Consider the following 57671-nt stretch of genomic DNA (forward strand, 5'->3'; position numbering starts at 1 on the left):
TATGAGGTGATAATATCACCTCTAACTAGGTGGCCAAATTAACTATGCCACTACAGAGCAAGCAGCAATAAGCTTTGGGTTATTCGCAATGCCTATAAGGTGTTAAAGAAGCAAATAATGGAGTTTCAAATGAATCAGAATATAAACAAGTGGAGGGGGGGGCGAAGCCTCACTGATCAAATCAATCCAGCTGAATATATAATAAAGTGATGGGTTAATTTTATTTCAAAACAATATTTGATACCATCATCAATTTGAATAGTTGTTTTTAAGAGAGCTAATCAATAATGAGTTATGAATCCTATCCTGAAGGTTACCACTATGCATTTGATGGTATGTATTGCAATGTGGATGCTATTTTATCTCAAGATGAAGAAGATGCTAAAGAAGCAGATAAGAGTCGGTTAAGGTTGAAGCTCACTAAGCCTCTTTTCAGATTTGAAGATCATGAACGAATCTTACTACAAGCCAGTAAGTTTCTTTTAAGGGAACATAAATTTAAGCTTATAAAAAATTACATAAGAATTGAAAAGCTACCAACATCTTATGCTAACGTAGTGGCACAAAAAGACGCTCTTCAGCTATTAGTTAGCGAGTATTTTAGACATAGTATAGGTTTCGCTCTAGACATTTTTGAGCACAGCTTTTTAGATAGCTTTGTAATCAAACTTCTAGAGAATGCTAATAAAGAGACTGCATACTCTCGGGTAGCGGACCTACGACGACTAGTTTTTTATATTCTTGACAATAAGAACAATTGTAAACAGCCTAACTTTAACCTATCAGTCAACACTGAGGATACTCGACAGTTACTATCTAGTTGTCGTTTGGCAATATTGATTAATGATTGCACAAATAAAAGCGATTCCTATCAGCTCGAAGTTCGTGAAAATACCAAGCGGGAATTTGCTTATGAAATGTCAATGCCTCTTGAAAATTCAACTATGCCTAACGGAAAAAAGTATATTCCTCGCTGGAAAGCAAGACACTTACATTCACTCGATTACTATGCAAATGAAAATGTAGGCAAGGGGTTGAAAAGACTAGAATCAATTGATAGAGGCAAAGATACGGCTGACTATGTCAATGACTTAATTGAAGTTTGCTTAGAGTTTGCTTGAGTATTATTAAATAAACACTATTAATACTATAATTTCATTCGTTAAAATACATGTATATAAAAGAGGGCTGGCACGTTAGCCCATTGACATTTGTCTTTTGACAAAATAATTATAAGCACGTAGTGCTGCTGTTCGCGCGAAGCACTATTCGGTAGCAAACCAAGTCGGTTACGTGCCTGCTACTCTAGAAGTCTAAATGAAATCAAGTGGCATTTAAAGTTAATGTGCGCTTTTTAGTAAGCGTTTTATAATACTAGTATTGCTTAACAGTGCAACTATACAAGTCATTGATTAATTCAAATGTTTTAGTTTTAGTTCTAAGCGAGCTCAAAATTTCTTTTTGCTCAATGCTCAACATGTTTTTGAGCGTTGATATGTGCTCAAAGTCAAATCGTTCATAGTTTTGAGATCCTTCTATTTCTTCATCCAACAATTTTTTTTTAAAGGAAAAAGAATTTTCTATACTAGAGTAATATGGTTTGCAGAAATCAAATGCATTACTTTTGAATCTAACCATTTTTTTATTTTGTTTTATAAATGGATTAGTATTACCGGGTGGATTAAATCCAGTATTAGCAAATTGTTCAACTGAATGGTCTTTTACCAACCAATATCGCCCCACATCCAGCCAATACCCTTTATCCGCAATGCATTGAACTTTTAAGTCGCCCATTTTTTCAGATATAAATGACTCCATATATTCAAAAAAATATCTTTCTCGAATTCGAGGTATTGAAATATGTACTGAGTCTATATTTACATAACAAACTTCGAGGCCTTTAAAGTTATTAAGCATCTCTAGTGTTTTGGTCATTTTTAAACGAGCATTAGCTAAAACTTTTGCAGACAAACTAAATAGATTGCCCGGGTCCTTAAAGTTACGATATTTTAACTCAATTTTACCACCTGACAACTTGACTGAAAAATAATTACTATAATTTAGGAACTCCAAAAAATCTTTATTTGAAAAGTTACTTAAACTTGAAATAAAGAACTCATCTTCTAAGAAATTTTTAAGTTCATTGTAACTTTCAAATATACGTTTTTTCGATTTAGTTGTGTTTGTAGTGCCATGCAACATAGCAATCTTAGCTTTGAGCAGTGAAGCTAGAGTAAGATTTTTGTTTTTTGAAGCTCTTAAACGCTTTGTATACAGCTTTGATGCGTAGTGAAAAAGCGGGTGTTTGATTGTTTTTTCAGATACAATTCCATCTAAAATATATATTTTTTCAAAGTGCTGCTGGTAATAGTCAATTTCATCGTTGAACAGTAATAGTTCAACTTTATCTTGGTGATTCAACTTGAATGAACATGCTCGTTGAGCACAAGTATACTTAAAAGAATGAAATTTAGTTATGTGTTCCGTAAGAGGTTTTGATAACAACACACGATAGAACCCTTTAGGAAGAAATATTTTACTTAGATCTTGGTTAAACTCCCTATACTTTAAACCCTTAGGCTCCAAAAAATCCCCGTCCATGCAACTTGCGTACATTGAGTTATAGTCCAATGCTATTATCATTCTATCTTGACGTTCTTCTTTTAGTTTGAAGACCTCTTGGTAACCATTTAAATTGGCAAAGAAAAAATTGGAGTCGAGAGCATTTTTGTAACGAACTTTCCTCTCCGTTCTATACATTCCTTCGCTAACAGTTTGCTGACCAATAGAAAAGCCTTGAACGTTAAGTTGACGAACCTTTTTTAAACACTGCTTTAACTTATCTTCGCTCTTGATAAGGTTCGGACTGTACTTGATGTTTGAAAAGAATGGAAAGTTTGATTCCAGCACATGTATATCAAAAGCTTCATTAAAGCCATGTTCCAATAACAACTGCTTCTCTTTATTCGTGAGGACGATTAAGTTACTGATATTCTGTTTCTTTAGGATGATAGAAAATTCTTCTATCGAAAAAAATTTTTCTTCAAAACATATTCTTTCACCATCAGATGATATCGGCGTGAAGGATTCGAGTATCAAGGACTTAGGATGTTTAGACCACAAACGCATTTTGTTAGAGTTTTTATCAAACTTAAAGTTAGTGAGGTTATCAAAACGTCCAACAGATATTTTTGTCACTGATCGCTTACCCTAGGTCGTAAAATTGAGTTTTTAAATAGAATTAAATGTAAACATACTAATATCTCTACTCTTTTTATACTAATTTTATAAGGCTAGATAGTAGCACTGTTAATTTGGTCACTGATTTGTGGTTGTTCGTGCTCTTGGCTTATATGATAACGGGTGTAGTAGCTGAGTGAATTTGGCAACTTAACTAGAGGTTTTGCAATACCCGAAGTAATCCCTTAGGTGCTAATTTAGCAAAATTACCAACTCATTTCTGTCCAGAAACGGGTTAGGGCTGATGACTCATTTATGCTCCATTGTGTTTTGAATTAGTTTTCGATAATACATTCATACCTCAGAAATCCCCAATGAAACAGCCATTAAGCAGAATATTGTTAATTTTATAACGCTCCATGCTTTTAAAGGGAATATAGGTTTATTAATGTAGCGAAATAAGTAAGCTAATGCGATTGCGGTCAAGCCTGATATGGGGGGAAAATAAATACTAACTTCGCTTATTCCGATGCTAAACACCAGAAATACATAAAGTAATTGAAAATAGTGAAAACGACTCTTCAGTTGACGGATTTTCACTGGATCAGGGGAAATATCTTCTAAATTTAGCATATTACATCCTTGTAATGATTAACTAATTACATTTTAGTTTAAAATTATTTTATTGCCACCCAATTAAACTTCCACTTCTATTTAGGTTTTAACAAAATCCTTTAAACATTACCGTCATCATGAACAATTGGATACAAGAAGGCCAGGAAATGAACCTAGTAATAGAAAGTTCCCCAAGCGTAAAGATAGTTAAGTATATAGATGGGTAAATCAGTAATTAAATTTTGGTAAATGAATATTCTATTTTTATACAACAGACGTCATAAGGGCACGTAAAACTTTTAGCAAATTCTCAAAATTCTCGTTTAGACCGGAAATCTCGATTTATAGGGATATAGCCAGGTCAAAAAAATCTATGAACTAAAATAGATATTCTTGGTATTTAACATAATATACATTGTACGTAGTTGTGTGTAATCGTATTAATCGTGCTGTTTTAACAAGCATCCGCCACTTTTTACAGGCAAAACAGCATATTATTTATGGCTCGCTACGTGAAATCTGAAGCTAATACCCTTGATACACATTCAGATTTCACATACAAGCGCCTAAGTTTTAGGCTAAATGATCCAGTGGTTTGTTAGCAGCACTTTGATGACGTTCTGTTTGTGTGGTGTGCAAGTATTGTGACGTTGTATCAATGCTTTCGTGACCGGCATCAGCTTGAACATGCGATAACGGCCTTTTATTAATATTGATGTCATGAGTAATACCTGTATGCCTGATATTGTGTGCTGATAGTTTCCTCATCAATTCACTGTCATGATCAAAGCCATCTTCTAATGCTTTATCTGCTGCAAGATTGATGAGCGTATCTATTTCTTCTCTTATTTGCCTGATACCTAAATTTGCATTTAACTCACCAGAGTCACGGCCATGAGAAGCTGCTTTGTGTCTAATAAAAATTGGATGTTGCTCATTAATATTAGGTAAATCACTAAGCCCAAGAAAATGACGATATGTTTGAAGACCGTCTAACAGTGACGCAGATATTGCAATACTTCTAGCTTTGCCGCTTTTTGAAAATGGTACGTAGAAATACCAAATGCCATTGTGAGCATCTTTTCTAAACTGACTCATCATTGGTGAGAAACCAGCACGGGCGCTAATCTCAGAAATACGTAAGTAACAGCTATATAATATGTTGATTAAAAACAAACTTCGTTGATGTTTTTCTGGTTCTTTTTCTGCTAACTCAGTTACTGTACTGACGACATATGACCATTGTAATTTAGTAAATGCATGATGGTTGTCATCGTCATTTTTTACGTATTTACGATTAACAGCAAAACGACTGTGTTTTAACCATAATTGTGCAGGGTTTCGCTCAGTATATTCTTCACTATTTAAATAGCCGTAAAATGATGAAACGATTGCAATTTTAGTCTTTAATGCATTCTCACTTAGGCTATATGGTAATTGTTTACCAAGCTTTTTCTTACCGATAAACGGTCTCCATGCAGAATTTGGATACCTTATTCCTGTAGGTTTATCTGTCTTAAATTGTGCCACATTAAAATAGCCAACAAGATCAATTGGCGGGTTTTCACAGTAGTTTATATAACGGGCAATATCCTTACGCGTTACTTGAATCGGTGAAAGTGACGCGACATCAAAACACCAATGCAAGAACGTTGTTAGCTCGCTACGATACGCTTTGTAATTATTCTCAGATTGTTTTTGTTCAAATAACCAATCGGAACAATGCTCAATAATTAAGCCAGCATCTGGCACTTTATGAAGCGTTATCGTGGTGATATGTTGATTAACAAAGCTATTACCCGCAAGGATAAAGTCAGCGGAATCAAATAGAGGGTAAACTGGAGGTTTCTCGTTTAGCATAATCTTATCTTGCTGAAATAATTGATTAATTATACCAGATTTACTTAATGCCGATAACGTTATTTATCGGCACGAAAATAGCCGTTTATATTGAATTTATTACCTTTAAGTTAAATTACCGCAAGTATTTTTTTCAGTAGTGTTTCTGCATTTGTAGGTTTTACAATGTAATCAATAGCACCCAATTCACGGCATTCGATAAAGCTTTCTTTGTCTGTGTTACTTGTTAGCATAATGATTGGAACCTGGCTTAATTCTTTAATTTCTTTTATGGCTTTTAGTGTTTGAATTCCATCCATTACTGGCATATCAATATCCAATAACACAAGTTCTGGCTGACAGTTTTTTAGTTTGTTTAGTGCTTCAGCCCCATTAGTTGCGACTTCAACATCAAAGCCTTTGGGTTTTAAAATTGTGGTGATAATTTTAAGCATTACATTTTGATCATCAACCACAAGTACTAAAGGCATTTTTTTCTTAAAGCTAGGCTTAGCTGCCCTTACCTTGCTGCCTATTTCGTTAAAGTATTTCTGATTATGGGCCTTAAAATTTTCAACTCTAGGTTTAATCTTTTCTACTTGCACTTTGACTTCGGCACTCTCAGTCATATCTCCTTTACATAACTGATCGACTTCAGAAATAAGCTCGGTTAGTAAATTATGCTGTATGCCCTTTTCGTCTGTTAAAGATGTTTCAACCTCATGCAGCTGCTGTGAAACAGATTGTAATTTTTTAATCACTGCCTTTTTATCTTGTTGGTAAGAGTTAACTTTATCTTGGCTGGTTAATAAGTCACCCATTTGCGTTATTGAAAGCCTAATCCTATTCATATCATATACGGGTCTAAAGGTTTCATAGCTATAGAAGCGCCCTTTCGAACACTCAAAATAGGCAGCTTCACGATGTTCTCTGCAACAGATTAATAAAGATAAATATTTATCACTATGGATTTTCTTGTTTTTATTGAGTTCTACAAAAATATCATTAAATTCAATTGCTTCTTCAGTTTTTTCAAAAGCATAAATAAATAACACCGGCTGAGATTTATCCGTCATAAAAGCAATAAACTGTTCTTGGTTAGTATTAACATCGCAGTACAAAATACTTTGATATTTATTTCTAAGGATTTCTTGAATCACTTTTTTTATTTCAATTGAATGATAAAAAACCACCACACTCATTAAATTGTCCATAAACCGCCCTGTTGCTTATCAATGTATTAGAGTACTGATCTGGTTTCTAAAACACGTTTAATTAATATTAATTCTGCTTCAATGTCATTGATATGAGTTACTATCCCCTCAAAGTTATCGTTGTTTTTCTCGATCCACTTAAATAACTCACCTAATGATATTGCGCCACTTGATACGGAAGCGCCTTTTGCTGCATGGCCTCTACTTCGTATTGTTTCTGGGTCTCTATTTTCAAGCCCTTGCTTAATTAACTCAAAATCATCTACTACACTTGACCAAAACATAGCTAAAATCTCATCAGTAATGTCTTTATCGTTGGTACCAATCACAGCTTCTAATTGACTGAAATCAATCACGGACTGTTCAAACTCTTGAGTTGGTAAGTTTGAATCTGCCGTTAATGTTGATTCTTGACTGTTAATGTCTAAATACTTTGCTAGCTTTTCCTTTAAAGTACTTATTTCTATTGGTTTAGCGATATAATCATTCATACCTGCATCAAAACAATTGTCAGACTCGCCGACCATGGCATTAGCTGTAACTGCGATAATGATAGTAGGAGTCTTATTCTCGAGGTTTTCTATATCTCTAATGGTTCTAGTTAATTCTAATCCATCCATATTTGGCATATGCCAATCAGTTAGTAATAAGCTAAACCGACCTGTTTTCCACAGTTCGAGGGCTATAACACCATCTTCAGACATTTCATAAGCATATCCAAGGCTATCTAGCTGTTTACCTAAGACTAAACGGTTGGTAGGTTGATCTTCTGCCACCAAAATTAGCGTATTATTTAACTCAGCTTCTGCAATAGTTTGAGGCACAACAGCTTTATTTGATTGATTATCTTCAGTGGACCAATCAAGTATCGGACTTTCTAAACCGCATAACACTGCAAGACCGAATATCAATTCTGTCGGTTTAAGTGGGTGGGTGCCTACTACATAAGTGTAAGGATCAATATGCCCTTTTCTTTCAATAGGATCTGAGTTTAATTGTAAGGTTTTAACTTGTTTACATTCATCAGAACATTTAAATTGCGCTGTATCAGTAAGTAATACAGCAGGCATTGATGATTGTGTAACAAGATAACAGTCGTCAATAGATATAACGTGGATATTGTGATGTTTAAGTTGCGCTAAAATTGTATGGCAAGAATTAGCAAGGTCATCATTAGAGCATGCAATAAATACTGCATACATAGAAAAATCGAATTGCTCAAATTCCACTTCTTTAGATGATTCTGCTTGTACAGGAAGAACAACTTTAAATGAGCTTCCTTCACCAAGCTCACTTTTAATTTGTATGTCGCCTTTCATTAGTTCAGTAAACGATTTGGTTATACTTAGTCCTAAACCTGTACCACCAAACTTCCTCGTTGTTGATGAATCGGCCTGTGAAAAAGGAACAAATAATTTTTGTTGCTGCTCTGTTGAAATCCCCACACCATTATCAATCACTTCTAATGACAATAAATTTTCTTCAAACTGTGTTTTAACCGTTACCTTTCCTTTGTCCTCTTTGCCACCTGAAAATTTAATCGCGTTTCCTAATAAATTAAGCAGAATTTGTCTTACCCTAACAGTATCCAGCATTAACTCTTTAGGCATTGATAAGTCAGGGTCGATGTACAGTTCAACATTTTTGTTTGATGCATTAATCCATAGACTATCCATGGTTTTTTCGACTATCGAAAGTACATTACATGGTGTTAAGTCAATTTCAATTTGACCCGACTCTATCTTTGAAAAATCTAAAATATCATTAATAATATCTAACAATGAAAACGACGAGTCACGAATGGTCGTTACCATTCTTTTTTGGTCTGAGTTAAGAGGTGTGTTTTTAAGAAGGTCAATCATCCCTATTACACCATTCATCGGCGTTCTAATTTCATGACTCATCGTAGCTAAAAATCTAGACTTAGATTTACTTGCCTGCTTGGCCGCCTGGCTTTCTTTTTCTAGCGCCAATAGAATGTTTTTTTCATGTGTAAGATCAATATTAATACCATACATGGTGACTGGTTTTTGATTTTCATCCAACAATAAGTCAGCTGAACACTGAACCCATCGAATGGACTTATCTACTTTATTGATGACTCTAAATTCAGTTTTAATTGAACAAATATTTTCTATAGCATTAGCGACTTCTTGTTCTGCTATTTCAACATCATCGGGATGAACCCCATTTCGCCAATCTTTATAAACTATAGCTTGATTCTCATCAACACCATATAATTGGCACATACGCGAATCCCAATTTAGTTCTCCAGTTTGAAGGTCATAAGACCAATTACATACGCCTGCGGCTTCTGAAGCTAAATTGATACCACTGAGTAATTTATCCCTTTCGTCATTTGCTAGGAGTAATGCATCTGCCGATGCTATTCGTTCTGAAATATCTTCAACAACAGCGATAAAAAATAAAGGTTGTTGAGTGACATCTTCTCTGACTAATGAAACAGATAAATTAGCCCAAAATACAATTCCATCAGCCCTAATATAACGCTTATCTGTAGTAAAAAATGACTTCTTGTTTTCAAGTAGATCTTTTATATATTGAAATGATTGAGGAATATCTTCCTCATAAGTGACATCTTTGATTTTTTTAGTCAATAAGGCGCTTTCTTCGTAGCCTAAAATCTCACACATCATTGTATTAACTTCTAAAAAATTAGAATCGGTTCCAACACGTGCAATGCCAACAGCTGCCTGATCAAATGCTGTTCGATAAATAAGTTCCTGATCATGTAATTGTTTCTGTAATTCAAGTTCTCGCCGTTTAGTCTGCTCCTGTACAGAAATATCCCTTAGAATTGCTACATACATTGTTTCTGCTTCAAGAATTGTTTCACCTACGGAAAACTCAAGTGGCACTTGATGCCCTGATTTATGTAAACCATAAATTTTCTGAGTTTGTCCGATGTAATTTCTAAGCCAATCTTTAAACGGTGATTTATGCAATTGATCTTGTTGATTATATTGTAAACTGACTAGTAATATACTGATGTTATAATCAATTAACTCTGTACGTGTCCGACCAAAGATTAACTCTAAAGATCGATTTACATCTTTGATATTACCTCGTTCATCTAAAACAATTGTGCCGTCAAAAGTGGTATCAAAAACAGCTCTTAATCTGTTGGCAGAGTCTTTAGATTCTTTCGTTCGCTCTTCTAATATCAATGCCATTTCTACCATCGATGCTTCTTCTTTTTGCTTTTCTTCGGTTATGTCATTTTGAACACCGATGTAATGAGTTAACTGGTTATTTTTATTAAACACTGGCCCTAAAGATAAGTTATTAATAAACTCATGACCTGCTTTGTTGTAATTAGTAATGACAACGTCACAAGGTTTTCCTTTAGTAATAGCATGTGACATCTGCTTTATTAATGCTTTTTCAGTATTGGGACCTTGCAAGAAACGGCAGTTTTTACCTAAAACCTCTTCTGCGCTGTATCCAGAGATATCACTAAAAGCTTTATTGATAAAAATAATAGGTTGATCTGGCAGTCTGATGTCAGTAACAACAATTCCCGTTTTGGTTGAATCAATTGCACTTCTTTGCAAATCTAATATTTCTTGTTGTATTTTGTTTTTATCAACCAGCTTTTGGTTATCGATAAATTTTTGCTTTAAATCGTCAATTATAATATGTGTCTCGTGATCAACATTTGTTAATCGATGCTTACTAATTGGTTTTGTTGATAAATTTTTTATAGAGTGAGTTAAGTTATTAAGTGGTATAAGTAGTTGTTTATATATCAAATAACCTAAAGTGAGCAAAAGTAAGAAGCTAATTATTAATGTTTGATATACATTTTTGTCGAATAACTGAGAAACAGAAAAAGCATCCTGTTGATCAATACGAATAATGGTTGACCAACCGATATTTGGGCGTTGTTTATGACCTGAAAAGTGGTTATAAATTATGATCTGTTCAACGTCTTTAGTTTCGTGGCTGGTTAATTCTACACCAGAAAAGCCAGCTATCGCGCGATCAGCCCCTTTAACCCCTGCGTCTATTAAATTAACTTGATTCAATATAGAAAAATCACGTTGATAACTGTTTTGGTGTTTACTAATGGGGTCAAAATCAATTAACAAATAACCCTGGTCGTCAATTAACGCCAACTCTAGATGATGTAAGTCGTTTAGCGCTAGTTGTTGATAGGTATTTTTAAAAATTTCTTCTATGAGGCTAAAATCGATAATGTTTATCCATATCGCGATCTTATCTCCGTTTTCAGCAAAAATTGGATGACCTATTAGTAAGTCATATCTATCAGGATAATTATCAATAAATTGTTGTTGCGGCCCAAACAAGTCAGCCTGTTGAATGCGATTAACCTGGTTGTTTCGAATTGCTTTAAACCATTCTGAATTAGCGATTGTTAATTGGTCTACGTTAAACTTAGGAACATTAGCAGACAATTTATTTTTAGTGGTTTCGACTAATACCTTACCTTGTAGATCTAATATCGCAATTTTGATGTATTTGTCTTTTTGTGTAGTTACCGTATTTAGTTTAGTTTTAAAACTCTCAGTACTAATAATATCGATCAAGTTATTTTCATTTACTGGCCCCATGATTAAAGGCTGTAATTGAGTATCGTTTAGCTGCTCATATAAACTCTTTTCGACTAACCCAGTTAGCATCTTTGATTGTTTTTCATAGAAAGATACCGTCTGTTCTTGAAGTAATTGATCGTTATTTTGTGCAAATATATAAATACTAGTTAACAAAACAACAGAAATAGCCAAAAAGCATACAGTCATTAATTTATTTTTGTTCAATTGGACTTACCTCTTCTTTTGCACCAAAACCTAAGCCTAACTGATTAACTTTATTCACGACTTCATTGGCTGGTAATGGTTTAGAAAAGAAAAACCCCTGGGCAATTGAACACCCAAGTTGCTGAATTAAACATTTAGTTTCATAGTCTTCAACACCTTCTGCTACTGCGAGTAAATCAAGGTCATTAGCTAATGAAATACTTCTTTTGAAGAGTGCTTGAGACTTTGTGTTATTTAAAATATCTGACACAAAGCATCGATCGATTTTAAGCTCATCAAAAGGCAACATATGTAATTGCTCTAATGAAGCAAACCCAGTACCAAAATCATCAATTGATAATTTAAATTTCATCATCCTTAACCTGAGTAAGGCAACAATCATGATCGAAGGATTCGATGGGATGGCAGTTTCTGTTAGCTCACAAGTGATGGCGCTATTTGCAATCGCGTTTGCAGATGCGGTGCTTTCAATCCATTGCGGTAGAGTGTCATCCACTAAAATCTTTCCGGACAAGTTAATTGATAAGTTGAGTGATGAGAATGTGTTATTTAATTTTGAAAAGTTTTCAAAGGCATCTGTGATCACCGCTTTCGTTAACGGTAAAATCAAGCCAGTATTTTCTGCTGCGTTAATGAATTGCGATGGCAAAATAACGTTATCGCCATCGACTATTCGGGCTAGTGCTTCAAATCCCGAGACTTGATTTGTATTTAGATTATATTGAGGTTGAAAATATGCTTTTACATTACCTTGCTTTAGATGAAACTGAAGTTGTTCTTGTGTGAGCTCTAGTAATGGTTCTTGTACTGTAAATGTTTTTAGAGAGCTCGCCTGCTTAATCAGAGATTTAAGCATCATTGAAGTTATTGGTTTGGAAACGATTGAAAGGATGTTTAAGTGGTAATGAGAGGCTAATACTTTCGCTGAGTTAAGCAGATTTTCATCTTCACCACTAAATAATACGATTGGGCTAGTGTATTTAATTTCGATTAATCGTTCTAGTAGATACAAACCGTCTTTGACTGGCATGTTTAAATCACAAAACACCATATCAAAATCACAAGTTTTAATAAGATTGAAAGCATCTAATCCATCAGCGGCTTCAGAAATATCAAATTCACCCAACAGCTGTAGGCTTTTGATAAAAATCTTTCTGATGATTGATTGGTCATCGACAATCAGTATAGAACGTATTTCCTTAGCCACTATACCTCCACTTATTCGAAATTCCTTTTCATAAAATAAGTATAGACATAAATAAGAGAAAACAAGGAAGAAACAGGATGTTGCCAGATAAGGTTTAATACATTGATCACATAAAGACAAAGCAGTTTGAAACTTATCACTTATTCAAAGCTTTTGACCGAAGCAATTAACCTAAACAATTAACCTAAGCAATAAAGATTGCTCAAATGCTGCTAAGCCTTATAAACCCTAAGCATACCTCGTTAACTTTTACTTATGGTAAACAAGGTGTGTTTAGGGTTTCGGTATTAGTTCAATAACCACTTAAGTGCTTTGTCTTTATCTTCAAAGAACTGTGATTCACCCTGTATAAACCATTTCGCAATTTTGCCAGCAAACTCTTGCCAGTCTTTATTGCCATAAATAGCTATTTTTTCAAATTCGTTGCCATGTTTAAGCCCTAGCTTTAAATCATCCCACGCAGCTCTCATTTCCCAACCGTCTAGCTCAGTACCATCAATGAAAACTTTAACCTTAGGATGGTCAACTTCTGCTAAAGCAGAATCGATAATCGGCGTTATTGTAAGGTAATCCTGATGAGTTAAAGTCCCTTTCGCTTTCAGTGATAAAAAAATATCACTGTTAATTCGCTCTATGCCTATAGAAAAGCCATGTGATTCCTGGGTCATAAATTTCTCCTTCTAACATTGATAGCGACGAACCGAATTACTAGAACACTACTAAGTTAGCATATTTGTAAATAAAAAAAGCTACCCAAAGGTAGCTTTTTATAAGTATTCAATTTAGAAATTCATACGTGTATTAAGGTGGAATTTTCAGCCTGTTTGGTACTGATAAACGCTACGTGAGTCCGTAGAATTAGATGACAGTGGACTTCCTTCATCTGACAATTCACCATAAACACAGAGGGACCTGCTAGTGTCATACTGACGTTCACATCCGTTATTCAAGTGCACTGCTTTAACTTAGGAAGAAAAACTCTTCATACCCTTTAGCCAAAATCATTGATTAAAGCCTGAAACTAAGAATTTAAGCTTGCTAATAAGTGATAAGCCGTTAGCGCAATGGTGAACTTTAAATGTTTAAATACATCACACCACAGTATTGTCGACGGCTGCTAAAACAGTTCACCGATACCTATCTCATACTTGGCTATAGTGACTATTAAGATTGTAATTTCAATTGATTCAAATGGTCGACCATGACGAAACATAATTCAATATATTGAATAGCTTCTACTTTCCCAACCTCATAACCTTTTGCATGAGCCACTTTGTTGCGTAATTGGCGAAGTTCACTAAACAATTTACCTTTCTTAGTATCAATTAAATCTTCAGTCACTAAAATCTCTTCAATGTCTTTGTATCGAGTGTCAGAATCGAAACTAACATTGGCTATTTTCGCTTTAATTAGCCCTTCAGCAGCGCTATCAACTTCAGCCCACGCTTGTATAATTGACGAGCTAGATAAATTTTCAACTGAAGCAATCAAAACTGATTTCTTGTCAATTTCAAGTTCAGGGAAAGCACCTTCAGCTTTTTTAGATACTGCCTTTAATTCTTGACCAAACTCAATTTCAAAGTCTTTAAATTTTAATTTCTTAGCTAATGGTATTAAGGCAGTAAGTGGTTTCTGAAGCGTTATGATGCTAAAAATAAACACCGCAGGCCAAATTAACTTATCTAACAGTTCAATAAAAAATTGCATTCCATTCATGTTGATTCACATATCCTTTGTTCTGTCTGTATAAGGTTAAAACAATTACGCAAGTAACTCAGTCAACTTATTGAAATTATTCATTAAACACAATAAACATTTGGACGGCAAACTACCCATAATATTTACAGAACGGCTTTGTGTTACATTATTGGTGTTTAACATTAAAGCTTTGACTTTAAGTGATAAATTTAGCTATTGCTTGAGAATTAAAATTGAAAGAAAACAACTAACAAGAGTAAAATCAAACGGGTAAATTACAGTTGTTGTCTTTCTTCAACACACTCATAAGAGCCCATTTCAAATTCACGGCAAACCCAAGGGCGGTTTTCATAGATAGTACACATAAGTGTTTCTCTATCTACAGCAACACACCAACCATCATCTAATCGCTTCATGACTTCCCCGCCCCATTGATCTTCACCAATATATTCTTCAGGCACGCCAGTATCCGAGATTAAAATCACTTCAAGTTTACAGCAGCAGGCCTTACAACCTGTGCAGGTGATATTGGGATCAATATCTGTGCTATCAACACTTAGGATTTCGGTGATTTCAATTTTCATTTAAACCATTTATTCTGGTAATAGCTAATAATAAAGCTAGTAGTTTAGCGATAGATGTAGCTAGGGAATCTATTCTGTAGCAGATAATAACCTAGAGGCGGCTTTCTACATAACATAACATCTGATTTCAGTGCTGTTTGCACTCGTTTTCAACAGTTCGTAACTAGCATTGGTTAGTTAATGAATGAATTAACTTCACATTGAGTTAAATATCGCCAGTGACCGAGCGGTATATCTAACTTAAGTTGGCCGATTTGCTCACGATGTAGCGCATTGACGCGATTACCTACGCTGAAAAACATCCTTTTTACTTGATGATAGCGCCCCTCTGTTATGGTCAATAATACTTGCTGTGGCAGCTGAGTTTTATAACCATCTTGCTGGTTTTGGCTTGGATCTGGAGCGAATGCTTGTTCAACACTAATTTTCTTCAGTTTAGCTGGCAGTGTTGGTTTTGCCTCACCCGATAACAATACCCCTTGCTCAAAACGTTCAACGACGTCATTCGGAAGTGGTTTAGACAGAGTCACCCGGTATGTCTTTTCGCAATTTTGTTCAGGCCGCATAATGTTAAATGACCAACGACCATCGTCTGTGATCAAAACGAGCCCGGTTGTATCTGCATCTAACCGCCCTGCAATATGCAATTCTTGTTTATCTTCAATATTAATTTGATTAAGAATAGAGGGATAGTCACCATCAACATTTGAGCAAATGGTATTGGCTGGCTTATTAAACATCAAATAACGAAATGCTCTAGGAATGAGTTGCTCACCCAGATAATTAATCAGATTATTTTCATGCACTTGGTAACGCACATCTGTTATGACTTGTTGATTAACAGTGACTTCACCTGATTCAATACAAGTGGTTACTTGTTGCTTCGTTAATCGAGTGCTGCGCATTACAAATTTGTCTAATCTCATTTATTTATCTAATCACTTATATTGGCGAGTATTTTACAGTTAACACCCAAACAAAAAACGGCCCTGAAGCCGTTTTGATACTGAAATGATTTACTGATTAGCAGATAACGTTAGAACCAAACTTCTTCTATGGCATCAGCAATAACCGGCGCAAAGTTACCTAAGATATTACTGTGACCACCGGTGTAAATAGCAAAGCTATTATCAATAGGTTCTAACGAGTCATCTAAGGTTAACATATAGGTTAATGATGGAAACAGAACCGTCGTAATGTCATCCATTACTTCAGCACCAGCAACTAATGTATAGTCGTCATTTGATAATTCAGAATATGTGGTTTCATATAACTCATCAGTTGAGACTTCTTCAATCTTGCTTACATTAGTCAATAAAACAGGATTATCACTATCACTTGCTAATGAAAGTGATGTAGTTTCGTAACCTTCAGGCTCAGACCAAGTGTAACTATAACCATCGCTTTGAATATATTGGCGAGTATTTTCAAAATACACTTTTGATGCAGAGTCATCGGTCGCTAAATGAAATACAACACGGCTATTATTATAACTACGGGCATTATCTTTATTGATAACCGCTTGTTCCATTGAATATTCAATTTTCACTTCTCGGACGTCGTTGTCATTGACTGTATTAATGCAATGGGTGTCGATTTTTTTAGTGGCCACACATAAACGGTTAATGACCGCATCAGACAAGCCTAATTGGCGTGCCTGATCTTTAAAACCCGAATCTATCTTAGCGTCAGGAACAATGGGTTTAGGGTGAATAATATCATCGAGTAAATCACAGCCACTAACACTGACACATAACACACCAAAAACGATCAATTGTTTCATTTAGATTCTCATTAGATAGCACACTTATAAATGTTATTGTGTCAAAAAATAATTAAAATCAGTAGCTTTAATTTTTATGGTTTAGCAAAAAGTGGGGAGATTACAGATATGCTAACGAAAAATTTAAACAGAATGTACCTATTTTTAACGATTATTTACCCTAAATAGCAACTAGGTAATATGTCCTGCTACCTTTTCATACAGAGAATCTAATCTCTCATAATAAGATGTTTTGTTGTATTTACAGTTTAAGACTAATCTATAAACAGAATGATGATTAACAAGGATAAGTTACATGACCTTTAATCCACTTAAAATAACTACACTTTCATCAATATCTTTATTAGCTATGGTAAGTGTTAATTTATCTGCAGCTTCTTTAAATGGTCTCAGTCAATACAAGGGCTCAGGAAGTATTACCCAAGGCTTAGCTAAAACAATTGAACCGAATATTTTTGACTGTAAAAGCGGGCGCAGTCGCATGGCTGGTATTGGAGAAATTTCCGATTCAAAAGGTAAAGTATGGACTGTGCCTGCTTCAAACCACTTTACTACAGCTCCAAAAGCAATCGATTTATATGAGCAATGTGCAGGCATCACTCACAGCAGTATTGCTGATGTCAATCAAGCTGATGTGCCACTCGTTGTTGTTGACCCTGATGGGGAAGAAATTACTGGCTATTTTTTTGCTGACAATTATTTTGAGCTATATATCAACGGCAAAATGATCGCAGTTGATACCGTTCCTTTTACGCCATTTAATTCAAGTCTGGTTAAATTTAAAGTAAGTAGACCCTATACGATTGCAATTAAAGTCATTGATTGGGAAGAAAACCTGGGATTGGGAACAGAAAAGAATCGAGGTAAAGCTTATCACCCTGGTGATGGCGGTTTTATAGCAAGTTTTAGTGACGGCACTGTCACTAATGCAGATTGGCAAGCGCAAACTTTTTATACCTCGCCTATTTATGATTTGATTTGTTTAACAGAATCTAAAGGTAAGCGTATGTCCAATACATGCAGTACACTAGGGACTGATGAAGGACAAGATGCTTTTGCTGTTCATTGGCAGACACCGAATAACTGGATGACTAAAGAGTTTGATTCAAGTTTGTGGCCACAAGCAACGCTATACACAGAAGATGAAATTGGTGTAAAAAATAAAAAAGCGTATATGAACTTTATTGATAAATTTAGCGGTGCTGGCGCCAGTTTTATTTGGTCAACGAATGTAGTACTCGATAACGAAGTATTATTAAGATACACAGTAAAATAATACGCTTAGGTTATTTTAATCATACCCACAAGGAGTGAGATGATGCTCCTTGTGGTATCGTTAATTTATTCATCAGGCACATTCCAACGTTGAGTTTCAAGCCACTATCTCAGATAGGTACTATTGTAAAAAAGCGACAATATCCTTAACACTCTTTAGCGCTTCAAATCTGTGATAATTTCATACTATCTGTTCAGCTACCTAGGTCATGCACCGATTAATTTTCTCGAGCTATTTGAGAATAATTTTTGAAATATGAGTGTAAGTAAGACACTTGCCAAAATAGAGCCAACTAAACTACCGAGCCCATATAAACCTATTTCGAATATATTTCTGTCAGTTATTAGCCAGTTTTGAGCTACATAAATAATCCAGCCCATAAAAAATACATGTAAAAAATAAACTGAAAACGCCATATCACCTAACAAAGTCACCAACGATAAGAATGAGATTTGCTTTGGTGTCTTTGCAGATTTAGGTTTTTCTGTTGCTAAATACAACCCAACTAACACAACACCTGTAATAATCAATTTTTGCAAATAGATTAATGACTGCCTAACAGAAAACCAACCAGTATCGTAAAAGTCGAAAAAATAACTAGCGATAATCGCTGCACTCAACGCCACTAATAACAATAATAAGCTTTTGATGTGTAGATTAATCAAATCTAAAATTCGCTTAAAATGACAGCCGAAGAACAAGCCTGTTATGTAGGCACCAGCAAAATAAAAAAACGTTTGTAACTTAATAAAGTCAGGAAATGGACTACGTGAAATGACCAAAGGGATCAGCATAATGGTCAATGTAAGCCATTTATATTGAGGATTGCTAACCAGTTGCCATAACAATGGCGTTAATAGATATAGCACCATTAACACGGGGATATACCACAAATGAATTGACGCTTTTCCTAACAACAAACTGATGAAAAATTCATTTTGAGGCATTTCGCTTTGCCAACCCCCATAAAACGAAAAGTAAAATACCGATACTGCAATATAGGGTAAAATTACATGTAATAACTTGTTCGTATAAAACTGTTTCCAGGAGCGTTTTGCTAATACCATGCTAAATAGCATTCCAGAAATAAGTGCAAAATAAAGCGTTGAGCCATGAAACAACATTTCAGTTATCGAAAAAAGAACCTTAAGTCCTATCGAGTCTAACGACCCTGTCCAAAAAATCATAAATGACCAAGCATGTGCGCCAACAATTGCAATAATGGCTAAACCTCTAAACAAATGTAGAGGCTGATTAAAGCTTGTTTTAGTTTGGCTATGTTTATTAAGTGCTAGTTGGTCGAATATTCTGTATAGCTTTGGCATGTTTCCATCTTAATTAGCAGTCCCTTAACTTACTAAGCTAGCGGCTGTACCTACAATATTCAATTACATACGATTGCAGGTAATTTCTTTTGTTCTCCTATTTATTTTTATCAGTGAGCTAACAACATTATTCCGTTCATCAGGGCTTCTGCTTTAAGGAGTCAGGGATGATCAGCTAATGCGACTTGAGGGTAATATGGTGGAAATTAATACTGGTAAAACACTAGTATGAAATTTTATTATGCTGCCTAGTTATTATTAATTTCAGCTATTTTTCTCAAATATCTTTACAGGTTCAATGATAAACTTCACTGTGCAACAATGCGTCACAGGCTAATTTGAATACTGTCACCTTTAATACTGCCACTCTTAATACTGCCACTCTTAATACTCCATATTGAATACTGTCACCCATCTGATTCAATTGGATACTTTACTAATTCTGCGTCATTTAGTTAGGTTAAATTTACCAAGACACACTTGTCACAAGCTATTAACATAGGTAGCATCGAGCCATAAAAATATTCAATTATGCACAATAGGATTTCCCAACATGGAAAGTGGTATCCCGCCAAATTCTCAAGTAAATGATCAAGTAATCAACCAAACAGAGACTGAGCAAAGGTTAGCTACCAGAGAACATCAAATTGACAACCTCATCGTTCAACAATTGGCTAAAAAACCTTGGTATCAGAATCCTGAAATGATTGTTGCTTTTTCTGCATTAGTCATTGGCATTGTGACCACTTTTACCTCGATTTATTCGGCAGCAATCGATCGGGCATACGCTAGAGCTTCAGTTTGGCCCAGTGTTGAAATAGCTAGAGGCTATGGTTACGATTCATTTAGATATATTGTTTCTAACAATGGTACAGGACCAGCGGTCATCAAGTACGCTAAGGTAACCCACGATAAAAAATATCTATCCCAATGGGGCGATATCAATGTATTCGAAGAGGTTACGCAATCTCACATAGGAAAAACGGTGTTATCTGCGCAAAAGACGATCACGCCAGTGCTGTACAAAGGTAATAAAGTTGATGATATTTTAAAAGCGGATAATTTAATTTCGATAGAGCTTTGCTACTGCTCTATTTACGACGAATGCTGGATTGTGAATCGTGATAATAATCCCATGCCAATTGAGCAATGTGTGATTGATGATAAGTACAAGTTTTTACAATAATGAACTCAACTCATTCATCTGAGTAAATAAAACTCATCGAATTAAATTTAACATAAAAATTGATAATAACTTATTGTCAGACTCAATGGCTCTAAGTTATTTCTCTAAACCACTCATTACTCCACGGAAGGTGTAAATTGAAAAAGTTATTCGTTTTAATCGTTCTTTATGCGTTATATCAAAATTGGGATGCCATAACCAATAACACGAACAAGCCCGCTTTTGCAGCCGACAATGTCGTGGTGATGTACTCAACGGACTGGTGCGGTTACTGCAAGAATGCACGTCAGTTCTTTAATGACAATAACATCGCGTTTGCTGATTATGATATTGAAAAGTCTTATGATGCTAATGAGCGCTATGAAGCATTAGGTGGGCAAGCGATTCCCCTTTTACAAGTCAATGGCGTGATTATCCGTGGGTTTCAACCTCGTAAGATTGTTGCTTCATTGCATTAAGCCGTGCTAGATGCTTGCACTTGCAATAACGCTATGATTTCATCCGTTACTTGAATCATATTCTTCTGAATATTTTCGGATAGTAATTTTAGGTTATTAAAATCTGGTTTATTGATTATTACAGCTTCAATAATTGAATATTGAAGCATTTCACTGTTCTTTTTATTCCACTTTGTTGATTTTAACCAGTTCCAGTATTCTTTTTGAACTGGAATAGTATTTCCTCATTTGGGGATAACCTAAAAGTTTCCCCCTCAAGTTCCATGGTTGCAATACCGGATAATATATAAAAGAATTGCTCAGCTTTGACATGGAAATGGCGAGACTCAGCACAACCCACAGGAACTCGTTCCTGGATTACACTTAAGCTATCTGATTTTACAAGGTGCCAACCATCACATTGATTACCCCAAGTATAATGTTCAGCTGATTGATGACTAATGACGGTCAAGCGTGCTCCTTAAAATAAAACGCTACGTTAAACGCAGCAATAATCGAAAAATTATTATGAAATAAATTATGAGACAAAATAACAGTCACAGTAGATTTTTAGATTAATGACCTTGTTAATTCACAATTACACCAATACTAATGAAAAACAACTTAACCACATGAGTTGAATACCATAAGACATACGTTGATGAATGCCAGGGTTACTTTGAGATTTTACGGCTTTTGCCATAGTGAATAGATAATAAATAGCAGCGATAACAGAAACAACTGAAAAAATACGGAAATATAGAGGGATCATTATTGTTGTTGGACTTATAGCAACTAAGACTGGTGCTACAACTAACGAAAGTAACATAATGAAACCGTCCCAAGAATGTACCTTACAATTAAAAGTTGGATTCTTAGTAAATGGATCAGCGTCCATAGGAAAGTAACCTGCAATCCAAGTACCAATGCCATGAACTATTACTAACCCACCAGCCACATTAACTAAGATTGATACATTTGAGAGTTGCGCCAGATACCAACCGAAAAAGCAAAATAGAAAACCAAGAGGATAATTGTTGATTATGGGAGACAATTTTTCTGTTGGGCTACCAGTTGCCCCTAATTCACTGCAAAATTGTTTAGAATGATTGTAACCATCGTAAAATCTGCTTACTACGTATACACCCATGAAAATCCAAACTGTTGCAATTAACCCTGAATAGATCGCAATACTTTCAAACACCACTAAAACCCTTTTTGTAAACTAACGCGCGTTAAGAGCACGAAATAAAGTAAACTAAACACCTAAAGATTCAAAAAAATCAGATATTTACCTGTTGATTGACAGTTTATTAGCTGATATTTGTGTAACACCTTGTTCTGCGCACCATTCTTGTAGTGCTTCCTCAGTACGTTTTGATTCATATTTATACCATTCTTCAATTTTATCAGCGCTCTCTAGTAACGTTTTGAACTTTGCATAAGCACCTTTACGATTAAAGATTGAACGTACATTTTCATATTCTGTAGGTAAGTGTTCTAGCGTAAAATCGAAAGCGAGATTATTACCAAGGTTTAATTCTGTTTTATGAGGGATTGCCAAGTATTTTTCATCATTAATATCGGCTGGTAATTCTTCTTCATTATCACCAAACTCAGAATAAAAATATGTTTTGCCTGATTCTTTACAAATGTAGCCCTCATGATCAAAAGGAGCACCAAAATTGACGAGTTCAAATAGATCTAAAACGTCGCTAAATTTTATATTCATGCTGACCTCTGATGTGTGATTTAGTAGCTAACACCCTGTTAATTCGTTAAAAATAGTTGTAAAAATAGCAACCAAGAAGAAAAAACTGTGATTTATCAATTAGAATCAGTTGTTAACTTATTATGTTTTTCACGTTAGAGTAACTTCTAAGTTCCTGCTCATAAGTCACAACAGTCCATCCCATCTTTCTAGATTATCTGCTTATGTTATTCAAATGACGCTCTACTTCTTTGCATGCTATCTGCTACAAGAGCTTTTATAAAGAGCAAATTACAAGCGTCATTGACAGTGTAATTAGTTTAATTGACTTAAGCCTTCATAGCTTGATTCATACCTTACTGCTCTGAACACTTCTGAACCTACGTTATATTCCCACGTAATATTGAAGTTTTTGTCGTACTCAAATAAACGGCCTTCTGTCCCTTCACACACGAGCGTATTACCATTGGTTAATCTTTGTGCACCTGAAATTCGCGATGCATAAAACTCACCAGTCACACCTTCGCTATAACTGCTGAGCATTTCACTTTCAGTACAATCATTTTCTGCTGAACAAAACTCATCGACTGATGAATAATCGCCTTCGGGTCTGTTAGTCCCATTATTGAAGACTAAGATATTGCCTGCCCCAGCAAGCCCTTCATCAATCCATTGTGCGTCATGCTGTACAAACAATGTTTGTTCACCTGTACTCTCATATGCAGCAGGATTACCGATACGTGAAACGATTCCTTGAGTTGAATCTTGATGGTTTATAATCCAGTACTCATTAAAGTTATGCACGCTTAACAAAATCTGATCTGTATCCACGTTGTAATCTACCGAATTAATATGGGTCCAGTCTGAAGAGCCGACACCATTAAAGTAATTAAGGTTAATTTTGTCACTGTGCGCCGCTATGTCTGAAACAAAAGAATCGCTAATTTCTTCATCAACATTTTGCACGATATGATCCCAAACACTCCAACGCCAGACTGTACCTCCATCAATACAAGGATTACTGCTACTAGCACGGCAGATTTCATATACCGCACCAGCCCATAGTGAATCATCAGCGACTTGTGTTCGCCCTAGTGCTAGGGCTTCCTCTGCAGTTTTTGCTTCCCAAACTATGGCAAGGATATTGCCATTGGGTAACACTTCTACATCGTGATGACTTAAATATTGTTCAGTTGACAGACTAGTACTCCATGCTGGATTACTGTCCCAATCCAGTATTTCGATAATCCCACCTGTTCCGCCCGCCATGTCAGCAAAAACAGGATCGATATTATCGCTAGTACCAGTGCGTAATAACGTGCCATCTTCTAAAAGGTAGACTGATAATCCAGGGCGGTAATTACTTTGCCAACTATGAACAGTTTCACCAAGTTCATTTATAAGGTAAGTTTCGGTAGATTTTAACGGTGAGAATAAAGTGAACTGCTGGGTATCAGTGCTATTGGATTCGATATCTCGAACACAACGGACTTTATTATTACTCCGTAAGATATCACCCTGAGGCCCTTTATAATAAAACACCCCGTCTGTTCCTTGTGCTGATGTTGCGCCAGGTTCACTAGCAACATCAAGTTTATCGTTACTTCGTTGTGAGCCTGCGCCATGAACATCTAAAATCGTACTTTGCATGTAACCTAAAGCTCGACCAAATGACACGTAGACTGCATTACTGCCGTCACCGTCGTTATCAACGTGTGTCGTTGACGCCCAGTAGTAGCCCCAATCAATAACACCTTCTTCATTCACAAACGAGGTACTATTAAATATGCTGTTTATAGCTGCTTGGTTGTGGGTATCTGGCGAAACAGTGTAATCAACAATACTTTGTAGTTCTTTTGCATTAGGCAGACGCCAATCAGTTTGGCTTGCTGTTGTAGCTGTTTGGCACTGTTGTACTGCATCATCCCAATTGTTCGAGTCAGTGTCGGTTTGCTGCCACATTAAGCCTGTTGCATTATCACTCACTGTTTTATTGTTATTATCAACAAATTGATTAACACCATAGTCTGTATTACCTGTAACACAGCGAACATAATATTCTTTTGTATCTGTCGGGTAGCCTTTAATTCTTCCGTCAACATAGTTAACACCAAACATGGTTGGGTCGCCAAACATCGTGTTGCTGACATAAAGTGTGGTTGATGCATATTGACCATCAATGATGCGATCATTCTCGGAATTTAAATCCCCAAATGCCCAATCAAAAACAGTTCCCAAAACAATAAATTTATTAATCGGTTTGATAAAAATGGCGACGGAAAAGTATCGGCATCAGAGTTTCAAGCAGGTACAAAACGATTTAATCATTTTGATAAAAATAAAGATGGTTATATCACGGCTAATGAAGCCCCAACAGGACCTCCTAAAAATACAAAATAGAACATAGAACATAGAACATAATGTTGCAGTATATATTCTAAGCTTTTGTAAAATAGAGAGTATAACTATTTACTAACACGAGATATTCACGAGGCTTTAGATTTAAATGCCCGGTCATCATTATGTGCTTATTATTTGCACATAACGATGATTTATTGTTCTGTATATTTCAACTATCTATTTATAAGCGGCTATTTTTAAGTGATTGCTTCCAAATGCCTGTTTCTAAATGCCTGTTTCTAAATGCCTGTTTCGGCAAGCCTATATTATGATTTGTTTCTATTGATGGATAGCGTTACAGATTAGCATAATGCACGCATTGGTTTTGAACTGCGGTTTGCTTAAGCAACTGAGTGAATTGCGCCTTACCACCTGCTCTTTCATCATTTAACAATTTTTCCATGTGTTGTGCTTGTGAAACAACTTGCTCCATTGCCGTTTGTCTCGCCTGTTGTTCTGATTGCCCTGTTAATACTAATTGCTCAACAAGGTTTGAGTAATTCTCGTAAACCATGCCTTTGTAATAATCCGCTTCAGTCGCCATTGGTGTATGGGAATAAATGATAGAACAGCTCACGGCTGATTCTATGTTCGCCCTAGCTTGATCGATTTGGATTACAACTGACTGCTGCGTTGAATAGCTGGCATTTGCTGCCACAGAAAAGAAAGCAAACATTGCGACCATGATTAATTTTTTCATATTTAATATACCTTTTACGTCGATGCGAGTAAGCCAGTGATGTAGTTAACTTGTACTAAGGTAACGACTTTCATCATTTATTAGTTACCTTTTTGCGCCAGTTAGTTCCAAAGATCTTTTACATTACATACCGCTTTACTGAATTAGCTAACTTGATAGCTATTTTACCTACTTTTGTTAAACCTAAGCTGAACAACCAATTAACTTATTCAATTCATGATGGTTCTTTTTAAGAAGCCTCAACGCTATCTTTGAATAAATAACCAACAGATTGTTCAAATCGAATACAAATAAACGGAAATTATTGCCAATTTTACGGGGAGGACTATAATACTGTATAAATATACAGTTACTTTTAGATGTGAAATTTATGAACGTTATTCCTATTTTAGCCAGCGCTGGGATCACCGGGTTTGAGTCCCCTGCAGCAGAATATCGACAACTACCACTCAGTTTAGATGAACTGTTAATTGAGCACCCGAGTGCCACCTTCATTGGTCAAGCCAGTGGTGACTCAATGGAAAAGATAGGCATATTTGATAAAGATATTCTGATTGTCGATCGTCACGTCAACGTTGAAAACCATGATGTAATCGTGGCTAATTACAACGGCAACTTCGTCTGTAAGCTGATTGATACCAAGCGCCGATTACTGTTGTCGGCCAATGACCATCACAATAGCGTGTTAATCCAAGAGCACGACAATTTTAGTGTTGAGGGCGTGGTGATCCGTTCAATTCGTTGCCATCGCCAAAGTCCTTTATTAGTTAATGATTAGAATGGGCGGTTAACTTATGTACGCCTTGGTTGATGCCAATTCATTTTATTGTAGCGCTGAACAGGTTTTCAGACCTGAATGGCGCGGTCGCCCTATTGTTGTGTTATCCAATAATGACGGTTGTATTGTTGCCGCCAACCGACAAGCAAAAGCGTTAGGCATTGGTAAGTTTGGCCCTTACTTTGAAGTAAAAGACTTATGCCACGAACTTGGCGTAATTGCGCTCTCCTCTAACTATGAATTATATGGTTCGCTCTCTAGTGCGATGATGGACGTCATTGGCCGCTTCGCACCAGAGCAACACATATATTCAATTGATGAATCCTTCTTATCATTTAAACAAACTTATCCTGCAATTCCTTGCTTGCTGACCCATGCGGTTGATATACGCCGCGCAGTATGGAAAGAAACTCGCTTGCCTGTTTGTGTCGGTATCGGTGAAACCCTGACCCTAGCAAAAGTGGCAAACCATGCGGCAAAAAAACTGAGTGGCTATAATGGCGTTTGTTATATTGACTCAGTTCAGCAACGACAAAATATTCTCGCTAGCATGAAGGTCACCGATGTATGGGGAATTGGTTCTCGTATAGGCAAAAGGTTACAACAAATGGGCATTCAAACTGCACTTGCCCTTTCTAAACTCCAGCCAGGGCTTGCACGAAAAAGCTTTAGCATTGAAATAGAGCGCACGGTACGTGAATTGAATGGCGAAGAATGTAAGGGCTGGGACAGTGCTCGAGCAGATAAGCAGCAAATTTTTTCGACTCGCAGTGTCGGTGAACGCATCACAGACAAAGAGGCATTACTACAAGCCTTAAGTAAGCATGCTGGGATTGCGGCAGCGAAAGCACGCAAACAAGGTTCTGCAGCAAGTAGCTTACTCATTTTTGCCAGAAATTCCCCCTATGATGAACAGCCTAGCGGTTTTAAGTATCACTACCGCTGCGCGACGCCTACCAACGACAGTTGTGAACTCATCAGTCATGCAACAAGCATTGGAAGCCAACTGTTTAACCCCTCTACCCGTTATTATAAAATCGGCGTCGGGCTGGTGGACTTATGTCCTGTACAACATTTACAAGGTGATTTGTTCACGCCGCCTAAAGATCCTGCATTAATGCAAGTTTGTGATACGCTCAATCAACGTTATGGCACTGACTCCGTCTTTGTGGCTGCACAAGGTATTGGCGGAAAATGGCATATGCGCCGCGACTTACTGACACCGCAATACACCACCAGCTGGCAAGATATTCCTCAGGTTAGTTGCCGTTAAAATAAAGCGCCTGTGCATTTATTCAATGCTGTAATAGCTCAAGCAGCAGTTGTTCGAGCTTCAATTGCTCAATCACATCTATTCAATCTACAATCATTCAACCTACAGTCATTTAATCAACAGTCATTTAATCAACAGTCATTTAATCAACAGTCACTTAATCAACAGTCACTTAATCAACGTGACTCATAAGCTGCCACTCAATAAGCAGTGTATTGACCTTATATTGCCCATTTTATACCGCTAAACAACTTGTGCGCAGCAACAAAAACAGCGCCTAAACAACACAAAAATATAACGACATAGCAACGTGAATTACACACATATGGGCTTTTACAAGCTAATATCAGCATAATTGAATAAACCTCGACTGGATCATTGTTTTAGCGGCGAAAATATAGACAATACGCACCTTCAAATTTTTATCGGATTACTGTGCGTGCCTGAGTTTGCTTTAAATCAGTTATTTTTTATCCAAGCAATTGGATTTGTGTCAATGGCTATAGGTTGGTGGGCAAATAGCCAACAGAAAGACTGCAAATTTATTCATGGCAATATGGTTGCTGCAATACTTACTGCTGTTCATTTAGGTCTATTAGGCAGTTTTTTAGGCATGGCGAATCAACTGGTTAATGTTATCCGCTTTCGTTGCTGTCAAAGCCTCAATAAAGATGATTCAATTAACTTATCCCCTTTATTCCTGACTATGCTTTTTAGCGGTGTTGCGATACTACAGGGTTTTATGTGGGCTGAACATTGGAGTGAATGGTGTGCTGTCATGGCTGCTGTAGTCATGAGTGTTAGCCTATTCTACTTTGCAGGTAGCCAGTTAAGACTCGCTATGATAGCCAGTAACGCACTGAATCTTATGCTATCAATATATTTGATGTCATGGTCAGGAATACTCTATCAAGTAATGACGATGATTATTTTATCTCAAGGCCTGATTCAGCAGTATTTACAAAGCAAATCCTATATCGAAGCGAATAGCATCGGAATGAATAGTATCGAAGCGAATAATGACTGTGTTGAGCTGGTAAAATAGATAGAAAGTGAATTGAGTGTAAATGCTTAACTCACGAAGACATCCACCATTACAGCTCGATACATAAATTCGATACTTAAGCTCAATTACTTAAACTCAGTACAAAAGCCCAGCATTCCCCTATCTCCAACTCTTATCTTTAAAATCATATCGCTACTTTTAAAGCAGCTAATTAATGCGTATTGTAATCAGCCAGAGTTAAGCAACCAGAGTGATGATCAATTAAGTTAGATCAAAAGCTTAATGGAGCATAGAAAACAATTTCATGCACGACTTTAACAAGGACACAGGAGTTATAAATGCCACATTGTATTATTGAGCACTCGACAGAAATTGATGGAAATCTGCTCGTACCGTTAGTTCACCGAGGTGCGTTAACTTCAAACTTATTTGACCCAGAAGGCAGTGATATTAAGGTAAGAGCCATCGCTTATTCACATTACCAAACCGGTGCAGTTGATATCAATTTTATCCACGTTACCTTAAAGATCCTTTCTGGACGTGATGTTGAGCAAAAATCAAAACTCACTCAATTAGTACTCGCGCAATTGAAGACCTTATCAATAAAGGATTGCTCTATTTCGGTAGAAGTTGATGATATAGACAGAGAAAGCTACGCCAAAGTCGTTGTGTAGACAAAATAACGACATAAACTAATTTGTAAGGATACAATGAAGTGAAAATATGGAAACTCGTCATCGTGACTGTGATGCTTGCTGGCTGTTCAGCTACTGAAGTACATTTATATACGCGCTATTTATCAGAGGCTGACATTGAGAAAGTCACCACGACGCTGGAACAAGCTAACTATAAAGTGACAACCAATACCCACGCTTTCCCTGATACGGTAAATCAATCAACCATCTTATATTCCCCCTTTATAAAGGATGAAACTCACCTTCAAGGACTTATTGGTTCCCTGTCTGATAATGGCTGGGTAATTCCTAACGTTGAAATGCTAAAGTCTGGAAATCACTGGTATAGCAAAGATAATGTGGGTTTATTTTTGCTGCCTGATGGCGTAAAGCCTAAAGATAAAGTCACCACACGAGATCTGGCTAGCAAATACCAAAGCAGAAATTGCGATACGTTAGTGGCTCTGGAGCTTAACGAAGATAATACTTATGAATTATCATACTCCAGTAAAGCAGTCACACACTCAGATCATCTGAAAGGCAGCTGGAAAATGAGGAGTTATCCTTATATAGAGTTAACCTCTTTAAACAGGCAATGGTGGTTTTATTTTGAAATAGAGCAGAAAATTGAAACCGATAAAATCAGTGAAGTTAGCATTATCGAATTTAAGCCTTTAAACCAATATACGTCTTTCCCTGGTTGCAGCTTTGCTAGTGGCGTAAGGATTTGATCAAATAAGATGCGAGTGAATAAAAAAGGGAGCCGAAGCTCCCTTTAAAAATAACATGTTGCAAACACTAATTAAGCTGAGCTTATAACTAGACTAGGTGCAAGCACTTATAAATCGCACTTAAACCCAACTTATAGAGCATTAAGATAGGCTTTTAATGCCTTAAGCCTGATGGTTGCGCCACCAATAATATCCATAAACCCTAAAAAGTCAGCTGGTTTATCCGCCGAGATCCAGCCTGAACCAGTAGCACCAATTGGTATGATATAACCTTCCGGCTCTTCAAACTCGATAATCACTGTACGGCCGTGACTGCTGTTGTTGTTACCCACGTGCTGTCTAACATGTTGGGTTCCTGCCATTGGGCTGATTAACGACTCGCCCGTCCCCGTAGTGACACTGTGAACACGTCCACGAAAAATCTCACCAGGAAATGCATCAACATAAAACTCTGCAAATTGACCAGGTTTAATATAGCGATAAGTTTGATCAGCAATACGCATTTCTAAAAACTTTTTAGAAGTATCATAAAGATGCATGTTACCAATACGACTTCCGACTGCAACATTGGTTATTGATAACTGACCATCAAATTGCGCTCTGATCTCACGGCGATCGTCATTCCATTTAGCAGAACTAATCTGCGCATCGAACGAACGTAACTGCGCGCGATGGGTTTCAAGCTCAGCTTTGACAGAAGCGATTTCAGCCACTGTAGATTCGATTTTAGCGTCAAGATCGTCACGGGTCATTTCACTGGCATGTTCACCTAAATTGATAACACGCTCAAAATTACGCTTATCATTATTTAACGTTACCGTTAACGAATGCATTTTAAGTTTTAATGCTTCTTTTTTAGCAAGCTCTGCCGCTTTTTGCGCTTCAAGAGAATCTATTTCTTGTTCGCTGTCTACTGATACCAGTTTATAGATTAAATCGCCTTTTTTTACCTGTTGGTTATGGGTCACATAGATTTCTTCAATCTCTTGACCAAATAAAGGACTTAACACCGCGTGAGGTGCTTTAATCGTTGAACTATCGGTTAAATCAGCTGGAGACCAAAAACGGTGTGCGGTAAAAAGCATAAATGCGATAAAAATACCTAAACCAACAGAACGAACCGCATTAGCAAGGTTCCATTTGATAACACCAAGTTTTACTAGGAGCCATATAATGAGTACATATGGGAGCATAATCTCTTTCATTTACTTGTCTCCTTTTAAGCCGTTACTAATGATGCTAGAAAGTCTGTTAGCTAATACATCCCAGCGACCGAAAGCAATAATGATGGCTAAAACCCACCAGGTTTTATCGATGAATAAGCCACATAATGATAAGGCAAACACAATTTGTGTATGTGCACTCGACATGGCCTCAGCCTTATGAACAGCAACTTCATGCAGGCGCCAAAATAGCAGCAGCGTATAACAAATAATGCCAATGGTGACCACAAACACAAAACCCATGAATAGCTCAGAATCGAGCAATCCTAAGATAGATGGATAACCATTGGCAAAATAACTTTCAGGTAATGATTTACCGTGGATCTTGGTCAACAATGAAAATAAATAGCTCAAAAGACCTAAAGCTGAAAAAGCAGCAATAACAGTGAGACTCTTCTTTAATAACCTAAACACAATGTGCTGTTTAGTTGATGCTGTAGATGCATTTTCTAGCGCTTTTGACATGTATTCTCCATAAAGCAAAGATTTGGACAAATGTATATTAACAATATTTAAATGTAAAAATGGAATAACCGATATTCCAAATGGCTTATTTACTTTGTTCGATAATGTGTTTGTGGAATAGATGGTGTAATATGAAGTTAACGTGTTCTAAATTATCGGTATATTATGGATCTTAATGCACTTAATGTGTTCATTACCCTATATAGAGCAGGCTCAACACAAAGAGCGGCTAAACAACTCGGAAGATCACAATCTTTTGTGTCAAAAGTGTTGGCGCAATTACGTGAAGAATTAAGCGATCCCTTATTCATACGCACCGCAAATGGTCTTCAGCCAACCAGCTACGCTGACAAGATTGCCCCTAAAATACAAAGTTCTATAGAACAAATCAACCTGGCTTTAGAACCTGAGTATTTTGATCCTAAAAACCTGCAATATATTACGGTTCATTTAGGCGAACCACTAATGGTCATGATGGGAAAAGATCTCATTGATGCAATTAGAGCAGAGACCTCTGCAGTAATTGAGTTAAGACAATGGCGTAAAACAAGTAATGACGGCTTAATTGATGGCTCAATTGATATTGGAATACAAACCTTAAGAGAGCGACCACAACAGCTATACCAGAAGAAAATTGCTTCAGGTTATGGCTCATTAGTGGGCAATAAAAATGGCGAGTTTATTAAGCTGATTATTGAAGACCTAAATGAGTATGTTGAGCTGTATCGCGCCATAGACGTGAAACTCAACCCAACCATTATTGTTGATAATTATAGTGTGCAACGCCAATTACTTGCCGATAATTACTCTTATCAATTTAAGCTAGAGTCAGATGATAGCCATAAAGCGATTGCTGTCGACTTAGCTGTCATTTGCAGTGCTGCGCGTCGTCATGAAGCAAAAATTTCATGGTTATCTGAGTTATGTCAAAAAGTCATGTTGCAATCTATCGCTAATAGTTAGTCCACTCGAAAGTGAGGCATTATGAGTCAGAGAAGTATTCACGCTTTATTTAAACCAAAGTCTATTGCCGTCATTGGTGCATCAAATAAAGAAAAGCGCGCTGGTCGCGTATTAATGAAGAACTTACTGGGTAGCGGATTTTCAGGCCCTATCATGCCGGTGACGCCTAAATACGACGCAGTTATGGGCGTATTGGCCTACCCTAATATTGAATCTCTGCCCATTAAACCTGACTTAGCCATCATCTGTACTCGAGCAAGTCGAGTCCCCAGTATTGTGGAAACCTTAGCGCAATTTGGTTGTAAGGTAGTCATTATCATGGCATCGGGCATGGCCAATGAATATGATGACAATGGCGTGAGTTTACTCAGTTTGACTCAGCAGCACGCTAAACGTTTTGGCATGCGTATTTTAGGCTCAAACAGCCTAGGTATGATAATTCCACCTATTGGTCTTAATGCGAGCTTAGCCCATAGCAGTGCCAAGAAAGGCAAAATCGCATTTGTGTCTCAATCCGCAGCAATTTGTACTACGGTGCTCGATTGGGCCAATAATAAAGACATTGGCTTTTCATCATTTATATCCCTAGGGGATGCATCAGATATTGATTTTGATGAGTTGCTGGATTATCTCGGTAGAGATAGCAGCACCAGCGCCATTATGCTTTATATCGATTCTATCAATGAAAAACGCCATTTCCTGTCCGCAGCCCGAGCAGCAGCGCGTAATAAACCCATCTTTGTGATTAAGTCAGGCCGTAGCCAAGAAGGTATCGCAGCCGCCATGCTACATACTGGTGGTAAAGGCGGAAATGATGCGGTTTATGAAGCGGCATTTAAACGTGCTGGTATGCTACGTGTTAATGATTTAATAGAGCTGTTTGCTGCAGTTGAAAGTTTAGCCCATTCAACCCCCCTTAAAGGTGAACGTGTTGCCATTATAAGTAATGGCGGCGGCCCTGCGGTACTCGCTGCTGATGAGCTCATAATAAAAGGCGGTAAATTAGCTCAACTATCAGAAGACACCATTAATAAACTCAATGAAATCTTGCCAACAACATGGTCTGGCCAAAACCCAATCGATATTGTCGGTGATGCCAATAGCGAACGATATACCAAGGCATTAAATATCTTGATGGACAGCCAGGAAATGGATGCCATCTTAGTATTGCATTCCCCTTCAGCATTAGAAGAAAGTGACGAAATTGCCAATAGTTTAATTGCTGCAATTAAAGCTCACCCTAATCGAAATCGACTGAATATCTTAACCAACTGGAGCGGTGAAAACTCAGCTTACCAGGCAAGAAAACTGTTTAATAAAGCGGTGATCCCAACTTATCGAACGCCGGAAGGCGCAGTGAAAGCCTTCATGCACATGGTTGAATATCGACGTAACCAAAGGTTGCTTCAAGAAGTACCGCAATCTATTCCTGATAATATCCCTGCTGATGCAAACAGTGCGAGAAAGCTGCTGCAAAAGGCGCAAAATGAGCAACGTTTCATTTTAGAAACCCATGAAACCAGCGACATTTTAAAAGCTTATGGCCTGAATACCATTCAAACTTGTTTTGCTAAAACTGCAGATGAAGCCATTAAGCTTGCCAACGAACTTGGATATCCTGTTGCGCTTAAAGTACAGTCACCAGATTTAATGTATAAGTCAGATGCTCATGGCGTCATGCTTAATCTAATCAACGATGATGAAGTCCGACAAGCGGCGCATTCAATAATAAGTCGCGTTAAAGAGATTAATCCAGATGCCAAGATTGACGGCATGATAGTGCAAAAAATGGCCTTAACAGCAGGAGCGCAGGAAGTACGGGTTTCTGTTATTAATGACCCTGTGTTTGGTCCAGCTATTTGTTTGGGTGAAGGAGGTTCTGAGTGGGATCCTACCCGTGATGCGTCAGTTGCCCTACCACCTTTGAACATGACACTAGCACGATACATGGTCATTCAAGCTCTAAAAGCGAATAAGCTTAGAGACAGACATTTGCCTTTAGGTTTAGACATGAATGCCTTGTGTGTCATGCTGACGCAAATATCGCATCTTATAATTGATTGCCCCGAAATTGCATCATTGGATTTAAATCCCGTTCTGGCAGCGGGCAAGACGATCACTTTGCTTGATGTGAATATGAAATTGAACCAAGCCGATATCGACCCTAAAACGCGCTTGGCCATCATGCCTTATCCAAAAGAGTTAGAACAAACAGCCGTCTTGAAAAATGGCTTAAAAGTCATGCTTAGACCCATTTTACCAGAAGACGAACCTAAGCATTTAGCCTTTGATAATTCACTTAGTGATGAAGACAGATACAAGCGCTATTTTGGTGTGCGCTCTCGTATGACCCATGAAGAAATGGCAGTATTAACCCAAATTGATTACGCCCGCGAAATGGCATTCATCGCTACCGCAGAGGACGATAATGGTGAATCAATCACCCTTGGCGCTGTTAGGGCATCAACTGATCCTGATAATACCGAAGCTGAATTTGCCATGGCTGTACGTGGAGATTACCAAGGGATTGGCCTAGGCAAATTATTGCTAGAAAAGTTAGTCGATTACTATAAAACTACCGATACTCCGGTACTTGCAGGCTTCACCATGTTTGAAAACCGCAGCATGGCAAATCTTGCAAAGAATCTTGGTTTTGCAGTCTCATTTGATATGGAGGAGCATTTGATCAAAATGCACATGGACATGCCTACTTCATCTACATCAAACCAAGAGTAAATGACCCTGTGATAATAAATGCTTAAACATGATTGAGTTAAGAGTGACTCAACAGATTCTAAACGGCTGAACAGGGAGCTAATAGCATGGATTTCTGTTCAGTTTGGGCAAGGATATAACGAATTTAAATCAAAACGGAATTTGACAGTACTATGATTAGAAAATGCATGATTGGCTTGCTATGTACAGTTTCATTGATTGTTAACGCAGAAAGCTATCAAACTGAAAACTTCACCATTGAATACGATAAAAACATTTCTATTAACACCGTAAAGCAGTTAGCAAACCGTGTTGATAAAAATAGAGAAGTCGTTCTATCTTATTTACAGCAGTCTTCGGTCTATGTTGGAACTCCGATTAACGAACATCTCATTATTTATGTTTCCAAAAAAAGATGCACGCCTTACCAAGATTGGAACACAATACATATCCCCGAAAAAAGAGTCCTAGCTGCTTTTTCAGGTAGCCAGTCTGAACACTCTGGGATGGCTATTATCCATGAATTGACTCACGTTTATGCCGTTAGTGCATTTAGAAAACAAAAGAAAATTGGATATGAAGATCGTTTTTATGATGACGGCCTTGCCGTGTTTTTACAGCATCGCTTTGGTGGAACACCAGAATATCCAGATTTTGGCACTGACTTATATAGGGCTGTTGCAGAGCAATCAGCAAAATATGGGAGTTTGATTTCACTGACTGAAGCAGAAGATATTAGGCATTCAGCAAAAACTGGAACCGCTAGGAAGCTCGCATATCTGCAAGAAGGTGCATTTACGCAATTTATCATTGAGCGTTACGGGTTAGATATTTATTTAAAATTATACCAAGGTGGCGAGCCACACACCTTAACGGGGAAAACATTTAGTCAATTAGAAAAAGATTGGATTGAGTTAATTAATGTATTTGCAGTTTAACTAAACTGTCGACATTAAGTGCCAATAACTACAATTGTACTTATTGGCCGTCAGTGTTAGACAGTAGTAAAAATTAGATAAGCGTAAATGATGACAGTCATAACATTCATACTAGTTTGGACGCTTAGATTATTAGCCTTTCACACAGTTTCTGCCAGATGATTTTGCTTGATACAACATATCGTCTGCGCGTTTTAATAAGGTTTCAGAATCATCCCCTGGTTGAATATTGGCAAGTCCAATCGACACGGTAATATTACCTAGTTGCTGTTTGTTTTCTTTGCCAATCGTTAGTTGCCGCGCGGCAATACGCTCTCTTATACCTTCAGCAACAGTAAATGCATCTTTAAATTCTGTGTTAGGTAAAAGAACAACAAACTCTTCACCACCATAACGCGCGACAAAGTCATTGCCTTTCACTGACTGTTTTAATGCAAAACCGACAAATGATAAAACCTTATCACCCACTAAGTGACCGTGGGTATCATTAAATGCTTTGAAATGATCAATATCAACCATCAGTAAACTGCAAGGTATTTGGTTTTGAGTGAATAAGCTGACTTGTTCCGTTGAAAATATTTCATAGGCGCGGCGATTATTTAAGGAGGTGAGCTCATCGGTCATAGCCACTTTACTGAGGTTATCCATCTCTTCTTTAAGTTGGCTCAACTCGTCCCCTAAAGTTTCAATATCGGCTTTCATTGATTGGTTATTAGAGATGACCTGCTCTATCTCTGAGCTAATATTAACGACTAGTTCATTCAGTGTTTGAGGGTTAAGCTCTGTTTGAAGCTCTTGATTAAAATGTGAGAGATTACTTGAGAAATCATCGGTACCAGAAGCAAACTGATTAATTCGATTCACTAAGCTATTAATGAGTAGTTGGGTTTCAATCTGGACATTCTCAATCACTTCAGGCGATTGCTCTTGTATGAAGTTATTGTATAAACCTTGATTGACTGAAGGGGTAAATTCAACCTCATTAGCAAGAAGACCATCAATCGCACGCTTTAAACTCAAATTGGTTTCTGAATAGTATTGATACCAAATGGCATAATTTTCAGGCGTGACAGGAATGTTTAACGCTGACATTTGCGGCACAGCCATACGTAATATTTGTGCAGAATTTTCAAGATTAGTATTCAAGAGAACATCCTATTCATCAATGTGATAATCATATTTCGAAACAGTCAATCTGCACTAGTGACCTACAAGTCGCTTTAGCAATACGCATAAAAAGTATACTTCACCAGTGTATTAAAATTATTTATTTAAGCAATGGAATTTAATATATAAAATGAAAAACATTGAATATAAAAGATATTTTAAGCTTTCATGAGGTGCGCTTATCGTAAAAGCCTTGTGAATTAAAAATAAATAAAAAAATAAAACCCTTTTTGAACCCCAAACCGTTTATATCTATAACAAGGTTTTAGTTACCAGTAATACACTAGCATTTTACAAGTGAGAATCCATATGAAAATTAGTCTTAACAGCGCATTTAAAAATCTAATCAAGTTGTCTGCAGTTGGCGCCATTGCCACTATGTCATTTTCATCTGTAGCGACTAGTCCTGTGCCGAATCAATTTGAGCGCCCTAACATGATTTCAAGTCATTCATTTACACAAGAGAGCTATCAAGAAATTGAACAAGCTAAAATGTTTCCTAAGCCTACAGAGAACCAAGTACAGCATATATTGTCGCTTTCTAAACGTGGCGATGAAGCGAGTTATAAAGTGGAAATTCAGATTGGTCAAAACAAAATGGTCGACTGTAATCAACATCGATTGATGGGCAAAATTGAAAAGCAAAACCTGCAAGGTTGGGGTTATAGTTACTATACACTTGATAAATTGACCGATGGGCCAAGTACAATGATGATGTGTCGCGAGCCTAAAACAGCAAAATTTGTGACGCTAGGGCAAAGTATTACAATTGATTATGACAGCCGCTTACCTAAGGTGTTTTATTTGCCTGAAGGTGCTGAACTTCGTTACCGTATTTGGCAAGTCAAAAGTGATTACCAATACACAGGTAATCAATAAAACAGGATTGGTGCTCGCGGTGTAGGTTAACTTACTGATTGGCAGATAAAAACATGTTAATAACGTTTAACCCGCACCACTTGCATTACTTCTATAGTAAAACCTGCAACCGTTTCTTCATCGGTGTAGTAAATAAGGCTCACTAATTGATCTTTAAGCGACTTATACTTTTTAGGTCGCTTAAATTTAAATGGAACGTCATAACCGTCTATCATAAGTGTATGCAGCACCCACTCTTCTTTCTCTCTTTGTATGTGAGAGATAACTTTAACGCCTTCTAAATGATTAAGTTTTTCATGTTTCTTTAGCAAGCCCTCAACTGCTTTGTTCTTCATTTTAGTGCGCTCCATTTTGGTTATATTTGTCGATACAGTTAACGATATCTTGATAACGATACTCACTACAATAACCGAAACCCGGTAACTGTTTCACTCTTATTCTGGCGAATATAGGCACGGTCATACCTGCCAAAAACTTAGCTTGCACAGATACTGAAACAGATAGATGCCCTTTCGTTAGCATGTGCTGATTAAAGCTGTCTAAATGTGCTTGGATGTCGGTTAAGTTTTCGATGGGTGCTATGGCTTTTTGCGGCAAAATTGCCGGTTTTCCACGACAAACACTACAATGACCACACTGCGAAGGCGCCGCATTATCGTCAAAATAATGCGCTAACCGCGCTGTAATACAGGTTTGTGATTCAAAAAAAGCTAACAATTGATTTAAACGAGAGATTTCTTTGACTTCATTGCTCTGGAAGTAATCTGATAACTGACCAATGAGATCTTTTTGCACTAGCGCTGCAGGGTTTACTTCGAAGACTTGTGTGATTTTTTTGGTCTCTAATAAGATCATCTGCTTATCTGCAAGATACTCTAATGCTGCAACCACACGCTGCCTTTCAGCCCCATAAGCTTGATATAAACTATCAAAATCTAGTTGACCCCAAACCTTCTTAAAACGTGTATGTTCAAAAATTTGATTTAAAAATGTCTGCCTTTGCTCATCAAAGCCTGCAAGTAATTGATGTTTATCAACTAGAAATTGATACTTAAACTCAGAAAAATAAGCAAAACTAGGTTTAACGACCTTGGCTAATTCAAGTTGAACCAATAAGGTTTTAAGCGGCAATAACTTGATATTGCAACTGCTGGATATACTAGATTCTTGCATTTCCCAGCGGCCATTATCCACTTCAGCGCTGATATGCTGAATTAACTTGGCAATGGCACTGGGCTCTGGAGTATCACCATAAACAAAGTTTTCTATGGTATTGAGACCATCTTTGTTTGCTAAAGTGACACAATGTGACAAACCATTATCACGCCCAGCTCTGCCAATTTCTTGGCTGTAATTCTCAATCGATTTGGGTAAATCATAATGGATAACAAAGCGTATGTTACTTTTATCTATCCCCATGCCAAAAGCAATGGTAGCGACAATAATATTGATTTCGCCATTCATGAATCGATATTGGATCTGATTCCGAATATCAGATTCAAGCCCCGCATGATAAGCCGTGGCCTGAAAGCCTTGAGTCGTTAAGTACTGCGCAACATCCTCAGCCGTTTTTTGCAAAGTCACGTATATAATGCCCGCACCGTTAAACTGGCTGACGCAATGGCTCAAGTTGGTATTTTTTTCACTTTCTAAAACGGGTAATACACTGATATCAAGGTTGGCTCGATAAAACCCTGTTTGAACCACTTGCTGAGGCAATATATTAAACCGCTTAGCCATATCCTGTTTTACTTTGGCAGTTGCTGTTGCTGTTAATAGCAATACTTGAGGAATAGCGAACTCCTGACAATAAACAGGAATTTTCAAATAGTCAGGCCTGAAATTATGACCCCACTCAGAGATACAGTGCGCTTCATCAACAACCAATAACGAAATAGTAATTGAAGATAAAAACTGCCTAAAACGTTCATTTTTAAAACGTTCAACAGACACCATTAATATTTTAGTCTGCCCGCTACGCACATCACGCATCACTTGCTGGCTTTGTTCATAGGTCAAACTTGAATCAATACTCGCTGCACTAATTCCTTTACTATGTAAGAAAGCTATTTGATCCTTCATTAAGGCCAACAGTGGCGAAATCACTAACGTTACATTAGCAAGCTGCAGTGCACTAAATTGATAGCATAGTGACTTACCAGAACCCGTTGGAAAAATGGCTAAAGAAGAATGCCCTGACAATATATGTTCAATGACAGCTTGTTGCCCTTCACGAAATTGATCAAAACCAAATTGTTGTTTTAATAACGTAGTTAATGCTGGGGCTGTTGTAGATATGTGAGAACTTGGCTGTTGCATGTCGACGCCTTTATTGATTGAAAGCAGTCGAACGCTTACGACTTACGAGCAATATATTGATTGATCAAATCAGTCATTTTATCTTCAAACACTTCTTGTACTTGTTCAAGGTCATGACCAAAGCGCTGTAAATATTTTGCAGCTTGCGCGCGAGTGAGCATTTTATTTGCTAAACAATAAGCCATTTCGTCTAATTGTTTATTAAAACGAGGTTCAAGTAACCACTGGCAACTGTCTGTATCAAACGCAGCTAACGTTTGCTGAGCAAGATTACAAAAGGTATCAATGTGATCTATACCATCTGGTCCTAAACAACCTGGCTCTAAACGGTAAAGAACAATTAATTTATTATCAAACATACTAAACGCGCATCCTATGCGTAAACAATTGAACTGATTTACAAATTATCCAAAAATCAATTAAGTTAAAAAGAAAAGCTAGCCTTCTTTGGCTATTATCATAGCTTGTTTAAACTTATCAATATAGTTTTCGATTGGCACAATGTCTTCTTTTAAGCGTCTATTACGCCCAAGCAAAGAGGACTCCACAAATAATTCAAACCAAGATGATAATGCCTCACCATTTTTAGGTTCATCTATTGCACTGAAAGCTAATGCAGCGACTTCAGCGGTAGACAACTGAAAGTCATGACTGCCCTTTCTTAATTCATAAGTGGCTAAGGTTTCCGGATTAAAAGACAGCAAGGGTAAATCATGAAGGTATGGACTCTTGCGAAACATTTTAATCGCTTGGCGCCAGCTACCATCCAGTAAAATGAGTAACGGTATTTTTTTAGGCTTATCAGCTTGATGCGCTAAAGAAGCATTAACTGCATTATCAATGTTTGACTGCTTGCACACTGATAGTTGATCAATATGCTCTACCACTTGCTGACCTTCTTGTGCATATTGAGCGGGGAAAATTAACAAAGGCTGATATTGAGCATCATTAATCATCTCAATCATTTGCTTATTGGGATCTTTACGCGACCAAAGAAAAGCACTGGTATTAGGCACGGTATCAGCAATGAGACGACCACTATTCGTTGGCTTTAATACTTCGTCATCATACATGATCAACATAAAGCTAGCTGATGTGTTGAGATACTGCCTATGCTCACAGGTGCAGAAAATCTCTCCTAATAAACACCATGGGCAACGAATAAGCTTCATTCCTCTAGCTGCAAAAGGTTTTGTTGAAATTGATTTTCTGTATTGGTACAGACGATGAACAGCATGTTGCTGCTCAGGTGGTATCGCCAACATGTTGGACTCTCTTTCTATCGCAATATGGGAATGACTTAAGGACAGCTATAGTTTTGCTATTAAGGAAAATTATCATGCTTGCTTGATACATAATTATCTTAGTATCAAATGATAGTGTATTAAACACAAATAGATGCAGTCGTTTACTTTTACGTTCAAAAATATTCATCACCAATTAAGGTGATGAATGATTTTTTCCTAGCTATAATATTCTACGTAGTAAAAAATCAGCTTTTAAGCGTTTAATTCTAGTCATAATTTTTTTCACAGGAACTGGATATTTCTGTAAAGTTTCAATTTGACTGTAATGAAACAGCTTCTCAGTGTGGGTAAGAATTAAATCTTGTTCAGCTTCAAAATTGGCCTTCCAAGCACCAGATTCATCATGCAGTAGTAAGCCATTTTCTAGATCCAAAGCCCAAGCCCGTGGGTTAAGATTAGAGCCTGTGATGAGGTGTTTTTTGCCATCAGCACTGATCCCTTTCAAATGGTAACTATTAATTCCATTTTTCCAAAGGTGGATCCTAAGCTGACCATTTTCAACAGCCCATTGTTGGCGCTTAACAAACTTGCGTAACGATTGCTCGTACATATACGGCAATGCACCAATGGTAGAGAATTCTTTTTCAGGTGGTATATAAAAATCGTTAGCCGTTTTATCACCGACAACAATATCAATACTTTTGCCATTACGAAGATGACGAGTCAGTGCACGCACCAAGGCATTAGGTGGATTAAAATATGGCGTACAAATAAACAATGACTCTTGAGACTCATCGACAAGCTTAACAACCACTTCATTAAGCTTATTCTTTTTACGGCCTAACCCCACAAGCGGTGTCACACGATTACCAATACGCGTACTTTCAAATTCGTATTTAGAACGCCCTAGACGCGTCTTGAATGTGCGAATATCGTTCTTTTCAGGGCACTGCTCGCTACTGCTATCTTGCGTTAATGAGCAAACTGCTGGATCGCTAACTAAATACTGATGAATAAATGCAGTCATGCTTCTTGCAAGTTCAGCAGATTCAATCAGGTGATAGCGATCAAAGCGATATTTTTCAAATTGCTGGAAATAGATATTATTGATACTTGCACCACTGAAGATGACAGCATCATCGATAATGAAACCTTTAAGGTGCAAAACGCCCATAAATTCACGGGATTTAACAGGCACCCCAAGAATATCAAATGGGACTTCAGCCTCAGCCATAGCTTTGCGGTACATAATGTAATTACCGCTATCGCCTTTATGGCCAATTAAGCCACGACGTGCACGATGATAATCTACTAGTACAACAATATTAATTTCAGGATTGGCAGCTTTAACTGCTAATAACGCATTTAAGACTTCGCGTCCTGCTTCGTCATCTTCCAAATACAACGCAGCGATATAGATCGCTTTTTTCGCGTTCGCGATGCGTGAAAGTAATTCAGTTTTAAACTGAATCGGATCTAATAACCATTTTAATGATTCAGCTTGTAATGCGATACCACCTAGCTTGTCCAGCAAGGCAACCTCCTTAAATGATTCTCAGTGTTACTCACTGAGTTCGCCGTTTTTAAATGACTATTCGTATTGAATTTAAGCATCAGCCCTATTTTTATTCTAGGTTTGAACAATAAAATGCTTAATCTATCAATCGATATATCTGAAACGACGCAATAACAAATTTACTAAAATAATTGGAGATAGAAATTACCGACTTAACTGCGTTCGAGCAAGGTTTTTCTCAACTTAAACACGTGTTTGGTTAGTTTATGAGAAACAATTAATATATTTGGGCTTAAACGCTAACGATTTACTCACGAAGGTGACCCAATATTTTCTGTAAAATCGACTATTTCTCAGCCACAAGCAAAGATCTTTAATGTAAACCACACGTAAATGACGTATTTTAACTTTACCTATATTGATTGTATCTAATTATGCCTTTTCCTATTCTAGCCTTATCCTTTGCGGTACCCATTCTGGCAATGAGTTTTCCAGTGTTAGCAAATGACTATTTAACTAATATGATGAATATCATCAGCCCATCACAGTCACAGATATCAGTGAGTGTTTGGGATGTTGAAAGCCAAAAAATCATCTATACACTCAATGATAATACCTTAATGTTACCTGCTAGCATTCAGAAATTAATCACTGCAGTAGCTGCGAGCCATCAATTAGGTAAAGATTTTCATTATGAAACCCAAATTACTCATGACGGTGTTATCAATAACAATGTCTTAAACGGTAACCTGTATATCCACTTTCAAGGGGATCCAACCCTAAAACGTAAACACCTCGATGCGCTCATCCAGCAATTAAAGCAAAAAGGGATCAGTAATATTAGCGGTGATGTATATCTAGTTGCAGAAGAGTCTAAACAAACTCGCGCACCAGGCTGGGCTTGGGACGATTTAGGCATTTGTTATGCGGCGCCGGTGTCTAATTACATTATTGATAGAAATTGCGTTAAAGCGACGCTGACGCCGTCTAAAGTGGCGTCTACCGTTTCAATTAAATCAATTTATCCAATCACGATGACATCAACAGCTAAGTTTGATCAAACCATTGATGTAAAAGAAGCACAGAAACATTTTTGTGAATTGCATATGCAACGGTTTGATAATAACCACTATCAAATTGATGGTTGTTACCCAGGCAACAAATCCATTCGATTAGCAATAGCAGTAAACGATCCGAGTTTATACAGCAAAGGGGTAATCGAAGATTTACTCCAACAAAACAAGATTAACTATCTTAGTATGAACACTGTATCGAAGGTTAATCAGCCACAAACTGTCATTGCAACTCATCAATCAAAACCGCTACCCGTTTTATTAAAAACCATGTTACAAAAATCTGATAATTTAATTGCTGACAGTTTATTAAAACAAATTGGCAGGCAGTATTTTTTTCAATACCAAAAGCAATTACGAACTGAGCAAGCAGCCCCTTTAGATGAGATACAGTGGAATAATACTGTACCTAAAGATGGATTCTTAGTCGGAGCAAAAGCCATTGAGCATATAATGCTAGAACTTGGCTTACCTTATATTGAAGCAAACATTGTCGATGGCTCTGGCTTGTCACGTTACAACCTTATCACAGCCCATCAAATGATGGCGCTATTACAACTAATCAAAAAAGACGAGCAATTAAACTATCTAGAAGCATTACTACCCGTTTCTGGTGAGTCTGGTACCCTCAAATACAAAAAATATTTCAATCAACCACCGTTAAAGAGTGAAGTGGCCGCTAAAACCGGCACTATGATGGGCGTAGAAAACTTGGCAGGATATTTAGATGCAGATAATGGTAAGCAATACGCTTTTGTCATCATAGAAAACGGCTTAAGCCCTAAAGCAAAAAAAGCCAGACTGGCACCTTTTAGTGCCCTTTTGCTGCAAACGTTGAATGATTTGCCTTAAACCTTAAGTATCGGTCTTTGCGCTATCAAGCAAATTGCTGCTTAAGCTTATTTATTGTAGATACTAAAAAGCACCTTAAATTAAGGTGCTTTTTTCTGATAAGTGCTTACAAGTCGATAATTTAAAACAAGTCTGCAGGCATTGCCATAATAGCATCATCACCTTGACTAACCTGCGCAATATGGAAATCCGCTTTAGGCAGAACTTTGTCCATATAGAACTTTGCCACAAATTGTTTTTGTTGCGCAAAACTTTGATCTTCATGACCTTGTGAACGTTCAGCCATCAGCAATGAGTAATAACCGTAAAGGATAAAACCAAATGCATCTAAGAAATCAACCGCACTGGCATTAATTAATGCTGGCTGAGTTAATTTATGCTCATTGATGTGATTTGCAATGGTGAGTAAATTATCAAAGCGCAAGCTGATCGCCTTTTTGTCAGCGTCAGACACATGTTCAAAACCGGCTAACTCTTGGTTAATCTCAGCAACGAAACTAGTTAACGTTGCGACATTGTCACCTGTGACTTTACGACCTAAAAAGTCGATAGCCTGAATGCCGTTTGTTCCTTCATAAATCTGCGCGATTCGCGTGTCACGGACAAATTGTTCTATACCCGTTTCGCGAATATAACCATGACCACCGAATACTTGTTGCGCCATGATTGTGGCGTCTAAACCACGGTCAGTTAAGAAGGCTTTAGAAACTGGTGTTAATAAGCCAACATATTTTGTCGCTTTAGCTTTAACAGCACCTTCACTGTGCTTGACCAAATCAAGTTGTTTACCAGTAAACACTGATAATGCACGACCTGCATCAGTAATTGACTTGATTGTTAATAGCATACGACGCACATCGCCATGCACAATAATTGGATCTGCAGTAGCGCCAGTTGCTGACCCTCCTGCTGCGACGCCTTGTACACGTTCTTTAGCATAGTCGGCAGCCATTTGATAAGCACCCTGAGCACTGCCTAAACCTTGAATACCAATAGCCAAGCGCTCATAGTTCATCATAGTGAACATACACACCAAACCACGATCAACTCTACCAACTAAAAAACCTTTGGCATTGTCGTAATTCATCACACATGTGGCAGATGCTTTAAGGCCCATTTTATGTTCTATAGAACCAACAGTCACCCCGTTAGAATCACCTAATGAACCGTCATCATTAACATTGATTTTAGGCACTAAAAATAAAGATATACCACTGGAGTTAGGCAGTTTAGCCAACACTAAGTGAATAACGTTTTCAGTTAAATCATGATCGCCACCGGTAATGAAAATTTTGCTACCAGAAATTAAGTAACTGCCATCATCTTGCGGTTCAGCTTTAGTACGAATGTTACGTAAATCTGAACCCGCTTGCGGCTCAGTCATGTCCATTGCACCTGACCACTGGCCAGAATAAAGATTAGGTAAATATTTTTCTTTTAACTCTTCTGTTGCGTGCGCATTAATACATAATGCGGCGCCAGCAGTCAGTGAACTGTATAAAGTAAATGAGTTACAGGCGCTGTAATTCATCTCATCAACTAATACACCAAGCATTTTCGGCATTCCCATACCACCAAAATCTGGTTCACCACAAAGCCCTACCCAACCACCTTCTGAAAATTGCTGGTAAGTTTCTTTAAACCCATCCGGTGTGATGACCTTACCATCAATATGTCTGACTTCTTGTTCATCCCCATTTCGGTTAATAGGTTGAATTAGGTCACGGCTTATCTTGCTCGCTTCATCTAAAATAGCGACAGCTGTGTCCATATCGACCATTTCAGCCATAGCAGGCATGTTTTGCCAAGTATTGGTGGCGTCGAAGACATTTTCTAATAAAAACTGCATGTCTTTTAAAGGTGCTTGGTAAGGGTTCATATCAGGCTCTTAAACAGATAATTAAAACAGTTGTTTCAATTTATACAAAAGTCGCAGTAAACACAAGTTCAATCGCATGTTAACCACATAAAAAAGGATATTTCTAAAAGCACTTTGGAAAGATAACTGCTGTCAATTATCTTAGATAATTAGCAGAGTTTTATTGATAAAATGAGAACGATATTAGATAAGTAACTTTTATTGCTGTTGCTCGTAAGCAGCACCCAGCAATGCAAAATAATCTATAATACAAGCCATGATCTGTTTGCGATGCTCCATAGAGGGATATATCATTTTTGAAACAGTATCGGTATCTAATGTCCCTGAGACCAAATACTGGTTATGAATATGACCGTCTGATTCAATTGCAGCCTCAAATGCCCTTGCCATTAGCTCTGTAGGTTTAGAAAAATAGTAACTTCCTTGCTGCTTATCAATGGCGATAGCCTTGTTCACATAATCACTTGCACTCTTGCCGTCATCACTCAACAATACCAATTTAAATAACGCTGACAGTTTGTCATTTAGTTGGTGAGGTTTTAACAACACATCTTTGAGCCATAAATCAGATGCATAGCTGTATTTAACGCTAAATGCAGAATGGGAACTCCTCATATTGCTACCAACATCAAAAGCCTTATCAACAATGTAATGATCAAATGCATGCCAGAACTCATGTGCTAAAGCTCCTGCACCTGCATTTTTAGCTAAAGCTAGTTCTTTCGTGGTCGGGGAATAATGAGCCTGCACGCCTTTTTGCCCCCCTCGGCCAAATAACAAGTTCAATGTTTGTCGCAACCCCAGTAATCTTGTAGGCACTTGTAATATCTGTGATAAATCAGCTAATGAATCAAAAACTAGATTAGCTGCAATGTCAGACTCTTCTCTAGTAACCCATTTGCCGACACTAATATGCCTCAAACCAAAAGTATGTTTGATATCAATAAAATTGGCTTGCTGCCCTTCTCGGTAATCAGCACCATTTCTATAGTAGTGAGTTTTTTTAAGCACGATGATTACCTAGTAAAGCATGAATGAAATGGTATTTAATTATAAATTTAAGCAATAAAAAAGCCCCGTAAAGAGGCTTTAATAATTATGATTTAGATAAACGAATTCGCCATTAAACACATCATTTGAATAATGAGAGTTTACTCCGTGTTTACCACATTAAATCATCAGGAATTGCATAATCTGCGTATGGATCATCTGCTTGTTCAACTTGTTCAGTTTGGGTATTGGTATTTTCTTCCCATAAATAACCACACCACTCAGGTACCAATAAGTTTACACGCTCAGCCAGTTTGTGAGGTACAAGGTAGCTCTTATCTTCGTGGCGTACGATACCTACAGCGCCAGATAATAACTGACCTTGCAGCTTTTCTGTTACGTAAATAGATAAAATCTTAGTGCTCATAGTGAAATTAAATTTGATTTCAGCATCTTTAGGGATGCTAATGGCAAACTTATTAAACTCGGTAATAAGACCACGGACTTGACCTTTCTCACTCGCCTCTGCAAATCGTTTCTCGTTTAAAGCGCGATCTTTTTCTGTTTGCGCTAACTTTTGATCTGCAATTTGCTGTTTCAAATCAGCACTGCCGTCATCGACCTTGGCTTTCTTCTGTTTACGTTTTTGAGTTTTAACGTCTCGCGCTTTTTGCTTACTCGCGAGTCCTGCTTTTAGCAATTGCTCTTGCAATGCGTTGGCCATTTAAATCACCTTTAAAAAAATTGTATTACTGTTCAGGTAAATGTTTTGCTAATGCATCCATTGCAGCACCTGCACCACCTAATGACCAACCACCATCGACAGGTAATATTGTTCCGGTAATGTATGAAGCCATGTCAGATGCTAGAAATAACGCAGCATTGGCAATATCTTGTTTTTGTCCGTTACGTTTAAGCGGCACACTATCAGCTATCATAGATTTTAATGCTTTACTCGGTGCTAAGCGATCAAAACCTTCAGTTTCTGCGATAGGACCCGGCACAATAGAATTGACTCGAATACCTTCAACGCCCCATTCTATGGCTAAGGTACGTGTCAGCATATCAACACCCGCTTTTGCTGCACATACGTGCACTTGTAACGCCATTGGCACATAGGCTTGAGGTGCCGAAATTTGAATGACACTGGCAGACGTTTTGCCATCAGTCTCTTTTATGCCTTTCGCCAATAATGGATATGCTTGTTTAATCACTTGAAAGCTGCCAAGTAAATCAATATCCATAACCGATTTAAAGCCATTTACCGATAAATCTTTCGCTCGTGCAGGAAAGTTTCCTGCTGCGCCACTGACCAACACATCAATATGGCCGAACTGTGCTTCAATCTCTGAAAAACCCGAAGCAACAGCTTCAGGATCTCTGACATCAAAACTCACGCCTATGTGCTGACCTTGAGGATTAGCTGACTTTAAAGCATCTACGGCTGCTGTCACTTTTTCAACACTGCGACTGGCAACAGCAACATTTGCCCCTTGCTGAGAAAAAGCGCAAGCAATACCAAGATTAATGCCGCTTGTACCACCAATAACAACAACGTTCTTTCCATGATAATCAAACATTTTGCACTCCTGCTTAGGTGATACTATTAGAATATTGTTCAATATCTATATGTTTACGTTAATGAATTAACGATTTGATGTAATGAAGCTAATGGATCAGTTGCTTGAGTAATTGGGCGACCAATCACTAAATAATCAGAGCCCGCAGCAATCGCCTTCGGTGGCGTCATTACGCGATGTTGATCACCAACATCAGCACCAACAGGACGAATACCAGGAGTGATTAGATTAAAGTCTTTACCAAAGCTTGTTTTAAGCATAGTGGCTTCTTGAGCTGAACACACAACGCCATCAAGACCAGCTTGATGTGTTAGCGCAGCTAAACGTTTAACATGTTCAGATGCAGGAACATTTATCCCTAATAATGATAAATCTTCATCACTCATTGACGTTAATACTGTTACAGCGATTAGCAAAGGTGCGTCATTACCATAATTGCCTAATGCATTTTTTGCTGCCTGCATCATCGCTAAACCACCACTTGCATGGACGTTCGTCATCCAAACACCAAGGTCCGCTGCTGCAGACACGGCTTTTGCTACGGTATTAGGAATATCATGAAATTTTAAATCTAGAAATAAATCGAAGTCACGATCATGGATGTCTTTTACCAATTGTGGTCCGAATAAAGTAAACATTTCTTTGCCTACTTTAAGGCGACACATAGATGGGTCAAGCTTATCAATCAGTGATAGTGCCTCATTTTTATTGTCATAATCTAAGGCTACTACAATCGGTTTATCTGCCATGTTTACTCCGTAAGGTGTTTATTAACGCATTTCAGCTATAGGGTATTAAATGAAATGTTTGATTAGTAACCCAATGTTTTAATCGGTTATCGTTGTTACCTTTGGCCACGCATATTGCCATACTCTGGCGTTATTCGCCGTCTAAGCCTTTAACACGTTTGATGCTGCCCCATTCTTTACAAGATGGACAATGCCAATACAAACTGTGCGCTGGGAATCCACATGAGCAGCAACGATAACTGGGTCTAAATTTAATCTGTTGTTCAACTAACTTTTCAAGCATAGATAAACTTTGTTTAGCTTGGCCATCTTCTGCTTGTTTGATATGTAGTTGCATTAAATGCTGAAAACCCTTCATCGTTGGGTGACGGTAAAGATGATCTAACACCATCTTTTCAGCATTTTTGGTATTACCTTGTTCAATCATGTGTTTTGCTAGTGCAATAATGACACTTGCCCCAGCGCCTGCCTCTAGGGCTTGTTGTAACAAGGATTGATAACCTTCAGCGTCGTTTGTGTCGCGATAGACTTGTTTTGCAACACCAATGGCATCAGAAAATAATTCAATATCAGCTAGTTTTAATTCCAAGATAGCTTTTTTACATAAATTAGCTTGATTTGAATCGAGATAAATTTTTGCCAAAGTTAACCAAGCACGACCACATTTATCATCGAGTTTAATTGCTTGTTGTAGTAATTTGATTTTCTCAGCGCCATCTGTAGATTCATCAGCAAGCTGACAATAAAAATGGGCTGTAATTGATTTTAAAACTTGCTGACGCTTGCGGCTTAAACCTTTAGTGATGTTAATGGCGTTCTGCCATTCTTTGGTAACTTGATAAATAGAGATCAGCTGAGTTTCAGCTTCTTCACTATGATCATCTTGACTAACAAGGTTTAAAAATATTTCTTCAGCTCTGTCGTAGAAACCAGCCGCTAAATAATCTTTACCCAACTCCATCATAGCAATATCACGTTGTTCTGTGGTTAAGCTAGGTCTGGCAATTAAGTTTTGATGAATTCTGATGGAGCGGTCGACTTCGCCGCGTTTTCTAAAAAGCGAACCTAATGAAAGGTGAGTATCAATGGTTTCATCATCGACATCTAACATGGTAATAAACAAATCGACTGCTTTGTCAGATTCGTTTGAAAGTAAAAAATTAAGCCCAGTAAAATAGTCTCTACTGAGTTTTTTACTTTGCTGTTTTTGATTCTGTCGTATACTTCTTCGCCCCATATACCAGCCATAACCAGCCGCTATAGGTAACAACAGAAAGAGGATTTCTAGCATATTACGCGACGGTATCCTGTACAGTTGGCTCAGAAATGTTGTTCGTTAGTTGAGCAATAGTTTTGTTCCTTTTTCTAACGACCATTTTCAACTTAACAATATAATAAGCAGCAAATAACCAACTAATGATGAAGCCGGCTAAAAATACAACCGCGAGGACAACAGGTAATCGATACTGTCCTTCAGCGATAAAATAGCTGACAGTAACAATTTGCTCATTCTTAGCACCAAAAAGTAGCGCAAGAACAAAGAATAAACCAACAATGACAATGGCAATAAAAGATTTCACGTGCAGCTCCATTCTATCTGTGAAAGATAAGATCGAAATTTACCAATATAATGATTATCCAAGAATTTTAGTCAACTAACCAGCTTTGCTGAGCATTAGATACAAAAAAGCCTCCAAAAGGAGGCTTTTTAATCAAGCGTTAATCATTGATTAACCGCATCGACACGTTCACGCAGTTCTTTGCCAGGCTTAAAGTGCGGTACATATTTGCCTTCCAAGTCAACTGAGGTTCCAGTTTTAGGATTACGGCCAACACGTGGTGCACGGAAATGAAGTGAAAAACTACCAAAGCCACGGATCTCTATGCGATCACCGCCTTCTAATGTTGTCGCCATTTGCTCTAACATTTCTTTTATAGCACTTTCCACTTCTTTCGCCGACAGCTGCGACTGCCTAGTGGCAAGTTTTTCGATCAGTTCGGATTTCGTCATCCTATACCCTCTATTATCAAGCCAAACACAGTCGCCTAATGGGAAACAAAGTGCGTTTCCCACACAACAGGCGATTTATTACTTACGAGCTGCTTTAAACGCTTCAGCCATTGCATTACTAATAACAGCATCATCTTGCTTGTTAATAGTTGCCATTGCTTCTTTCTCATCTGCTTCATCTTTCGCTTTGATAGATAAGCTGATAGAACGGTTCTTGCGATCTACGCCCATGAACTTAGATTCAACTTTGTCACCTACAGAGAATTGTGTAGATGCGTCTTCGATACGCTCGCGAGAGATATCTGCAACGCGAAGGTAACCTTCAACAGTTTCAGCTAGTTCAATTGTAACGCCTTTAGCGTCAACAGCAGTAACTACACCATTTACAATAGTACCTTTCTTCTTGTCTGCCAAGTAAGCATTGAAAGGATCGTCTTCAGTTTGCTTAACGCCTAAGCTGATACGCTCACGCTCAGGGTCAACAGAAAGAACTACTGCGTGGATTTCGTCACCTTTCTTGTACTCAGATACAGCGTCTTCGCCAGTACCGTTCCAAGAAATGTCAGATAAGTGAACAAGACCGTCGATGCCGCCGTCAAGACCAATGAAGATACCGAAGTCAGTGATAGACTTGATCTTACCAGAAACTTTATCGCCCTTGTTGAAACGAGTAGCGAAATCATCCCATGGATTAGTCTTACATTGCTTAAGACCTAGAGAAATACGACGACGTTCTTCATCGATGTCTAGAACTAGAACTTCAACTTCATCACCTAAGTTAACAACTTTAGATGGGTGGATGTTCTTGTTAGTCCAATCCATTTCAGAAACGTGAACAAGACCTTCAACGCCTTCTTCGATTTCAACGAAACAACCGTAGTCAGTTAAGTTCGTTACGCGACCAGTAAGACGAGTGCTTTCTGGGTAGCGCTTGCTGATTTCTAACCATGGATCTTCGCCAAGTTGCTTAAGACCTAGTGATACGCGAGTACGCTCACGGTCATACTTAAGAACTTTAACGTTGATTTCGTCACCAACATTAACGATTTCAGATGGGTGCTTAACACGCTTCCAAGCCATATCAGTGATATGTAGAAGACCGTCAACGCCACCTAAGTCTACGAATGCACCGTAGTCAGTAAGGTTCTTAACGATACCTTTAACTGCTTGACCTTCTTGAAGGTTCTCAAGAAGAGCATCACGCTCTGCACTGCTTTCTGATTCGATAACAGCACGACGTGAAACAACAACGTTGTTACGCTTCTGGTCAAGTTTGATAACTTTGAATTCTAATTCTTTGTACTCTAGGTGAGCAGTATCGCGAACTGGGCGAACGTCTACTAGAGAACCTGGTAAGAAGGCACGGATACCGTTTAATTCAACAGTGAAACCACCTTTAACTTTACCATTGATGATACCGATAACAGTTTCAGCATCTTCGTAAGCTTTTTCTAGAACAATCCAAGCTTCGTGACGTTTCGCTTTTTCACGAGATAATTGAGTTTCACCGAAACCGTCTTCAACAGAGTCAAGTGCAACATCAACTTCGTCGCCAACAGCGATTTCTAAAACACCTTGAGCGTTTTTGAATTCGTCAGCAGAAATTGGGCTTTCAGACTTAAGACCAGCGTCAACTAGTACAGTACCGTTTTCGATGCGTACAACTACACCACGTACGATAGAACCAGGACGGAACTCAAGTTCATTTAGGGATTGTTCAAATAGATCAGCAAAAGATTCAGTCATTTTATGATTACTTTCTTTTATAAACCACCATCCATCCTGGATGTGGAGTCAATTAATTTATTTACATCATCCGTGATATAAATGTTGTTTCATAATCTCTCAGAATTAAGAAATTACGTTAAGTTTTTATTGATGTGTTCAAGCACAAGCTCAAGCACTTCATTAATACCTATACCACTAGTATCAATCACTAGCGCATCATCTGCAGGCACTAAAGGTGAGACTGAACGATTAATATCGCGGTCATCACGTTCAATGATTTCAGATAAAAGGCGATCGATATTAACATCGAAGCCCTTGTCCTGCAACTGTTTATAGCGTCGCTGCGCCCTTTCCTCTGCTGATGCAGTAAGGAAAATCTTAGCTGGAGCATTAGGAAAAACGACCGTCCCCATGTCTCTGCCATCGGCGACTAAACCAGGTGTGTTACTAAAAGCACGCTGACGACGCAATAATGCTTCGCGAACACGAGGGAATGCAGCAATTTTTGACGCTGCATTGCCACATTCTTGAGTACGGATGCTGGTAGATACATCTTCGCCTTCAAGAATCACTTTAACTTGTTCAGTACCTGTCAAAAACTGCACATCTAAATGAGCAGCAAGTAAGGTAATAGCTTCTTCATTCTCTAATTCAACATTGTGATGAATCGCAGCAAGGGCTAATACGCGATAGATAGCACCGCTATCTAATAAGTGCCAATCTAGTTTCTCTGCGACTAATTGACATATGGTCCCTTTCCCTGCACCGCTTGGTCCGTCGATTGTGACTACTGGAGCACGTTCAGACATAAATTCCTCCGAAAAAAACAATCTTCCATGAAAGTATAAAAAGGTTCATCAAAATGAGCGGGCAGCATTGTATAACAATTTTGATGAAAAAACTGGAGTATTTTGTAAGTTCACTAACCAGATCAAAACAACGGCAGTATATTGACTGCCGTCATTTAATTGGTCGATGAAATCAACAGCCTTATTGAGCTAAACGAGCAAACTCAGCGAAATAGGTAGGGAATGTTTTAGACGTGCAATCTGGGTCATTGATGGTAATCCCGCAGTCAGCAAAGGCTAACATAGAAAAACACATTGCCATACGATGATCATTATAAGTATCAATTCCTGCAGTATTTAACTCAGCTGGCGGAGTAACAGCAATAAAGTCATGACCTTCTTCTACTGTGGCACCGACTTTACGGAGTTCAGTTGCCATAGCTGATAAGCGGTCGGTTTCTTTAATTCTCCAATTGTAAATATTTGTTATGCGTGTGGTCCCCTCAGCAAATAACGCAGCAGTCGCAATGGTCATTGCCGCATCAGGAATATGATTCATATCTAAATCAACAGCCGTTAGCTTTGCTTGGCGTGCAATAATGTAATCATCACCCCACTCAATGTCTGCACCCATTTTTTCAAGTACATCTGCAAATTTCACATCCCCTTGAATACTTAATTTACCAACACCAGTAACTTTAACTTCACCACCTTGAATTGCACCAGCAGCGAGAAAATAAGAAGCTGATGATGCATCACCTTCAACAAGCACTTTGCCCGGTGAAACATATTGCTGACCAGTTTGAATTTCAAAACGGCGGTAATCATGGTTAATGACTTCAACACCAAACTGAGCCATTAATGCAATGGTAATATCAATATAAGGCTTTGAAACTAACTCGCCCTTGATATTTATGTTTACTGTGTCTTTAGTTAATGGGGCAACCATTAATAATGCCGTTAAAAATTGGCTAGATAAATCACCTGCGATTTCAACTTCTCCGCCATTTAAGCCGTCAGCATTAATAGTTAAAGGTGGAAAGCCATCATTCTTAAGGTAAGTTATATTTGCACCTAACTGACGTAACGAATCAACTAAATCTCCAATAGGTCTTTCTTCCATGCGAGGTTCACCTGTTAAGGTAAACTCACCTGAACCTAACGTAAGCGCTGCACATAATGGGCGCATTGCCGTGCCTGCATTACCTAAAAATAAAGTCTGTGCTTGCTGAGCACTTAATGGCTTGCCTAAACCTTCTAATTCACACACAGTGTTGTTTTCAGACAATTGGTACTTAACGCCTAATTGCTTTAATGATGCCAACATATAGCGAATATCGTCTGAATCTAATAAATTTGTCAGGGTTGTTTTCCCTTTTGCTAGCGTCGCTAACAATAATGCTCTATTTGATATGCTCTTTGAGCCAGGGATATTAACGACACCATTTACTTTGTTAACGGGTTCTAGACGCAATTGTTTCATTAGCGATTCTTCTTAAATGATTTCTAGCTAAACGCGAGAATGACTGAAGGCAAAAGATAAAGACAGCTTTGTCAATTTATCTATACGATTTGGGCACTATCAAATTGAATAATTATTCTTGCCTACAAATTTACTGATTGCAGCCCATGATTCAAGGGAAATATGACATTTATTTACTGTTTTTAAGCCAACTTGAATAAAATGAATGAAAAACAGCCTGTTTAACCTAAAGTCAGAGCCTGTTCTGCACTATTGAACCGTAAACTGTAAACTTTCGGCTCATAAAAATAAGCTTTTTGGTGTTATTAAAAAAAAGGCATTTCATTCAGTATTTAATCTACGTTACCCTTAAGTTAATCCTACTAAAACTGAATAATAAATAAGGTCAACAGTCATGTTCAAAACATTAACTGCTATGCCAGCTGATCCAATCTTAGGTTTGCTCACTCAATACCGCCAAGATAATCACTCACAGAAAATAGATTTAGGTGTTGGCGTCTATAAAGATCCAGCGGGTCACACACCCATTCTGGAATGTGTAAAAACAGCAGAAAAAATGCGTACAGAAACTGAAACCACCAAAGTCTACATTGGCCCAACCGGATCAGAGTCGTTTAATCAATTAATGTCTGAACTTGCATTTGGACAAAGTCATACAGCATTGCTTGCTGATCGTATTCGCACAGT

Annotated in this window: 53 protein-coding genes (1 of these 53 running past the window's edge); 16 read left to right on the forward strand and 37 right to left on the reverse strand. The window is 37.7% G+C overall.

The genetic code is table 11. The annotated features are described in order from the left end of the window. Positions 1-287 precede the first annotated feature (287 nt). A complete protein-coding gene (locus LMH66_RS04440; protein WP_229368703.1) occupies positions 288-1121 on the forward strand; it encodes a hypothetical protein in 834 nt (277 codons plus the stop codon). Positions 1122-1374: 253 nt separating this feature from the next. On the opposite strand, the gene LMH66_RS04445 is transcribed toward LMH66_RS04440, so the two are convergent. From LMH66_RS04445 to LMH66_RS04495, 11 genes are all read right to left on the reverse strand, one after another. Continuing rightward, positions 1375-3198 (reverse strand): DNA polymerase, encoded by a 1824-nt coding sequence (locus tag LMH66_RS04445; RefSeq protein ID WP_229368704.1) that lies wholly within the window; start codon positions 3196-3198, stop codon positions 1375-1377. A gap of 336 nt (positions 3199-3534) precedes the next feature. Further along, positions 3535-3813 (reverse strand): hypothetical protein, encoded by a 279-nt coding sequence (locus tag LMH66_RS04450; RefSeq protein WP_229368705.1) that lies wholly within the window; start codon positions 3811-3813, stop codon positions 3535-3537. Between the two features lie 555 nt (positions 3814-4368). Next, on the reverse strand, positions 4369-5655 hold the full coding sequence (locus tag LMH66_RS04455; protein ID WP_229368706.1) for a tyrosine-type recombinase/integrase: 1287 nt from the start codon (positions 5653-5655) through the stop codon (positions 4369-4371). A 110-nt stretch (positions 5656-5765) separates the two neighbouring features. Next, positions 5766-6848, reverse strand: a complete 1083-nt coding sequence (locus tag LMH66_RS04460; protein ID WP_229368707.1) for a response regulator — start codon at positions 6846-6848, stop codon at positions 5766-5768. 26 nt (positions 6849-6874) lie between these two features. Beyond that, a complete protein-coding gene (locus LMH66_RS04465) occupies positions 6875-11650 on the reverse strand; it encodes a PAS domain S-box protein (RefSeq protein ID WP_229368708.1) in 4776 nt (1591 codons plus the stop codon). After that, the gene (locus tag LMH66_RS04470) at positions 11637-12857 is read right to left on the reverse strand and encodes an EAL domain-containing protein (protein WP_229368709.1); all 1221 of its coding nucleotides are present in this window, start codon (positions 12855-12857) and stop codon (positions 11637-11639) included. Before LMH66_RS04470 ends, LMH66_RS04465 begins: the two co-directional genes overlap by 14 nt. Positions 12858-13144: 287 nt before the next feature. After that, positions 13145-13525 carry an STAS/SEC14 domain-containing protein gene (locus LMH66_RS04475; RefSeq protein WP_229368710.1) on the reverse strand — a complete coding sequence of 127 codons (381 nt, stop codon included), beginning with the start codon at positions 13523-13525 and terminating at the stop codon, positions 13145-13147. 496 nt (positions 13526-14021) lie between these two features. Beyond that, positions 14022-14573 (reverse strand): hypothetical protein, encoded by a 552-nt coding sequence (locus LMH66_RS04480; RefSeq protein WP_229368711.1) that lies wholly within the window; start codon positions 14571-14573, stop codon positions 14022-14024. A 257-nt stretch (positions 14574-14830) separates the two neighbouring features. After that, on the reverse strand, positions 14831-15139 hold the full coding sequence (locus LMH66_RS04485) for a YkgJ family cysteine cluster protein (protein WP_102527333.1): 309 nt from the start codon (positions 15137-15139) through the stop codon (positions 14831-14833). Positions 15140-15312: 173 nt separating this feature from the next. Continuing rightward, on the reverse strand, positions 15313-16065 hold the full coding sequence (locus LMH66_RS04490) for a pseudouridine synthase (protein ID WP_229368712.1): 753 nt from the start codon (positions 16063-16065) through the stop codon (positions 15313-15315). Between the two features lie 110 nt (positions 16066-16175). Beyond that, positions 16176-16922 carry a hypothetical protein gene (locus tag LMH66_RS04495; protein ID WP_229368713.1) on the reverse strand — a complete coding sequence of 249 codons (747 nt, stop codon included), beginning with the start codon at positions 16920-16922 and terminating at the stop codon, positions 16176-16178. 295 nt (positions 16923-17217) lie between these two features. On the opposite strand from LMH66_RS04495, the gene LMH66_RS04500 reads away from it, so the two are divergent. Then, entirely contained in the window at positions 17218-18198 is a 981-nt protein-coding gene (locus LMH66_RS04500) for a hypothetical protein (RefSeq protein ID WP_229368714.1), read from the forward strand. Between the two features lie 206 nt (positions 18199-18404). Here LMH66_RS04500 and LMH66_RS04505 read toward each other — a convergent pair whose 3' ends face one another. After that, a complete protein-coding gene (locus tag LMH66_RS04505) occupies positions 18405-19523 on the reverse strand; it encodes an acyltransferase family protein (protein WP_229368715.1) in 1119 nt (372 codons plus the stop codon). 553 nt (positions 19524-20076) lie between these two features. Here LMH66_RS04505 and LMH66_RS04510 point away from each other — a divergent pair. Then, complete coding sequence (locus LMH66_RS04510; RefSeq protein WP_229368716.1) at positions 20077-20709, forward strand: hypothetical protein; 633 nt, start codon at positions 20077-20079, stop codon at positions 20707-20709. Between the two features lie 137 nt (positions 20710-20846). Then, a complete protein-coding gene (locus LMH66_RS04515) occupies positions 20847-21167 on the forward strand; it encodes a glutaredoxin family protein (protein WP_229368717.1) in 321 nt (106 codons plus the stop codon). Here the strand turns inward: LMH66_RS04515 and LMH66_RS20550 are convergent. The 5 genes from LMH66_RS20550 to LMH66_RS04535 form a co-directional block, all read right to left on the reverse strand. Continuing rightward, a complete protein-coding gene (locus LMH66_RS20550; protein ID WP_420709399.1) occupies positions 21164-21382 on the reverse strand; it encodes a DUF7000 family protein in 219 nt (72 codons plus the stop codon). The two genes, LMH66_RS04515 and LMH66_RS20550, sit on opposite strands and share 4 nt — an antisense overlap. Further along, positions 21349-21618 carry a cupin domain-containing protein gene (locus tag LMH66_RS04520; protein WP_229368718.1) on the reverse strand — a complete coding sequence of 90 codons (270 nt, stop codon included), beginning with the start codon at positions 21616-21618 and terminating at the stop codon, positions 21349-21351. The genes LMH66_RS20550 and LMH66_RS04520 overlap by 34 nt, the downstream gene beginning before the upstream one ends. A gap of 126 nt (positions 21619-21744) precedes the next feature. Beyond that, on the reverse strand, positions 21745-22350 hold the full coding sequence (locus LMH66_RS04525; protein ID WP_229368719.1) for a DUF998 domain-containing protein: 606 nt from the start codon (positions 22348-22350) through the stop codon (positions 21745-21747). Between the two features lie 87 nt (positions 22351-22437). Next, on the reverse strand, positions 22438-22878 hold the full coding sequence (locus LMH66_RS04530; RefSeq protein ID WP_102527341.1) for a UPF0158 family protein: 441 nt from the start codon (positions 22876-22878) through the stop codon (positions 22438-22440). 294 nt (positions 22879-23172) lie between these two features. Beyond that, complete coding sequence (locus LMH66_RS04535; RefSeq protein WP_229368720.1) at positions 23173-25095, reverse strand: DUF1566 domain-containing protein; 1923 nt, start codon at positions 25093-25095, stop codon at positions 23173-23175. Positions 25096-25107: 12 nt separating this feature from the next. Here LMH66_RS04535 and LMH66_RS20555 point away from each other — a divergent pair, with 12 nt between their 5' ends. Then, positions 25108-25257 carry a hypothetical protein gene (locus LMH66_RS20555; RefSeq protein WP_420709400.1) on the forward strand — a complete coding sequence of 50 codons (150 nt, stop codon included), beginning with the start codon at positions 25108-25110 and terminating at the stop codon, positions 25255-25257. A gap of 295 nt (positions 25258-25552) precedes the next feature. Here the strand turns inward: LMH66_RS20555 and LMH66_RS04540 are convergent, their stop codons facing one another. Next, entirely contained in the window at positions 25553-25957 is a 405-nt protein-coding gene (locus tag LMH66_RS04540; RefSeq protein WP_229368721.1) for a hypothetical protein, read from the reverse strand. Positions 25958-26327: 370 nt separating this feature from the next. Between LMH66_RS04540 and LMH66_RS04545 the strand changes: the two genes are divergently transcribed. The 5 genes from LMH66_RS04545 to LMH66_RS04565 all read left to right on the forward strand — a co-directional run bounded on the left by LMH66_RS04545 (position 26328) and on the right by LMH66_RS04565 (position 30419). After that, complete coding sequence (locus LMH66_RS04545; RefSeq protein ID WP_102527348.1) at positions 26328-26735, forward strand: LexA family protein; 408 nt, start codon at positions 26328-26330, stop codon at positions 26733-26735. A gap of 16 nt (positions 26736-26751) precedes the next feature. Beyond that, the gene (locus LMH66_RS04550; RefSeq protein ID WP_229368722.1) at positions 26752-28008 is read left to right on the forward strand and encodes a Y-family DNA polymerase; all 1257 of its coding nucleotides are present in this window, start codon (positions 26752-26754) and stop codon (positions 28006-28008) included. A 439-nt stretch (positions 28009-28447) separates the two neighbouring features. Beyond that, positions 28448-29053, forward strand: coding sequence for a YgjV family protein (locus LMH66_RS04555; protein WP_324295156.1), 606 nt, complete (start codon positions 28448-28450; stop codon positions 29051-29053). Between the two features lie 299 nt (positions 29054-29352). Then, positions 29353-29688: a 5-carboxymethyl-2-hydroxymuconate Delta-isomerase gene (locus tag LMH66_RS04560; protein WP_229368724.1), complete on the forward strand. Its 336-nt coding sequence runs from the start codon at positions 29353-29355 to the stop codon at positions 29686-29688. A gap of 41 nt (positions 29689-29729) precedes the next feature. Beyond that, complete coding sequence (locus LMH66_RS04565) at positions 29730-30419, forward strand: hypothetical protein (RefSeq protein ID WP_229368725.1); 690 nt, start codon at positions 29730-29732, stop codon at positions 30417-30419. A 131-nt stretch (positions 30420-30550) separates the two neighbouring features. Here LMH66_RS04565 and LMH66_RS04570 read toward each other — a convergent pair whose 3' ends face one another. Further along, positions 30551-31624, reverse strand: coding sequence for an HlyD family secretion protein (locus LMH66_RS04570; RefSeq protein WP_102527351.1), 1074 nt, complete (start codon positions 31622-31624; stop codon positions 30551-30553). Next, positions 31625-32107, reverse strand: a complete 483-nt coding sequence (locus LMH66_RS04575; RefSeq protein ID WP_102527352.1) for a magnesium transporter — start codon at positions 32105-32107, stop codon at positions 31625-31627. Positions 32108-32272: 165 nt separating this feature from the next. Here LMH66_RS04575 and LMH66_RS04580 point away from each other — a divergent pair, with 165 nt between their 5' ends. The 3 genes from LMH66_RS04580 (at position 32273) to LMH66_RS04590 (ending at position 36723) form a co-directional block, all read left to right on the forward strand. Further along, the gene (locus tag LMH66_RS04580) at positions 32273-33070 is read left to right on the forward strand and encodes a LysR family transcriptional regulator (RefSeq protein WP_229368726.1); all 798 of its coding nucleotides are present in this window, start codon (positions 32273-32275) and stop codon (positions 33068-33070) included. Positions 33071-33091: 21 nt separating this feature from the next. Continuing rightward, complete coding sequence (locus LMH66_RS04585) at positions 33092-35806, forward strand: bifunctional acetate--CoA ligase family protein/GNAT family N-acetyltransferase (RefSeq protein ID WP_229368727.1); 2715 nt, start codon at positions 33092-33094, stop codon at positions 35804-35806. A gap of 167 nt (positions 35807-35973) precedes the next feature. Then, positions 35974-36723: a hypothetical protein gene (locus tag LMH66_RS04590; RefSeq protein ID WP_229368728.1), complete on the forward strand. Its 750-nt coding sequence runs from the start codon at positions 35974-35976 to the stop codon at positions 36721-36723. Positions 36724-36855: 132 nt separating this feature from the next. Here the strand turns inward: LMH66_RS04590 and LMH66_RS04595 are convergent, their stop codons facing one another. Next, positions 36856-37830 carry a GGDEF domain-containing protein gene (locus LMH66_RS04595; RefSeq protein WP_102527401.1) on the reverse strand — a complete coding sequence of 325 codons (975 nt, stop codon included), beginning with the start codon at positions 37828-37830 and terminating at the stop codon, positions 36856-36858. A 369-nt stretch (positions 37831-38199) separates the two neighbouring features. Here LMH66_RS04595 and eco point away from each other — a divergent pair, with 369 nt between their 5' ends. Further along, positions 38200-38769, forward strand: a complete 570-nt coding sequence (gene eco, locus LMH66_RS04600; protein WP_229368729.1) for a serine protease inhibitor ecotin — start codon at positions 38200-38202, stop codon at positions 38767-38769. 56 nt (positions 38770-38825) lie between these two features. On the opposite strand, the gene LMH66_RS04605 is transcribed toward eco, so the two are convergent. The 5 genes from LMH66_RS04605 to pssA all read right to left on the reverse strand — a co-directional run bounded on the left by LMH66_RS04605 (position 38826) and on the right by pssA (position 43869). Further along, the gene (locus LMH66_RS04605; protein WP_102527358.1) at positions 38826-39104 is read right to left on the reverse strand and encodes a hypothetical protein; all 279 of its coding nucleotides are present in this window, start codon (positions 39102-39104) and stop codon (positions 38826-38828) included. A 1-nt stretch (position 39105) separates the two neighbouring features. After that, entirely contained in the window at positions 39106-41088 is a 1983-nt protein-coding gene (locus LMH66_RS04610) for a RecQ family ATP-dependent DNA helicase (protein ID WP_229368730.1), read from the reverse strand. Between the two features lie 35 nt (positions 41089-41123). Continuing rightward, positions 41124-41447, reverse strand: a complete 324-nt coding sequence (locus tag LMH66_RS04615; protein WP_229368731.1) for a hypothetical protein — start codon at positions 41445-41447, stop codon at positions 41124-41126. A gap of 78 nt (positions 41448-41525) precedes the next feature. Then, positions 41526-42350 carry a tRNA-uridine aminocarboxypropyltransferase gene (locus tag LMH66_RS04620; RefSeq protein WP_229368798.1) on the reverse strand — a complete coding sequence of 275 codons (825 nt, stop codon included), beginning with the start codon at positions 42348-42350 and terminating at the stop codon, positions 41526-41528. A gap of 205 nt (positions 42351-42555) precedes the next feature. Then, complete coding sequence (gene pssA / locus LMH66_RS04625; RefSeq protein ID WP_229368732.1) at positions 42556-43869, reverse strand: CDP-diacylglycerol--serine O-phosphatidyltransferase; 1314 nt, start codon at positions 43867-43869, stop codon at positions 42556-42558. Positions 43870-44285: 416 nt separating this feature from the next. Here pssA and dacB point away from each other — a divergent pair, with 416 nt between their 5' ends. Next, the gene (gene dacB, locus LMH66_RS04630) at positions 44286-45776 is read left to right on the forward strand and encodes a D-alanyl-D-alanine carboxypeptidase/D-alanyl-D-alanine-endopeptidase (protein WP_229368733.1); all 1491 of its coding nucleotides are present in this window, start codon (positions 44286-44288) and stop codon (positions 45774-45776) included. Between the two features lie 121 nt (positions 45777-45897). Here the strand turns inward: dacB and LMH66_RS04635 are convergent, their stop codons facing one another. From LMH66_RS04635 to aroA, 11 genes are all read right to left on the reverse strand, one after another. Next, positions 45898-47655 carry an acyl-CoA dehydrogenase C-terminal domain-containing protein gene (locus LMH66_RS04635; RefSeq protein ID WP_229368734.1) on the reverse strand — a complete coding sequence of 586 codons (1758 nt, stop codon included), beginning with the start codon at positions 47653-47655 and terminating at the stop codon, positions 45898-45900. Between the two features lie 198 nt (positions 47656-47853). Then, positions 47854-48666: a CLCA_X family protein gene (locus tag LMH66_RS04640; RefSeq protein ID WP_229368735.1), complete on the reverse strand. Its 813-nt coding sequence runs from the start codon at positions 48664-48666 to the stop codon at positions 47854-47856. Between the two features lie 151 nt (positions 48667-48817). Further along, the gene (locus tag LMH66_RS04645; protein WP_229368736.1) at positions 48818-49369 is read right to left on the reverse strand and encodes a DUF2058 domain-containing protein; all 552 of its coding nucleotides are present in this window, start codon (positions 49367-49369) and stop codon (positions 48818-48820) included. Positions 49370-49394: 25 nt separating this feature from the next. Next, positions 49395-50225, reverse strand: a complete 831-nt coding sequence (locus LMH66_RS04650; RefSeq protein ID WP_229368737.1) for an SDR family oxidoreductase — start codon at positions 50223-50225, stop codon at positions 49395-49397. 53 nt (positions 50226-50278) lie between these two features. After that, positions 50279-50974, reverse strand: coding sequence for an orotidine-5'-phosphate decarboxylase (gene pyrF / locus LMH66_RS04655; RefSeq protein ID WP_229368738.1), 696 nt, complete (start codon positions 50972-50974; stop codon positions 50279-50281). A 130-nt stretch (positions 50975-51104) separates the two neighbouring features. Further along, positions 51105-52265, reverse strand: a complete 1161-nt coding sequence (gene lapB, locus LMH66_RS04660) for a lipopolysaccharide assembly protein LapB (protein ID WP_229368739.1) — start codon at positions 52263-52265, stop codon at positions 51105-51107. A 1-nt stretch (position 52266) separates the two neighbouring features. Continuing rightward, positions 52267-52554 carry a LapA family protein gene (locus LMH66_RS04665; RefSeq protein WP_229368740.1) on the reverse strand — a complete coding sequence of 96 codons (288 nt, stop codon included), beginning with the start codon at positions 52552-52554 and terminating at the stop codon, positions 52267-52269. A 143-nt stretch (positions 52555-52697) separates the two neighbouring features. Then, on the reverse strand, positions 52698-52985 hold the full coding sequence (gene ihfB / locus LMH66_RS04670; protein ID WP_229368741.1) for an integration host factor subunit beta: 288 nt from the start codon (positions 52983-52985) through the stop codon (positions 52698-52700). 78 nt (positions 52986-53063) lie between these two features. Then, positions 53064-54752, reverse strand: coding sequence for a 30S ribosomal protein S1 (gene rpsA / locus LMH66_RS04675; protein WP_277868760.1), 1689 nt, complete (start codon positions 54750-54752; stop codon positions 53064-53066). A gap of 92 nt (positions 54753-54844) precedes the next feature. Beyond that, entirely contained in the window at positions 54845-55522 is a 678-nt protein-coding gene (gene cmk, locus LMH66_RS04680; RefSeq protein WP_229368742.1) for a (d)CMP kinase, read from the reverse strand. Between the two features lie 181 nt (positions 55523-55703). Next, complete coding sequence (aroA, locus tag LMH66_RS04685; protein ID WP_229368743.1) at positions 55704-56984, reverse strand: 3-phosphoshikimate 1-carboxyvinyltransferase; 1281 nt, start codon at positions 56982-56984, stop codon at positions 55704-55706. 394 nt (positions 56985-57378) lie between these two features. On the opposite strand from aroA, the gene LMH66_RS04690 reads away from it, so the two are divergent. Beyond that, on the forward strand, positions 57379-57671 hold the beginning of the coding sequence (locus tag LMH66_RS04690) for an amino acid aminotransferase (protein ID WP_229368744.1). Its footprint extends 898 nt past the window's final position; 293 of the gene's 1191 nt are visible here — the first part of the coding sequence; it begins with the start codon at positions 57379-57381; the stop codon falls past the right edge of the window.

The sequence above is a fragment of the Shewanella sp. 10N.7 genome, assembly GCF_020806285.1.
GTDB lineage: Bacteria > Pseudomonadota > Gammaproteobacteria > Enterobacterales > Shewanellaceae > Shewanella > Shewanella electrodiphila.

Coding starts and splice junctions, on each gene's coding strand:
- LMH66_RS04645 (WP_229368736.1), bottom strand. CDS start 49,369: ATGGCCAACGCATTGCAAGAGCAATTGCTAAAAGCAGGACTCGCGAGT.
- LMH66_RS04595 (WP_102527401.1), bottom strand. CDS start 37,830: ATGGCTGTGCCGCAAATGTCAGCGTTAAACATTCCTGTCACGCCTGAA.
- LMH66_RS04615 (WP_229368731.1), bottom strand. CDS start 41,447: ATGTTTGATAATAAATTAATTGTTCTTTACCGTTTAGAGCCAGGTTGT.
- dacB (WP_229368733.1), top strand. CDS start 44,286: ATGCCTTTTCCTATTCTAGCCTTATCCTTTGCGGTACCCATTCTGGCA.
- LMH66_RS04540 (WP_229368721.1), bottom strand. CDS start 25,957: ATGAAAAAATTAATCATGGTCGCAATGTTTGCTTTCTTTTCTGTGGCA.
- LMH66_RS04495 (WP_229368713.1), bottom strand. CDS start 16,922: ATGAAACAATTGATCGTTTTTGGTGTGTTATGTGTCAGTGTTAGTGGC.
- eco (WP_229368729.1), top strand. CDS start 38,200: ATGAAAATTAGTCTTAACAGCGCATTTAAAAATCTAATCAAGTTGTCT.
- LMH66_RS04510 (WP_229368716.1), top strand. CDS start 20,077: ATGGAAAGTGGTATCCCGCCAAATTCTCAAGTAAATGATCAAGTAATC.
- aroA (WP_229368743.1), bottom strand. CDS start 56,984: ATGAAACAATTGCGTCTAGAACCCGTTAACAAAGTAAATGGTGTCGTT.
- LMH66_RS04635 (WP_229368734.1), bottom strand. CDS start 47,655: ATGAACCCTTACCAAGCACCTTTAAAAGACATGCAGTTTTTATTAGAA.
- LMH66_RS04570 (WP_102527351.1), bottom strand. CDS start 31,624: ATGAAAGAGATTATGCTCCCATATGTACTCATTATATGGCTCCTAGTA.
- LMH66_RS04580 (WP_229368726.1), top strand. CDS start 32,273: ATGGATCTTAATGCACTTAATGTGTTCATTACCCTATATAGAGCAGGC.
- cmk (WP_229368742.1), bottom strand. CDS start 55,522: ATGTCTGAACGTGCTCCAGTAGTCACAATCGACGGACCAAGCGGTGCA.
- LMH66_RS04440 (WP_229368703.1), top strand. CDS start 288: ATGAGTTATGAATCCTATCCTGAAGGTTACCACTATGCATTTGATGGT.
- lapB (WP_229368739.1), bottom strand. CDS start 52,265: ATGCTAGAAATCCTCTTTCTGTTGTTACCTATAGCGGCTGGTTATGGC.
- LMH66_RS04490 (WP_229368712.1), bottom strand. CDS start 16,065: ATGAGATTAGACAAATTTGTAATGCGCAGCACTCGATTAACGAAGCAA.
- LMH66_RS04450 (WP_229368705.1), bottom strand. CDS start 3,813: ATGCTAAATTTAGAAGATATTTCCCCTGATCCAGTGAAAATCCGTCAA.
- LMH66_RS04530 (WP_102527341.1), bottom strand. CDS start 22,878: ATGAATATAAAATTTAGCGACGTTTTAGATCTATTTGAACTCGTCAAT.
- LMH66_RS04475 (WP_229368710.1), bottom strand. CDS start 13,525: ATGACCCAGGAATCACATGGCTTTTCTATAGGCATAGAGCGAATTAAC.
- LMH66_RS04550 (WP_229368722.1), top strand. CDS start 26,752: ATGTACGCCTTGGTTGATGCCAATTCATTTTATTGTAGCGCTGAACAG.
- LMH66_RS04480 (WP_229368711.1), bottom strand. CDS start 14,573: ATGAATGGAATGCAATTTTTTATTGAACTGTTAGATAAGTTAATTTGG.
- LMH66_RS04605 (WP_102527358.1), bottom strand. CDS start 39,104: ATGAAGAACAAAGCAGTTGAGGGCTTGCTAAAGAAACATGAAAAACTT.
- LMH66_RS04610 (WP_229368730.1), bottom strand. CDS start 41,088: ATGCAACAGCCAAGTTCTCACATATCTACAACAGCCCCAGCATTAACT.
- LMH66_RS04560 (WP_229368724.1), top strand. CDS start 29,353: ATGCCACATTGTATTATTGAGCACTCGACAGAAATTGATGGAAATCTG.
- pyrF (WP_229368738.1), bottom strand. CDS start 50,974: ATGGCAGATAAACCGATTGTAGTAGCCTTAGATTATGACAATAAAAAT.
- LMH66_RS04585 (WP_229368727.1), top strand. CDS start 33,092: ATGAGTCAGAGAAGTATTCACGCTTTATTTAAACCAAAGTCTATTGCC.
- LMH66_RS04460 (WP_229368707.1), bottom strand. CDS start 6,848: ATGGACAATTTAATGAGTGTGGTGGTTTTTTATCATTCAATTGAAATA.
- ihfB (WP_229368741.1), bottom strand. CDS start 52,985: ATGACGAAATCCGAACTGATCGAAAAACTTGCCACTAGGCAGTCGCAG.
- LMH66_RS04650 (WP_229368737.1), bottom strand. CDS start 50,225: ATGTTTGATTATCATGGAAAGAACGTTGTTGTTATTGGTGGTACAAGC.
- LMH66_RS04505 (WP_229368715.1), bottom strand. CDS start 19,523: ATGCCAAAGCTATACAGAATATTCGACCAACTAGCACTTAATAAACAT.
- LMH66_RS04575 (WP_102527352.1), bottom strand. CDS start 32,107: ATGTCAAAAGCGCTAGAAAATGCATCTACAGCATCAACTAAACAGCAC.
- LMH66_RS04545 (WP_102527348.1), top strand. CDS start 26,328: ATGAACGTTATTCCTATTTTAGCCAGCGCTGGGATCACCGGGTTTGAG.
- LMH66_RS04500 (WP_229368714.1), top strand. CDS start 17,218: ATGACCTTTAATCCACTTAAAATAACTACACTTTCATCAATATCTTTA.
- LMH66_RS04590 (WP_229368728.1), top strand. CDS start 35,974: ATGATTGGCTTGCTATGTACAGTTTCATTGATTGTTAACGCAGAAAGC.
- LMH66_RS04485 (WP_102527333.1), bottom strand. CDS start 15,139: ATGAAAATTGAAATCACCGAAATCCTAAGTGTTGATAGCACAGATATT.
- LMH66_RS04455 (WP_229368706.1), bottom strand. CDS start 5,655: ATGCTAAACGAGAAACCTCCAGTTTACCCTCTATTTGATTCCGCTGAC.